Below are 57,671 nucleotides of genomic sequence, written 5' to 3'. Positions count from 1 at the left end.
CGGTGCCCCGGAATCGCTCGTCGGGGAGGTCTCCGCACTGTGGGCGGCGCACTTCGGCGACCGCGAAGTCGGCCCGCAGGACGACTTCTTCGTCCTGGGCGGCAATTCGCTCACCGGAATCAAAATCATCGAGCAGGTGGCGAAGGACTACGGCGTCCAGCTGTCCGTCCGCGACTTCTACCTGGCGCAGACCCCCACCCGGGTCGCCGAACTGATCGAGCGGGCGAGGACCAGGACGTGAGGCTGACGCCGGGTCCCGCGTACGACGTCGACCTCGACCGCGTCGACCTGTTCGACCTGGACCTGTACACCTCGGGCGATCCGCACCCGGTCTGGGACGTGATGCGGGACAAGGCGCCGCTGCACCACCAAGTGCTGCCCGACGGGCGGGAGTTCTGGTCGGTGACCCGGCACGAGGACGTCTGCCGCGTGCTCGGCGACCACCGCGAGTTCACCTCCGAACGCGGCACGACCCCCACCCACGTCGGCATCGACGACCCCGCCGCGGGCAGACTGCTCACCTCCACCGACCCGCCCCGGCACACCGAGGTCCGCCGCCCGCTCGGCGCCCCGCTCACCGCCCGCGCCGTGAAGTCCTGGGAGGACTCCATCCGCGGGACGATCCGGCGCTTCCTGGAGCCGGCCCTGGACGGCGAGACCTTCGACCTCGCCGAACGCGCCCTGCTCCTGCCGGCCATGGTCACCGGCCCGCTCCTGGGCATCCCGGCCAAGGACTGGGAGGAACTCGTCCAGCTCACCGCGATGGTGACCGCCCCCTCCGACCCGCACTTCATGGTCGGCCACGAGGCCGCCACCCTGGCCATCTCCCACCACGAACTGGTCAACTACGTCACCGAGTGGGTCAAACGGCGCCGCGCGGCGGGCGGCGAGGACGACACCCTGCTCGCCCACCTCATGGGCGTCAGCGCCGGCGGCGCCCCGCTCAGCGACGAGGAGATCGCCCTCGACGGCTACAGCATCCTGCTCGGCGCCAACGTCACCACACCGCACACCGTCTCCGGCACCGTGCAGGCCCTCGTCGAACGGCCCGAACAGTTCGACAAGGCACAGGCCGACCCCACCCTCATCCCGAACCTGGTCGAGGAAGGGCTGCGCTGGACCTCGGCCGCCTGCAACTTCATGCGCTACGCCGTGGACGACATCCCCATCGCCGGCGGCACCATCCCGGCCCGCGCCGCGGTCGTCGCCTGGATCGGCTCGGCCAACCGGGACGCCTCCCTGTTCCCCGACCCGCACACCTTCGACCTCACCCGCGCCAACGCCAAACGGCACGTCGCCTTCGGGTTCGGCCCGCACTTCTGCATCGGCGCCCCGCTGGCCCGGCTGACCCTGCGGATCTTCTTCGAGGAACTGCTCCAGCACTGCGGGCCGATCGAACTCGCCGGTGAACCACAGCACCTGCGGTCCTACTTCATCGCCGGGATGACCCACCTGCCCATCGTCACGCAGAAACGAAAGACACCATGACAACCGGCCCCGCACCCGCCCCGTCGCCGTGGTTCGTCCGGCCGCCCACCACCGACCACCCGGCCCGGCTCTTCTGCTTCCCCTTCTCCGGATCGGGCGCCTCCGCCTTCAGCGCCTGGCCGGCCGCACTGGAGGACATCGAGGTCTGCCCGGTGCAGTTCCCCGGCCGAGAGAACCGGCTCGGCCACCCCCACTACGGCACCTACGAGAACCTCGCCGCCGACCTGATCGAACCCCTCACCCCGCTGCTCGACCGGCCGTTCGCGTTCTTCGCGCACTGCGCGGGCGCCCTGCCCGCCTACGAGACCGTCCTCAGGCTCGCCGAGGCCGGGCTGCCCACACCGGACTGCCTGTTCGTCTCCGGCCAGCCCGCCCCGCACGACGCCGCACGCGACCGGATGCTCACCCTGACCGAGGACCAACTGCGCGACGAGGTCGAGGCGTTCGTCCGCGGCCGGGGCATCGAACCGCGCCCCGACATGATCGACCTGGGCCTCATGGTCCTGCTCCGCGACCACGCGGCCGCCAAGAAGTACCGGCGCGAGACACCGGTCCCGGTCGACTGCCCCGTCGTCGTCGTGCACTGGCAGGACGACCAGGACGTGACCCTGGCCGATCTGGACGGCTGGCGCCGGTACGCCGACTCCGTCGAGTTCCGGGTGGTCGGCGGCGGCCACTACGACTTCATGAACGCCCCCGACGAACTGTCGAAGCTGCTGACCCGCTGGCTCTGAGCCCGCGACACCGCCCGCGTGAACCCCGTAGCCCCGCCCGCGTGAACCCCGTAGCCCCGCGGCTGTGAACCCCGTAGCCCGGCGGCCCTGAGCCCCGTGACGCCGCTCGTGCCCGCCGTACACCGAAGGAACCGGAAGGAACACTCATGAGTGGCGCAGCCACCGATGTTGCCGTGATCGGGATGTCGTGCCGCTTCCCCGGGGTGCACGGCGTGGCCGAGTTCTGGGACCTGCTGCGCGAGGGCCGGTCGACCATCGGCACGTTCCCCGGGCAGCGGGCCGCCGACGCCCGGTCGGCGTACCCGTCCCACCCGGACGCCGCCACCCTGGGCTCCGGCTCCTTCCTGGAGACCGTCGACGGCTTCGACGCCGCCTTCTTCGACACCGCCCCCGGCGAGGCCGCGGCCATGGACCCCGTGCAGCGCCTGGGCCTGGAACTCGCCTGGGAGGCCGTCGAGGACGCCGGCCTGCCCGCGAGCGCCCTGGCCGGCCGCGAGGTCGACGTCGTCGTCGGCGCCGCACCCTCCGGCTACGACCTGCTGCGCAGGAGCACCGGCAGCGACCGCGACGACCACTGGGCGGCACTCGGCTCCAGCGGCGCGCTGATCGCGAACCGGATCTCGCACCTGTTCGACGTCCGCGGCCTGAGCCTGTGCGCCGACTCGGGCCAGTCCTCCTCCCTGGTGTCACTGGCCCTGACGTGCGACCGCATCCGCGCCGGCGCCGTGGACACGGCGATCGCCGGCGGCGTCCACCTGATCGTCGACCCCGAGGCCGGAGCGGGCCTGGCGAACCTGGGCGCGCTCTCGCCCGACGGCCGCTGCTACCCCTTCGACGCCCGGGCCAACGGCTTCATCCGCGGCGAGGGCGGCGCGTTCGTCGTCCTCAAGCGCCTCGACCTCGCCGTCGCCGACGGCGACCACGTCTACGCGGTGGTCCGCGGCTGGGGCGTCAACAGCGCCGGCGCCTCCTCCCGGATGCCCGACCCCAGCCCCGCCGGGCAGGCGACGGCCGTACGCTCCGCCCTGGACCGCGCGGGCATCGGCTTCGACGACATCGACTACGTCGAGGCCCACGGCACCGGCACCCGGCTCGGCGACCCCGCCGAACTGGCGGGCCTGCGGGAGGTGCTGCGCACCAGCGGCCGCGGCCGCCCGCTGACCGTCGGCTCGGTGAAGGCCAACGTCGGCCACCTGGAACCGGCCGCGGGCATCACCGGCTTCGTGAAGGCCGCGCTCTGCCTCGACCGCGCCCACCTGGTCCCCACCCCCGGCTTCACCACCCCCGCCGTCCCCGGCTTCCACGACGACTTCGACGTCCCGCGCGCCGCGCGGCCCTGGCCCGCCGTCCCCGGCCGGCCGCGCCGAGCGGGAGTCACCTCGATCGGCATGGGCGGCACCAACGCCCACGTCGTCCTCGAACAGGCCCCCGCCCCGCACGACGAACCCCCCACCACGCGCCAGGACACGACCCCGGCCACCGCCGCCGGGGCGACCGTGCCCTGGATCCTGTCCGCCCGCTCCGAACAGGCCCTGCGCGAGCAGGCCGAGCGCCTGCACGACCTCGTCACCGCCGACCCCTCCCTGCCGCTCCCCGGGATCGGCCACGCGCTCGCCACCACCCGCACGCCGTTCGAGCACCGCGCCGTCGTCCTGGCCGACGACCGCGACCAGGCACTGGCCGGCCTCAGCACGCTCGCGGCCGGCGGCTCCGCGGCCCGCGCCGTGCGCGGCACCGCCACCCGGCCCGCAGGACCCGTCGTCTTCGTCTTCCCCGGCCAGGGATCGCAGTGGCCGGGCATGGGCCGGCGCCTGTACGCCGAGTCCCCGGTCTTCGCCCGCTCCGTCGACGCCTGCGCGAAAGCCCTCGACCCCTGGCTCGACTGGTCCCTGCTGGACCTGGTGACCGGAGCGGACACGGCACCGTCGCTGGAGCGCGGCGACGCCGTCGTCCAGCCCGCGCTGTTCGCGATGATGGTCTCCCTCGCCGCACTGTGGCGCTCGCTCGGCGTGGTCCCCGACGTGGTGGTAGGACACTCCCAGGGAGAGATCGCCGCGGCCTGCGCGGCCGGCGCGCTCGGCCTGGACGACGCGGCCCGGATCGTCGCCCTGCGCAGCCGGGCACTGACCGAACTGGCCGGCCTCGGCGGACTGAACGCCGTCGCCGCCCCCCTGGCCCGGGTCGAGGAACGCCTCGCACACTGGCCGGGACGGCTGTCCGTGGCCGCCGTCAACGGACCGGCCTCCGTGGTGATCGCCGGAGACCTCCAGGCCCTGGAGGAGTTCGCCGCCCGGGCCGCCGAGGACGGCGTCCGGGTCCGCCGCGTCAGGATCGAGTACGCCTCCCACTCCCACCACGTCGAACGCATCCGCGAGCAGGTCCTCGCGGCCGCCGCCGGCATCACCCCCCGGGAGACGGCCGTGGAGTTCCACTCCACCGTCACCGCCGCCCCGCTGGACACCCGCACACTCGACGCCGACTACTGGTACGCCAACCTGCGCTCGACCGTCCGCTTCGGCGAGGTCATCGGGAACCTGATGCGCGAACGCGGCGGCGTGTACGTGGAGATCAGCCCGCACCCCGTGCTCCAGGTGGCGATGGAGGAGGCCGCCGAGGCGCTGGCCGCCCCACCCGCGGTGGTGGGCACCCTCAGCCGCCACGACGGCAGCGCCGGCAAGGTCCTGGCGTCACTGGCCGAACTCCACGTACGCGGTGTCCCGGTGGACTGGACGGCGGCCCTCACCCCCGCCCCCACCCGCCGGACCGGCCTGCCGACCTACCCCTTCCAGCGCCGGCGCCACTGGCTGACCGCCCCCGCCGGCCCGGACACACCCACCGCACCGGAAAACGGCACGGACACACGTACCGCCGGCCCCGACTCGCCGTCGGCCGCCCGCGCCCTGGTGTGCGCCGAGACCGCCGCCCTGCTGACCGCCAAGGGCCTGACACTGACACCCGCCGAGCTCCAGACCCGGGCGGGCGAGACCTTCAAGGCCCTGGGCTTCGACTCCTCGACGGCGGTGGAGCTGCGCAACCGGCTCAACACGGCGGCCGGAGTACGGCTCCCGGCCACCGTCGCCTTCAGCTACCCCACGCCGCAGGCCCTCGCCGACCGCCTCTTCGCCCTCCTGGAGCCACCCGCCCCCGCCCCCGCCCCCGCGGAGCCGGTGGAGCCGGTGGAGAAGCCGGTCCTGGACGAGAGCAGTGACGACGATCTCTACGCCCTGATCGACCGCGGATACCTGTAGCGGCCACGCCCAGCCGCACCCGTTCTTCCAATCAACCGTTGAGGGAGGCCCCTGGTGGAGGAAGTCGACAAGCTCCGCTCCTACTTGCGACGTGCCGTCGGCGACGCGCAGGAACTGCGCGAGCGGGTGCGCGAGCTGGAGGAGTCGGCGCGCGAGCCCATCGCCGTCGTCGGGGTGGGGTGTCGCTTCCCGGGCGGGGTGACCTCACCCGAAGACCTGTGGCACCTCGTGTCCGGCGAGGTGGACGCCATGGGCGACTTCCCCGCCGACCGCGGCTGGGACCTGGAGGCGCTCTACGACCCCGACCCCGCCGCACACGGCAGGACCTACACCCGCACCGGCGGCTTCCTGCCCGAACTCCCCGACTTCGACGCGGAGTTCTTCGGCATCAGCCCGCGCGAGGCACTGGCCACGGACCCGCAGCAGCGGCTGATGCTGGAGACGACGTGGGAGGCCCTGGAACGGGCGGGCATCGACCCGGCCGCTCTGCGGGGCTCGGCGACCGGCGTGTTCACCGGCCTGTACGGCGTCGACTACGGCCCCCGGGTCGGCGGCGCCGCGGCCGGCGAGGTGGAGGGCTTCCGGCTCACCGGCACCTACCTCAGCGTGGCCTCCGGCCGCGTCGCCTACGTCCTTGGCCTGGAGGGCCCGGCCGTCTCCACCGACACCGCCTGCTCCGCCTCCCTGGTCGCCGTCCACCAGGCCGTACGGTCCCTGCGGTCGGGGGAGTGCACGCTCGCGCTGGCCGGCGGCGTCTCGGCGCTGCCGTCCCCGGGGATGTTCGTGGAACTCGCCCGGCAGCGGGGCCTGTCGGAGGACGGCCGCTGCAAGGCCTTCGCGGACGCGGCGGACGGCACCGGCTTCTCCGAGGGCGCCGGCGTCCTGGTCCTGGAACGCCTCTCCGACGCCCGCCGCAACGGACGCCGGATCTGGGGCGTGATCCGCGGCTCGGCCATCAACCAGGACGGCGCCTCCAACGGCCTGACCGCGCCGAACACCCTGGCACAGCAGCGGGTCATCCGGGCCGCCCTGGCCGACGCCGGACTCTCGGCCGCCGACGTCGACGCGGTCGAGGCCCACGGCACCGGCACCCGGCTCGGCGACCCCATGGAGGCCGAGGCCCTGCTCGCCACCTACGGCCAGGACCACGACACCCAGGACCCCTTGTGGCTCGGCTCGCTGAAGTCGAACATCGGCCACACCCAGGCCGCAGCCGGCGTCGGCGGCGTCATCAAGATGCTCATGGCGATGCGCCACGGCGTGCTGCCCCGCACCCTGCACGTCGACCGCCCCTCCACCCACGTCGACTGGTCGGCCGGAGCCGTGGAACTGCTGACCGAGGCCCGCGACTGGACCACCGCCGACGGCCGGCCCCGCCGCGCGGGCGTCTCCTCCTTCGGCATCAGCGGCACCAACGCCCACCTGATCCTCGAACAGGCCCCCGCCGCCGCAGCCGCGGAGCCGGACCGCTCCTCGGCCCCGGACACCGCGCGGCCCGCCACCGGACCGGCCGTTCCCTGGGTGCTCTCGGCCCGCTCGGAACAGGCCCTGCGCGAGCAGGCGGCACGCCTGCGCGAGCACGTCGCCGCCGACGCCGGACTGACGGCCGCGGACGTGGGACACGCGCTGGCACGCACCCGGTCCCTGTTCGAACACCGCCAGGTCGTCATCGGCGCCGGCCGGGACGAACTCCTCACCCGCCTCGCCGACGTCGCCGCGGGACAGGAGACCGCCTCCGGCGCGGTCTCCGGCCTCGCCGCACCGGCCGGCAGGACCGTCTTCGTCTTCCCCGGCCAGGGCGCCCAGTGGATCGCGATGGGCCGCGAACTCATGGACACCTCGCCCGTCTTCGCCGCCGAACTGCACGCCTGCGCCAAGGCGCTCGAACCATGGGTGTCCTGGTCGCTGATCGACACCGTGTGCGGCGGACCCGCGTCGGCCGACCTGGAGGACATCGACGTCGTCCAGCCGGTGCTGTTCGCGGTGATGGTGGCGCTCGCACAGGTGTGGCGCTCGCTCGGGGTCACCCCCGACGTGGTCATCGGCCACTCCCAGGGCGAGATCGCCGCCGCCTACGTCGCCGGCGCCCTGACCCTCGAGGACGCCGCCAGGATCGTGGCCCTGCGCTCCCGCCTGCTGGCCACGGTCACCGGGCAGGGCAGCATGGCCGGCATCCTGCTGCCCGAGGACCGCGTACAGCGGCTGATCGCCGGCCAGGAGTCCCGCATCGCCATCGCCGCCGTGAACGGACCCAACTCCACCACCGTCTCCGGCGAGAGCGCCGCCGTCCGGGAACTGGTCACCGCCTGCCAGGCCGAAGGCGCCCGCGCCCGGCTCATCAAGTCCAGCGTCCCCGGCCACTCACCGCTGATGGACCGCTTCGACGGCCGCCTCCAGCAGGAACTCGGCCCCGTCACCCCCCGGCCCACCCCGGTGACGATCTACTCCACCGTCACCGGCCACCCGATCGACCCCCTCGACCTGGACACCGGCTACTGGTACCGCAACCTGCGCCGCCCGGTGCAGTTCGCCGCCGCCATGGGACGCCTGGTCGAGGCGGAGCCCGACAGCACCGTCGTCGAACTCAGCCCCCACCCGCTGCTCGTGATGACCGTCCAGGAGATGTTCGACGCCACCCCCGGCGCCACCGGACACGTCGTGGGTTCCCTGCGCCGCGACGAGGGCGGCCTCGACCGCCTCTACCGGTCCGCCGCCGAGGCCTTCGTCGCCGGCACCGCCGTCACCTGGGACGCGGCCTTCCCGGACACGGACGGACCGTACGCCGAACTGCCCACGTACGCCTTCCAGCGCCGGCGCTACTGGCTGGACACCCCCGCCGAGACCACCGCCGCGAGCACGTCGGACCACCCGCTGCTCGACACCGTGATCGACCTGCCCGGCGACGGCGACGGCGGCCGCGGGGGAGTGGTGGGCGGCGGACGCCTGTCACCCGAGCGCCACCCCTGGCTCGCCGACCACGTCGTCCACGGCACCGTCCTGGTGCCCTGGGCGGCCCTGGCCGACCTCGCGGCCTGGGCGGCCCACCGCACCGGCCACGACACCGTCGGCGAACTCACCCTGGAAACCCCGCTGGTCCTCTCCCGCACCACCGAACGCGAGATCCGCGTCCTGGCCGACGGCACGGGCGCGATCAGCATCCACTCCCGCGCCGACGGCGACGGCCCCTGGACCCGCAACGCCACCGGAACCGTCGCACCCGGCACCGCACCGGCCCCCGCCCCTGACGCCCTCACCGCATGGCCGCCCCCGGGCGCCACCCCGGTGCCCCTCGACGACCAGCACACCGCCCTCTCGGCCCTCGGCCTCACCCACGGCCCCCTGCTGCGCGGCACCCGGGCACTGTGGCGCAAGGGCGACACCCTGTTCGCCGAGGCCGAACTGCCCGCACCCGACGGCGGCGACCACAGCCGCTACGCCATCCACCCGGCCCTGCTGACCGCCGCACTCCTGCCGGCCGCCCTGACCGGACCCACCGGCACCCCCCGGACCCAGGGCCTGCTGCCCCACCACTGCACCGGACTGCGCCTGGGCTCCGCCCGCCCGGCCGCCCTGCGCGTACGCCTGGCCCCCGCCGGGGAGGACACCGTGTCCGTCACCCTCGCGGACGACAGCGGGACACCGCTCGGCGCCATCGCCTCGCTGAGCCTGCGCCCCGCGGACGCCGGCCAACTCGCCGCACTGGGCTTCGACCACCACGACGCCCTCTACCAGGTGCAATGGGCCCCCGTGCCCGTTCCCCCCGGACCGCCGGCCGGCCACTGCACCCAGCTGACAGCCGACGGACCGGCCCGCACCGGCCTCGCCGAACTCGCCGCGTCCGCCGCGCAGGCACCCCCCGTCGTCATCGCCCGCCTCGACGAGACCGGCACCCCTGGCACCGGCACACCCGCCACCGCCGAACACCACCTGCACCGGGTACTGCGCTGGACACAGGACTGGCTCGCCGACGAACGGTTCGCCGCCTCCCGCCTGGTCCTGGTGACCCGCGACGCCTTCCACGACGACCAGGTCGCCCACGCCGACCCCGCCGCCACCGCGGTCTGGGGCTTCGTACGCACCGCACAGTCCGAGAACCCGCAGCGCTTCACCCTGATCGACACCGACGGCCGCCCCGAGTCCCTGGCCCTCCTCCCGGCGGCCGCCGCGACCGGCGAAGCCCAGCTCAAGATCCGGGCCGGCCACGTCAGCACCCCCCGCCTGGCCCACGCGAACCCCGCACCGTCCCGCGACAGGACACCGCAGCCGGCCGGCCTCGGCTCCGGCACCGTCCTGATCACCGGCGGCACCAGCGGCCTCGGCGCGATCCTGGCCCGCCACCTCGCCGAACACCACGGAGTACGCCGCCTGCTGCTGACCAGCAGGCGCGGCCCCGACGCCCCCGCCGCCACCGCACTGCGCGCGGAGCTGGCCGCGGCCGGCGCCCACACCGACATCGTGGCCTGCGACGTCACCAGCCGCGACGCCGTCGCCGACCTGATCGCCGCCGTCCCCGCCGAGCACCCGCTGACCGCGGTCGTCCACTGCGCCGGCGTCCTGGACGACGGCATCGTCCAGGCCCTGACCGAGGACCGTCTCGACGCGGTCCTGGCACCCAAGGTCCGCGGCGCCTGGCACCTGCACGAACTGACCGAACACCTCCCGCTGTCCGCGTTCGTGCTGTTCTCCTCCGTCTCCAGCGTCCTGGGCACCCCCGGACAGGCCAACTACGCCGCCGCCAACGCCTTCCTCAACGGCCTCGCCGAGACCCGCCGCGGCCACGGCCTCGCCGCCTCCGCCCTGTGCTGGGGCTTCTGGGCCGAACGCAGCGACATGAGCGCCGGCCTCGGCGAGGCCGACGTCGACCGCATGCGCCGCCAGGGCGTCAGACCGCTCTCCTCGCACGAAGGGCTCGCCCTCTTCGACGCCGCCCTCGGGTCCGACGAACCGGTCCTCGTGCCCGCCCTGCTCAACCTGGCGGCCACCGGCACCGCCCAGGCCGGCCAGATGGCCTCCCCGCTGCTGCGCACCCTCGCCCGCACCGCCGGACCCGAGGGCCCCGACGCCCCCGGGACCGCGGACGTACCCCTGGAACAGCGGCTGAGGTCACTGCCGGCGGACGAGGCACAGTCACTGCTGCTGGACACCGTACGGGCCCAGACCGCACTGGTCCTCGCCCACGCCGACAGCGGACGGGTCGGCCCCACCGCGACGTTCAAGACCCTCGGGATCGACTCCCTCACCGCCCTGGAACTGCGCAACAAACTGGCGGCGGCCACCGGCCTGAAACTGCCCGCCACCCTCGTCTTCGACCACCCGACCCCCACCGCCGTCGCCCGCTTCCTGGGCACGCGCATCACCCCGGACCCCGCCGCCGCACCGCCGGCACCCGCCGATCACCTGGTCAAGGAGATCGAGGAACTCGGCGCCCGGATCGAGGACACGCTGCGCACGCTCGCGGAGCGGGACCGGACCACCATTTCCACGCTGCTCGGCACCTTGCAGGGCCGGGTCCGCCCGACGGCGGGCGACGACGGCCCGCCCGCCGCCATCGTCGGCCAGATCGGCGCGGCCTCGGCGGGAGAGCTTCTCGCGCTGCTCGACAAAGAGCTCGGCTAGGGGAAAGAAAGCGATGACAAACGACAACAACGCCGAGGTGCTCGACTACCTCAAGCGCACCTCGATCGAACTGATCGAGACCCGCAGACGCCTTCAGGAACTGACCGACACCGCCGCCGAACCCATCGCCGTCGTGGGCGCCGCCTGCCGCTACCCGGGCGGAGTCACCTCCCCCGAGGACCTGTGGGAACTCGTACGCCAGGGCGCGGACGTCGTCGGCGACTTCCCCGGCGACCGCAACTGGAACCTCGACACCTTCTACGACCCCGACCCCGACCACCCCGGCACCTGCTACACCCGCAAGGGCGGATTCCTCTACGACGCCGGTGACTTCGACGCCGAATTCTTCGGGATCAACCCGCGCGAGGCCCTGTCCGCCGACCCGCAGCAGCGTCTCCTGCTGGAAACCTCCTGGGAGTGCGTGGAACGGGCCGGCATCGACCCCGAGTCCCTGCACGGCAGCGACACCGGAGTGTTCGCCGGACTCGCCTACTTCGGCTACGGCAACCACTTCACCACCCCCGAGGCCATCGCGGGCTACGCCCAGACCGGCTCCCTGCTGAGCGTGGCCTCCGGGCGCATCGCGTACGCGCTGGGCCTCGAGGGACCGGCCCTGTCCACCGACACCGCCTGCTCCTCCTCCCTGGTCGCCGTCCACCAGGCGGTGCAGTCGCTGCGGCAGGGCGAATGCACGCTGGCCCTGGCCGGCGGCGTCACCGTCGTCGGGATGCCCCAGGTGTTCCGGGAGATGTCCAAGCAGCGCGGCCTGTCCGTCGACGGCCGGTGCAAGGCTTTCGCGGACGCCGCGGACGGCACCGGCTTCGCCGAGGGCGTCGGCATGCTCGTCCTGGAACGGCTCTCCGACGCCCGCCGCAACAACCGCCGGATCTGGGGCGTGATCCGCGGCTCGGCCATCAACCAGGACGGCGCCTCCAACGGCCTGACCGCCCCCAGCGGCCCCGCACAGCAGCGTGTGATCCGCGCCGCCCTGGCCAACGCCCGCCTGGGCACCGGCGACGTCGACGCGGTCGAGGCCCACGGCACCGGCACCACCCTCGGCGACCCCATCGAAGCCGGCGCCCTGCTCGCCACCTACGGCCAGGACCGCGACACCCAGGACCCGTTGTGGCTGGGCTCGCTGAAGTCGAACATCGGCCACACCCAGGCCGCAGCCGGCGTCGGCGGCGTCATCAAGATGCTCATGGCGATGCGCCACGGTGTGCTGCCCCGCACCCTGCACGTCGACCGCCCCTCCACCCACGTCGACTGGTCGGCCGGATCCGTGGAACTGCTGACCGAGGCCCGCGACTGGACCACCGCCGACGGCCGGCCCCGCCGCGCGGGCGTCTCCGCGTTCGGGGTCAGCGGCACCAACGCCCACGTGATCCTGGAACAGGCGCCCCCCGAGGACGACGAGGACGACGAGGACCACCCGCCCCACTGCCAGGGCACCCCGGTGCCCTGGGTGCTGTCGGCCCGCTCACGGCAGGCACTGCGCGCCCAGGCACGCAGCCTGCACGACGCCGTCGCCGCCCAGAGGGACCCCGACCTCCTGGCCACCGGCTGGTCACTGCTCTCCGGCCGCACCCGCTTCGAGCACCGCGCCGTCGTCCTCGGCCACGACCGCGACGAACTGCTCGACGCCCTCCAGGCACTGAGCCAGGACAAGGACAGCACCACCGTCGTACGCGGCACGGCCGGCGAAACCGGCGACCTCGTCTACCTGTTCCCCGGCCAGGGCTCACCCTGGGCGGGCGCCGCACGCCGGCTGTACGACACCTACCCCGTCTTCGCGCGGAGCCTCGACGAGATCTGCGCCCGCTTCGACACCCACCTGCCCCACCCCCTCAAGCCCCTCCTGCTCGCCGACGAACCCGCCGGCACCGACCGCACCGACATCGCCCAGCCCGCCCTGTTCACCCTCCAGGTCAGCCTCTACCGGCTCCTCACCCAGTACGCCCCGAGACCGGCCCGGCTCATCGGCCACTCCGTCGGCGAGATCGCCGCCGCCCACGTCTCCGGCGTCCTGGACCTGGACACCGCGACCCGCCTGGTCGCCGCCCGCGGACGCCTCATGCAGACGGTCACCGAACCCGGCGCCATGCTCGCCGTCCGCACCTCGCACCAGCACATCGCCCCCCTCCTCGACGGCTACGACCGGATCGCCGTCGCCGCCGTCAACGGCCCCGAGTCCGTGGTCGTCTCCGGCCTGCGCGACCAGATCCACGCCCTGCGCGAGAAGCTCACCGCCGACGGGATCTCGGCCAAGCTCCTCCCGGTCGGCCACGCCTTCCACTCCCCGCTGATGGACCCGATCCTCGACGCGTTCGCGGCCGAGCTCGGCGACCTGCCCGACGGCGAGATGACCATCCCCCTCGTCTCCACCCGCCTGGGCCGCCCGGCCACGCTCCAGGAGCTGACCTCCGCCCGCTACTGGGCCGACCACGTCCGCGACCCCGTGCGCTACTGGGACGCGGTGGACAGCGCCCGCGCCACCGGCGCGGGCGTCTTCGTGGAGGTGGGACCCGGCGCGACCCTCACCGGCATCACCAGGGAAGCCCTCGCCGGCGAGGGCGCGCACGACATCCTCGTCGTCCCGGCGTCACGGCGCGACCGACCCGCCCCGCAGGCTCTGCTCGGCGCACTGGCCCACCTGCACGTGCACGGCGTCCCGGTGGACCTCGCCGCCCTGACCGGCCCCCGCCGCACCGTCGACCTGCCCACCTACGCCTTCCAACGGCAGCGCTACTGGCTGGACTTCCTCGCCGGGACCGGCACCGCCGACCTCACCTCCGCGGGCCTCACCGCCCCCGCGCACCCGCTGCTCGGCGCCGTGGTCGACCACCCCGGCACCGGCGAGCTCGTCCTCACCGACCTGTGGTCCCTGCGCACCCACGGCTGGCTGGCCGACCACAGCGTGTTCGACACCGTCGTCGTCCCCGCGACCGCCTGCCTGGACCTGGCCCTGTCGGCCGGCGCCCACGCCGGCTGCGACACCGTCGAGGAACTCACCCTGGCCGTCCCCCTGATCCTGCCCGACACCGGCGACCTGCGGATACGCCTCGTCGTCGGCGCGGCCGACGACAGCGGACGCCGCTCGCTCGACCTGTACGCACAGCCGGGCGAGGACACCCCCGACCAGGGCGGCTGGATTCGCCACGCGAGCGGGACCCTGGCCCCCGCCACCCCACCGGCGGCCACCCCCGCCACCGGCCCGCTCGCCGTCTGGCCGCCCGCCGGAGCACAGCGGCTCGACATCAGCGGCCTCTACGACCGGTTCGCGGACGCCGGATTCGACTACGGCCCGCTCTTCCGCGGCCTGCGCGAGGTCTGGCGGCACGGCGAGGACCTCTTCGCCCTGGCCACCCTCCCCGACACCACCGACCCCACCGCCGGCGGCGCCTTCGCCCTCCACCCGGCCCTCCTCGACACCGTCCTGCACGCGTCCGTGGCCGGCGGCATCATCGAGGTCACCGGCGAACAGGGCCGCATGCCCTTCGCCTGGTCCGGCGTGCACCTGACCGGAACGTGCACCCCCACCGTCCGGGTCCGCCTCTCCCCGGCAGGCCAGGACGCCGTCTGTCTGGAGATCGCCGACGAACACGGCCGCCCGGTCGCCACCGCCGCCACACTCGCCTTCCGCCCCGCGAGCGCCGCACAGGTCCGCACCGCCCCCGGCCGGCAGCAGCCGCTGTACGAACTGCGCTGGCGCCCGGTCACCGACGCCGGGCACGAGACCCGCCCGGGGGAGTGGGCCGTCCTCGGCCGCCCCGACGGCCTGGCCGCCCGGATCACCGCCGCGAACGGCGGACAGGCGATCCGCCACGGCTCGCTGGACGAGGTCCTCGCGGGCCGGCCACCACGCCACCTCGTCCTGGCCCTGGACGACCTCCTGAACCCCGGCCCCGACCTCCTCACCACCGTCGCCGACGCCGGCAAACAGGTCCTGGAACAGGTCCAGCGCTTCCTCGCCGAGGACACCCTGGCCGCCACCACCCTGGTGGTCCTCACCCGCCAGGCCGTCGACACCGGAGGCGGCGAACACCTCGACAGCCTGCCCGGCGCCTCCGTCTGGGGCCTGATCCGCTCCGCCGCCACCGAACACCCCGGCCGATTCCGGCTGCTGGACCTCGACGACACCGACACCTCCCTCACCCGCCTGCCCGCCGCACTCGCCTGCGACGAGAACCAACTCGCCCTGCGCGACGACACATTGCTCATCCCGCGCCTGGCCGAGGCCCGCCCCGCCGAGCACCGCCTGCAACCGGCGCCCGCCGGCGCCCACCGCCTGGGCATCCAGGACAGGGGCACGCTGGAGAACCTCACCTGGATCCCCTGCCCCGAGGTCCAGGCACCCCTGACATCAGGTCAGGTCCGTATCGCCGTCCAGGCCGCCGGACTCAACTTCCGCGACGTCACCATCGCCCTGGGCCTGGTGGACCGCACCGCCATCGACGCCGGACTCGGCAGCGAAGGCTCCGGCACCGTCCTCGAAGTCGCCGACGACGTCACCGAGTTCACCCCCGGCGACCGCGTGACCGGCATCTTCAGCGGCGCCTTCGGACGCACCGCCGTGGCCGACCACCGCCTGCTCGTCCCCGTCCCCGACGGCTGGACCCACGCCGAGGCCGCGTCCGTGCCCTGCACCTTCCTCACCGCCTACCACGGCCTCGTCCGCGTGGCCGGCCTCACCAAGGGCCGAAGCGTCCTCATCCACGCCGCGGCCGGCGGCGTCGGCATGGCCGCCGTCCAGCTCGCCCGCCACCTCGGCGCCGAGGTCTACGCCACCGCGAGCCCCGCCAAATGGCCCGCCCTCAAGGCCCTCGGACTCGACGAGTCCCACCTGGCGTCCTCCCGCGACCTTCGGTTCGCCGAGAAGTTCCTGCACACCTCCGGCGGCCGCGGCGTCGACGTCGTCCTCAACTCCCTCGCCCACACCTTCGTCGACGCCTCCCTGACCCTGCTCCCCGGCGGCGGCCACTTCGTCGAGATGGGCAAGACCGACATCCGCGACCCCGAACAGATCGCGGCCGCCCACCCCGGAGTCCACTACCGGCCCTTCGACCTCTACGAGACCGGACCCGACGCGATCCAGGACATGTTCCGCACCGTCATGGACCTGTTCGCCGACGGCCGCATCGAACTCCCCCCGCTCCGCCTGCGCGACATCCACGACGCGCCCGCGGTCTTCCGCGAGATGAGCCAGGGCCGCCACACCGGCAAACTCGTCCTCGACATCGGCGACGGCCTCGGCGGCGGCACCGTCCTGATCACCGGCGGCACCGGGGGAGTGGGCTCCCTCGTCGCCCGCCACCTCGTCACCCGGCACGGCGTACGCAGCCTCCTCCTCGCCAGCCGCAGCGGCCCCGCCGCCGACGGCGTCGCCGACCTCGTCGCCGAACTCCAAGACGCCGGAGCGCACGTCCAGGTCGCCGCCGTCGACGTCGGGGACCGCGCCGCGGTGGCGGACCTGCTCACGACCCTGCCCGGCCGCCACCCGCTGACCGCCGTCGTGCACGCCGCCGGCGCCCTCGCCGACGGCACCGTCGAATCCCTGACCGCCCACAGCGTCGACCACGTCCTCGCCGCCAAGGCCGGCGGCGCGATCAACCTCCACGAACTGACCCAGGACCACCACCTGTCGGCGTTCCTCCAGTTCTCCGCCCTCGCCGGCACCCTCGGCACCGCGGGACAGGCCAACTACGCCGCCGCCAACGCCTTCCTGGACGGCCTCGCCGCCCACCGCAGGACCCGCGGCCTGCCCGGCACCTCCCTGGCCTGGGGCTGGTGGGAACAGAGCAGCGGCATGACCGGCGAACTCGACGCCGCCGACCTCTCCCGGCTGCGCCGCACCGGCATCGCCGCCATGCCGACCCCCGACGCCCTGGCCCTCCTCGACACGGCCCGCACCAACGGCGCGGCGGCCCTCGTCCCGGCCCACCTGGACCTCACCGCCCTGCGCGAGCAGGACACCGCCCAGGTGCCGCCCCTGCTGCGCGACCTCGCCGAAACCGGCCGCCCCCGCCGCACCAGGGCCGCCACCGCCCAGGACACCGGCCCGGCCGCACTGCCCGCCCGCCTGAGCGGCCTGCCCGCCGACCAGGCACGGACAGCCGTCCTGGAATGGGTCCGCGACCAGGTCGCCGTCGTCTTCGGCCACACCTCCGGCGCGAAGGTCGACCCCGACGAGGCGTTCACCCGGCTCGGATCCGACTCCCTGATCGCCGTCGAACTCTGCAACCGCCTGAACGCCTCCACCGGTCTTCGACTGCCGTCCACCATCGTGTTCAGTTACCCGACACCACGCGAACTGAGCGACCACATCAGCGACCTGCTGCGCCCCGAAGCCACCGGCGAACCGGACCGGGCGGACGAGGACGCGGCGATCCGCGAACTGCTGCGGACCGTCTCCATCGACAGCCTGCGCGACGCGGGCGTCCTCGACCAGGTCCTGGCCTGCGCCACCACCCCCGCGACCCACACCCCCGCCCCGGCGGCCGACGAGGCGGCCGGCGCGGAGGAACTGTCGGACCTGGATCTCGAAGCACTGGTCGACCTGGCCCTGGAAGAGAAGTAGTTGACCTTGTCCTCCACCTACGAGCGGGGGATTCCAGCGGTCGCCCGCTGGGTTTCCTGCTTCACCGACGACCGCCCCGTCCGGGAGGATTCCCGTTGAGGTCTTACACCGTCTCCACAGGCAGACGCCGCCAGCCCGGCGGCCAAGATGTTGCGTGCCGCGTTCACGTCGCGGTCGTGCACGGACCCACAGGTGGCGCATGTCCACGTGCGGACGTTCAGCGACAGCTTTCCGCGGACCGTGCCGCAGCCACCGCACAGCCTGCTCGACGGGAACCAGCGGTCGATCACCACGAGTTCGCGTCCGTACCAGGCGCACTTGTACTCCAGCATGGAGCGGAGTTCCGTCCACGAAGCATCCGCAATGGCGCGCGCGAGACGGCCGTTCTTCAGCAGGTTGCGGACGGCGAGGTCCTCGATCACGACCGTTTGGTTCTCACGGACGAGACGAGTCGACAGCTTGTGCAGGAAGTCCCGGCGTCGGTCGGCGATCCGGGCGTGGACGCGGGCGACTCCTGCCCGGGCCTTGGCCCGATTGTTCGAGTCCTTGGCCTTCCGCGACAGCTCCCGCTGCGCACGTGCCAGCCGGGCGCGGTCACGGCGCTCGTGCCTGGGGTTGGCGATTTTCTCCCCAGTGGACAGGGTCACCAGGTCGGAGATCCCTGCGTCGATGCCGACAGCCGTCGTCGTGGCGGGTGCCGGGGCGATGGCGTCCTGGCACAGCAGGGAGACGAACCAGCGGCCCGCGCTGTCACGGGACACGGTCACCGTCGTCGGCTCCGCTCCTGGAGGCAGGGGACGCGACCAGTGGATGTCCAGAGGTCCGGCCGTCTTGGCCAGCGTCAGTGTCCCCTCGCGCCATGTGAAAGCGCTGCGGGTGTACGAGGCCGAAACCCGGGACCTCTTCCGCGACTTGTAGCGCGGGTATCCCGTCCGCTTAGCAAAGAAATTGTTGAACGCCGTCTGCAGATGTCTCAGGGCCTGCTGCAGCGGGACAGAGGACACCTCGGCCAGGAAGGCCAGCTCCTCGGTCCGCTTCCACCGCGTCAGAGCAGCAGAGGACTGTGCGAAGGAGATCCGGCGCTGCTCGCTGTTCCAGGCTCGGGTGCGCTCCTCCAACGCCCGGTTGTACACCAGGCGGACGCAACCGAACGTCCGCGACAACTCAGCCGCCTGCTCGGCCGTGGGGTAGAAGCGGTATTTGAAAGCCCGCCTGACCTGCTGGGTCACCCCTCACACGCTATCAACTCTCCTGCCTGTGAGGGGTTTCAGTCGACGGCTGGCCGTCGAAACGCCCTGGCTCCGATGTGCGCTTCCCTGTCCTGCTCCGCTGGAGCTTTGTCTTCCCGGCCGAGAGGCCGGAGTATCCCCGAAGGGACGATCTGATGACCAATTCCGCGGAACGCACGGCGGACGGCGCGGACCGGGTCCAGCGGGCGCTGCGCACACTCCTGGAGGAACGCGACCGCCTCCGGCAGGAGAACGACGCCCTCAAGACCGGCCGCGGCGAGCCGATCGCCGTCGTGGCCATGGCCTGCCGCTACCCGGGAGGCGTGACGACCCCCGAGGAACTGTGGGACGTGGTCCGCGAGGGCCGCGACGTCATCGCCGACTTCCCCGACGACCGCGGCTGGCGCGACGTCTACGACCCCGACCCCGACGCCACCGGCCACGCCTACACCCGCCAGGGCGGCTTCCTGGCCGACGTCGCCGGCTGGGACGCCGACTTCTTCGGCACCAGCCCCCGCGAGGCCCTCGCCGTCGACCCGCACCACCGCCTGCTCCTGGAGACCTCCTGGGAGGCCTTCGAACGCGCCGGGATCGTCCCCGCAGAGGTCCGCGGCTCCGAGGTCGGCGTCTTCTCCGGGGTCAGCTCCTCCGAGTACGGCTGGCGCTTCCTGGAAGGCGGCCAGAAGGAGCTGGAGGGCTACCTGCTCTACGGCAGCGCCCTGAGCGTCGCCTCCGGCCGCGTCGCCTACGAACTGGGCCTGACCGGACCCGCCGTGTCGGTGGACACCGCCTGCTCCTCGTCCCTGGTCGCCCTCCACCTGGCGGTGCAGTCCCTGCGCTCGGGGGAGTGCTCCCTGGCCCTGGCCGGCGGGGCACTGGTGATGGCCACGCCCGCGATGTTCGTGGAGTTCTCCCGGCAGGCCGCCCTCTCGCCCGACGGCCGCTGCAAGGCCTTCGCCGACGGCGCCGACGGCACCGGCTGGGCCGAGGGCGTGGGCGTGCTCCTCCTGGAGCGCCTCTCCGACGCCCGGCGCAACAACCACCCGGTGCTCGCCGTCGTCCGCGGCACCGCGGTCAACCAGGACGGAGCCAGCAACGGGCTCACCGCCCCCAACGGCCGCGCCCAGGAGAAGGTGATCCGCAAGGCCCTGGCCGGCGCGGGCGTCACCCCCGCCGAGGTCGACCTGGTCGAGGCCCACGGCACCGGCACCGTCCTCGGCGATCCCATCGAGGCCGGCGCACTGCTGGCCACCTACGGCCAGGACCGCAACGCGGACCGGCCGCTGTGGCTGGGCTCCCTGAAGTCGAACCTCGGACACGCCCAGGCCGCCGCCGGCGTCGGCGGGGTCATCAAGACCGTGATGGCCATGCGCCACGGCCACCTGCCCAAGACCCTGCACGTGAAGGAGCCCTCGCACCACGTCGACTGGACCGCGGGCGCGGTCCGGGTCCTGGCCGAGGGCCGCCCCTGGCCCCGTACCGGCGGCCCCCGGCGGGCCGGGGTGTCCTCGTTCGGCGTCAGCGGCACCAACGCACACGTCGTCCTGGAAGAAGCCCCGCAGGACGGGACACAGGAACCGGCGGGCCGGCGGGCGGACGAGGACGCCCCGGACGCGGGTGTCGTCGGCGGCCTGGTGCCGTGGACGGTGTCGGGCAGGACCGCCAAGGCCCTGCGCCAACAGGCCGCCAAACTCCGCGACTTCGCCGCCGCCGACACCGGCCTCGACCTCGCCGCGACCGGCTGGTCACTGCTGGCGCACCGCTCCCGCTTCGAGCACCGCGCGGTGGTCCTCGGCCGCACCAAGGACGAACTCCTGGGCGCGCTCACGGCGTTGAGCGAGGGCATCGAGTCCTCCGCGGTGGTCGACGCCACCGCCGGTGAACTCGGCGGCGTCGCCCTCATGTTCCCCGGACAGGGCTCCCAGTGGGTCGGCATGGGCCGCGAACTCTATGCGGCCTTCCCCGCCTTCGCGCGGAGCATCGACGCGTGCGCGGACGCCCTGGCCGAATGGACCGACTGGTCCCTGCTCGACGTGATCCGCGGAGCCGACGGCGCACCGACCCTGGACCGGGTCGACGTGGTCCAGCCGGCCCTCTTCTCCGTGATGGTGTCCATGGCCGCCCTGTGGCGGTCCTGGGGCGTGAAACCGTCCGCGGTGATCGGCCACAGCCAGGGCGAGATCGCCGCCGCCCACGTGTGCGGCGCCCTGTCCCTGCGCGACGCCACCAAGATCGTGGCACTGCGCAGCAAGGCCCTGGTGGAGCTGATCGGACACGGCGGGATGGCGTTCGTCGCCGAGTCCGAAGCGGTGGTGCAGCGCCACCTGGAGCCGTGGAGCGAACGGATCAGCGTCGCCGTCGTCAACGGACCCCGCTCGGTGGTCGTGTCCGGGGAACCCGACGCGCTCGACGAATTCATCGAGAAGATGAAGGCCGACGGCGCCCAGGCCCAGCGCATCAAAGTCGACTACGCCTCGCATTCCCATCAAGTGACCCGCGTACGGGACACGGTGATCGACGCGCTGTCCGACGTGGAACCGAAATCCTCGGAACTTCCTTTCTATTCGACCCTGTACGGCGAAATCATCGACACCGCGCGGCTGGACGCCGACTATTGGTACGAGAACCTGCGCGAGAAGGTCCGCTTCGAATCCTCGGTGCGGCAGCTGGCCGCGGACGGGTTCCGGGTGTTCGTCGAGATGAGCCCGCACCCCGTGCTGACCGTCCCCGTGCAGGAGATGACCGAGGACCTGGACGACGCGCTGGTGCTGTCCTCGTCGCGGCGCGGCCGGGGCGAGGTCGAGGCCGTCCTCTCCTCGCTGGCCGCACTCCACGTCCGGGGCGGGAGCGTCGACTGGGACGCCCTGTTCACCACACGCCGGCGCGTCGACCTGCCGACCTACGCCTTCCAGCGGCAGCGGTACTGGCTCAGCTCGGCGCCCACCGCGGCCGTGGCGGCCGACACCTCCGTCCAGGAACCGCCGCCGCCGGCCGACGACCAGGCCGTTCCGCTGCCGCAGCGGATCGTGGCCCTGGTCCCCGACGACGCCCAGGCCCTCGTCCTGGACCACGTCCTGGAACGGGTCGCCGTCGTGCTGGGGCACCCCTCCGGCCAGTCCATCGACCCCGACGGCGAGTTCACGAAGATCGGCTTCGACTCGATGCTGTCGGCCGACCTCAGCAAACGCCTGACCGCCTCGACCGGCCTGAAGCTGCGCCCGAACGTGGTGCTGCGCCACCCCTCACCGCGGCTCATCGCCCGGCACATCGTGTCCTCCCTGGCCAAGCCCGCGACACGCTGAACCGCCGGGCGACCCGGCCGGCCGCTCCCTTTCCGAAAATGTCCCGCCGGCGGGACACCGCAAGCCGGAAAGCGGCTTGTCCCGCCCCCGTACCGACTTGTCTTGACCTGCCGATTCACCTTCCGTGAAGGTGAGGTGATCCGCCGATTCCTCCGATTCCCGGACCTGTTCCCGGACCTGTTCTCCAAGGGGTTGATCCGTGTGCGTGCATTCGCTGCTTCGTCCGCGCATAAAGGACTGTGGCTGGCGGAGGAAATGTCTGCCGACACGCTGAACCATGCACTGACCATGTGGGACGTGGACGGTGAACTCGACGCGGCCGTCATGGAATCCGCGTTCCTGCACGTGCTGGCCGAGGCCGAGGTCCTGCGCGTCACCTTCGCCGACACCGGCGACGGGCTGCGCCTGACCCCGCGCGAACTGGGGGACTGGCGGCCCTTCCACCTCGACCTGTCCGCCGCCGCCGACCCCGAGCAGGCGGCGCGCGAGGCGCTGGCCGACCTGATCCGCAAGCCCTTCGACCTCGGGGCCGACCTGCTGTTCCGGATGGGCGTGATCACCCTCGCACCGGACCGCTCCCTGGTGGTGATCGCCTACCACCACCTCGTCTCGGACGGCTTCGGCACCGGCGGCCTGCTCTCCCAGCGGCTCGCCGAGGTCTACACCGCGCTGGTACGGGGCCAGGAGGTCCCCGCGCCGCCGCACCCGTGGGACGCCGAGTCGTTCACCGCTGAGGCCGCCGACTACCTCGCCTCCCCGCGGTTCACCGAGGACACCGGCTTCTGGCGCGACTACCTCGCCGACGCCCCCGCCCCCGCCCGGATCCCGCGCGTCGCCCTCGGCGACACCGAGCGCGCCGCACTCGCCGCACCGCTGAGCAGCGCCGACCGCTGGGGCGAACTGACCGAACCCATCGGCATGGTCAGCCGCACCCTGACCGTCCCGCGCGCCGAGGCCGACACCTGGACCGAGGCGGCCAAGGCCATGGGCGTGTGGACGTCCACGATGCTGACCGCCGCCGCGGCCGTGTACGTCCGCCACCGCTGCGACCGCCCCGAGTTCCTGCTCTCCCTCGCCGTCGGCAACCGGTCCGGCGTCGCGAGCAGGACACCCGGCCTCGCGGTGAACGTCGTCCCCGTGCGGGTGAAGGTCCCGCTGGACGCCACCTTCACCGACCTGGCCGACGCGATCGTCGACGAGACGTACGAGATCTCCGGCCACACCGCCTGCCACTACTCCGACATCCAGCGCGCGAGCGGAGCCGCCCTGAGCGACCGCGGCAGCTTCGGCGCCGTGATGAACGTCGTCGAGTTCGTCGAGCAGCTCCGCTTCGGCGACCTGCCGGCGCGCTACCTCGGCGGCACCACCGGCTCCTTCGGCGAACTGTCGATCGGCGTCTACACCGACGGCAGCGCCGACAGCGACCTGTTCATCCGCCTCGACGCCCCCGCAAGCCTCTACGACCGTGCCGAACTCCGCTTCATCGGCGAGGAGTTGACCGCCCACATCCGGGCCGTGGTGGCCGACGGCGAACTGCCGGCCGGCGCCGCGGACACGCTCACCGGCGCCGGGCGGGAGCGGGTGCTGACGGCACCGAACGGCACCGACACCCCGCTCACCTCCCTGACGGTTCCTCAACTCTTCGCCCGGCAGGTGCAGTCGACGCCCGACGCCGTCGCGCTCCAGTCCGGCGGCCTCACCCTGACCTACCGGGACCTGGACGAGCGCTCCGGCCGCCTGGCCGAGGTCCTGCGCGGCCGGGGCGTCGGCCCCGACACGGTCGTGGCGGTGGCACTGGAGCGGTCACCGGACCTGGCCGTCGCCCTGCTGGCCACGGCGAAGGCGGGCGGGGCCCACCTGCCCCTCGACCCGGCGCTGCCCGCGGCACAGGTCGAACGCGCGGCCGGCGACGCCGCCGCGCACGTGCTGCTCACCGACGCGGCGACCGCCCGGACGCTCTCCACGGGCCTCCGCACCCCGGCCCTCGTCCTCACCGACCACACCGCGACCACCGGCGACGACACCACTGAAACGGCCCCGACAGGCGCCGACGGCACCGCGACCGGGGCCGTAACCGGTGCTGGCGCGACTGCCGCAGCCGGCACTGCGACCGGGGCCGTAACGGGGGCTGGCGCGACCGCCATAGACGGCACCGCGACCGCGGCCGTAACCGGTGCTGGCGCGACCGCCGCAGACGGCACCGCGACCGCGGCCGTAACCGGGGCTGGCGCGACCGCCGCCGACAGCACCGAGTCCGCCGCGAGCACCGACGGCACCGCCTCCGCTGAGGTCCCCGCGACCCGCGCCTCCGCCGAGGCCGCCGCGACCCCCGCCCCCGCGGCCCCCGGCGACCTCACCCCGGGCGCCCCGCACACGTATCCGCACCCGGACAACCTCCTGGCCCTGGCGCCCGCCTCACCGGCGGCCGGTGCCGTGGCCGCGGTCGGCGTCACGCACCGCGACCTGGCCCGGCTCGCCCTGGACCGCACCTGGCGCGACGCCGCCCGCGGCGCCGTGCTGTGGCACACCCCGGCCGCCTCCGACACACTCGCCCTCGAACTGTGGGCGCCCCTGCTCAACGGCGGCCGTGTGGTCGTCGCCCCGCCCGGCGAACTCGACGCCGACGCACTGACCCGGGCCCGTACCGCACACGACCTCACCGCCGTGTGGCTGCCCGCCGCCCTGTTCACCGCGATCGCCGCCCGGCGCCCCGCCGCCCTGGCCGGACTGCGCCAGGTCCTCACCGGCGGCGACCGCGTGCCCGCGGTCGCGCTGCGCCGCGTCCGCGAGGCCTGCCCCGAGCTGACGGTCGTGACCGGCCACGGACCCGCGGAGGCCGGCCTGTTCGCCGTGGCCGGCCACCTGGCCGCGCACGCGCCGCAGCACCGCGCGGGCACCCTCGGCCGCCCGGCGGACAACACCCGCCTCTACGTCCTGGGCCCGGGCCTGGCCCCCGTCCCCGCCAGCGTCACCGGCGAGCTGTACGTGGCCGGGCCCGGCCTGGCACGCGGATACCTGCGGCGGCCCGCACCGACGGCCGAACGCTTCGTGCCCTGTCCCTTCGGCCCGCCCGGCACCCGCATGTACCGCACCGGCGACCGGGTGCGCTGGGGCGCCGACGGGTGGATCGAGCACGTGGCCGACGCCGGCACCCAGGCCGACGTACGCGGTGCCGCCGTCGATCCGGCCGAGGTCGAGGAGGTGCTGTGCGAGCATCCCGCCCTCGCCGGCGCGGTCGTCGCCGTCAGGCCCGACGACACCGGGCAGCAGCGCCCGGTGGCCTACGTCGTCCCCGTGGAGGGCCGGGCGGTCCCGGTCGACGAACTGCGCCGGTTCGCCGCGGGACGGCTCCCGGAGTCCGTGGTCCCGGCCCTGTTCACGGTCCTGGAGCGGCTGCCGGTGACGGCGGCCGGCCGGGTCGACCGGGCGGCCCTGCCCGAGCCCGTCACCGAGCCGGACACCTACCGCGCCCCGCGCAACGACACCGAACGGATCCTCGCCCAGGCGTTCGCCGAGGTCCTCGAAGTGGACCGGGTCGGCATCGACGAGGACTTCTTCGACCTCGGCGGCAACTCGCTGCGCGCGATCCGCCTGGTCGGCCTGATCCGGGCGGAGCTGAAGCAGGAGGTGTCCATCCGCCGTCTGTTCGCCGCGCGGACCGTCATCGGCCTGTCGGACATGTGGAAGGACCTCGGCCGGTCCAGCAGGCCGAGCCTGCGCAGGCGCACGAAGGAGGGCGCGGTCCTCTGACGCCGGGGTTTCCGGTGCGGGGGTTTCCGGCGCCGGGCTCGGCCCGGCCCGCTCAGCACGGTTCGGCACGGCGGAAGGCGAAGGAAAAGAATCATGGACTCTCTGACACAGGCCCTGCTGGCCGGGGCCGGCCCGGAGGAACTCGGGCGGCACGAACTCCCCTCGACCTACGAGGCGGCGCACCTGCTCGCCGCGGACCTCGGCATGTTCGACGGCGTGGCGGACAAGGACGTCCGCAAGTCGCTGCACGTCGGCCAGGTCCCCATGCCGGATATCGCGCCGGACGAGGTGGTCGTCGCCGTCATGGCGAGCTCCATCAACTACAACACCGTCTGGTCGGCGACCTTCGAACCGGTCCCCACCTTCGAGTTCCTCAAGCGCGGTGCCCGCCAGGGCGGTTGGGCCGCCCGCCACGACCTGCCCCACCACCAGGTCGGCTCGGACGCCTCCGGTGTCGTCGTCCGCGCCGGCGCCGGCGTACGGCACTGGAAGCCGGGCGACCACGTCGTCGTCAGCTGCGTCCAGGTCGACGAACAGGAACCGGCGACCCACGCCGACGCCATGCTCGGCCAGGGGCAGAAGATCTGGGGCTACGAGACCAACTTCGGCTCCCTCGCCCACTACGCGGTGGTCCGCGCCAGCCAACTCCTGCCCAAACCCGCCCACTTGACCTGGGAGGAGTCGGCCGGGGTGCTGCTGACCGCGGCGACCTCCTACCGGATGCTCGTCGGCGACAACGGCGCACGGATCAAACAGGGCGACATCGTCCTGATCTGGGGAGCCACCGGCGGCCTCGGCGCGTTCGCGGTCCAGATGGTCAAGAACGCCGGCGGGATCCCCATCGGCGTCGTCGGCTCCGAGCGCAAGGCCGAGGCACTGCGCCGCCTGGGCTGCGACGTGATCATCAACCGCAACGACATCGGCATGGGCGGCGACGACGCGCCCACCTCCGAACGCACCATCGAACTCGGCAAACGCCTGGGACGGGAGATCCGCCGGCAGGTCGGCGAGGACCCCCACGTCGTCTTCGACTACGTCGGCCGGGCCACCTTCGGGATCTCGGTGTTCGTCGTCCGCAAGGGCGGCACCGTCGTCACCTGCGGCTCCAGCACCGGCTACGACCACCACTTCGACAACCGCTACCTGTGGATGAACCTCAAACGGGTCATCGGCAGCCACGCCGCCAACCTCCAGGAACAGGCCGAGTGCAACCGGCTGTTCCGGCTCGGCCACCTCTCGCCCGTCCTGTCCGAGGTCTTCCCCCTCGAGGACGTCGGCGAGGCCGCACGACGGGTCCAGAACAACCAGCACATCGGAAAGGTCGGCGTGCTCTGCCTCGCCCCCGAGGAAGGCCTCGGCGTCACCGACCCCGCCCTGCGCGAGAAGCTCGGCGCCGCCCGCCTCAACCCACTGCGCCACCACGGCGCACCCGCCCCGGCGAAGGTGTCCTGACATGGGGATCGGCATACTCTCCACCGGCTCCTACCTGCCCAAGCACGAGGTCGGCAACGAGGAGATCGCCGAACGCGTCGGCGTCAGCGCGGAATGGATCGAACGCAAGACGCAGATCAGGTCCCGGCGCTACGCCGCCGACCACGAGGCCACCTCCGACCTCGCCGTCAAGGCCGCCGAACGCGCCCTGGAACAGGCCGGACTGACAGCCGATCAGATCGACCACATCATCGTCTCGACGTCCACCGGCGACTTCCCGCAGCCCCCCACCTCCTACCTCGTCCAGCACGGCCTCGGCGCCTACAAGGCGGCCTGCCTCGACATCAACGTCGTCTGCAGCGGCTTCGTCTACGCCCTGGCGCTGGCCCACAGCCTGGTGACCGTGAACCCCGCCGCCCGCGTCCTGGTGATCGGCGCGGACGTCTACTCGCGGATCCTGGACTTCACCGACCACAGGACCGCGATCCTGTTCGCCGACGGCGCCGGCGCCGCAGTCGTCGGCGCGGTCCCCGAACCGTACGGGATCATCGCCACCGACCTGTCCAGCCGCGGCGACGCCCACCACCTGATCCGCGTCGAGGCCGGCGGCAGCCGCAGGCCCGCCTCCGCGGCCACCGTCGCCGAGGGCGGCCACTACTTCAAGATGGACGGCCGCGGCGTACGGGACTTCGTCGCCGAGCACGTCCCGCCCGCACTCCTGGCCCTCACCCGCAGGGCCGGCGTCGACATCGGCGCGGTCGACCACTTCGTACCGCACCAGGCCAACGGCGTGATGCTCGGCGAGGTCGTCGAGCGCACCGGCCTGGGCGCCGCCCACACCCACCGCACGCTCATCAGATACGGCAACGTCGGCAGCGCCTCCGTACCGGTCGCCCTCGACGAGGCCAACCGCACCGGCGCGCTCCGGCAGGGCGACCTGGTCCTGCTCGCCGGATTCGGCGGCGGCATGTCGATCGGAGCGACACTTCTGAACTGGGGGACCCCCGCATGACCACGTCCGCACACAACGCCACGACCGGCATCGAACGGGTCGGCGTCGCCGGCAGCGGCATCATGGGCACCGGCATCGCCGAACTGTGCGCCAAGCGCGGTCTCGACGTGAAGGTCGCGGTGTTCTCCGAGGCCTCCCTGACCACCGCGCCGCGGCGGCTCGCCGCCTCCCTGGAGCGGGGCGTGGCCAAGGGCCGGCTGACCGAGCGGGAACGCGACGCGGCCCTGGACCGGGTGTCCTTCACCCGCGACCTCGCCGACCTCGCGGACCGCCAGCTGGTCGTCGAGGCCGTCAAGGAGGACGAGCAGCTCAAACGGGACCTGTTCGCCACCCTCGACAAGACCGTCGAGGACCCGGACGCGATCCTGGCCACCAACACCTCCTCCCTGCCCGTCGCACGCCTCGCCTCCGCCACCCGGCGCCCCGGCCAGGTCCTCGGCATCCACTTCTTCAACCCCGTGCCCGCCCTGCCCCTCGTCGAGCTCGTCCCCTCCGTCCTGACGGACGCCGCGGTCACCGAACGGGCCCTGCTCTTCGTCCGCGACACCCTGGGCAAGCAGCCGATCACCTCCCCCGACCGGGCCGGCTTCCTCGTCAACGCCCTGCTCTTCCCCTACCTGCTGTCCGCGATCCGCATGGTCGAGTCGGGCCTCGCGACGGCCGAGACCGTCGACCAGGGCATGGAACAGGGCTGCGCCCACCCGATGGGCCCCCTGCGCCTGGCCGACCTCATCGGCCTGGACACCACCGTCTCCATCGCCCAGGCCATGTACGAGGAGTACAAGGAGCCCCTGTACGCACCCCCGTCCCTCCTGCTCCGCATGGTCGAGTCCGGCCTCCTGGGCAAGAAGACCGGCCGGGGCTTCCACACGTACGCCTGAACCCGTTCTCCAGCCTTCCGGGCGCTGCCGGACGCTAGGCTGCGCGGGGAGTTCTTCAGGGGGCGGGGGTGCCATGGCGAAGGTGACGATCAGCCTGGACAGCGATCTGGCGATCGAGGTCATGCTGCTGGCCGGTACCAGAAGTCCGCAGGACGCCGTCGAGCTGATCGTCCGGGACTATCTGGCACGCGGCCACCGCACCGAGGCCCGCACCGGCGAGACCACCGACCAGGACCGCCTCTCCGACCGCAGGTCGGCACCGGAAGAGGGCCGCTGAGCCCCCCGAAACGATTTCAGGCGGCCCGCTCACCCTCACGATCCTGGTCTCGACCGGTGCACCCGGCGGAGCGGCGAGGCCGGTAGGGTGTCGCTCTTCGGGCGGCTCGGCTCCCGGAGTCCCAGAAGCGACCACCCATGAACCTCCGCCCCATGACCGCACGTTCCGACACCTCGATCCACCAGATGTGGCGGCTTCCCCCTGCCGATGCCGTACGAGGACACCGAGCCCTGTGGTGGAGCGCCGGACCCGCCGGGGAGCTCGCGGTCCTGCTCGTCCACCGGCGACACCTCCAACACACCCGCCACGCCAAGGGGTGGATCGGATGGAGGCTCCAAGTCCCTTTCACCGGTGAGCTGGTCACCGTCAGGGGCCACGATGAGCAGCGCATCGTGGTGAAGGACATCCGGATGCAGCCGAGTCACCTGGCCCTGCTTCCGGACGCCCGGTTCCTGCTGGCGAGCGGTCGAACCTCCCCCAACGGGCCCGAAGGGCTCTGGGAACCCAACACCGTCCTGTTCTCCCCGTCCGGAGCACCCGAAGCCGAGTTCTGCATCGGTGACGACATCGCCGCCCTGGTCACCGACGCCCACGGAGGCATCTGGACCGCCTACGGCGACGAAGGCATCTACGGCAGCCATCCCGAGTCGGCGGCAGGCCTCGCCGGCTGGAGCAGCCAGGGCCAAGCGACCTGGGCGCCCGGCGGACGGCTGCCCGACCACCCCCTGCAAGGCTGCACCGCCGCGACCGGCAACGGCGAGGTCTGGCTGGTCTGGTACCCCGCCGGCCGCACCTACCTGACCCGGATCGACCCCTCCACCGGCGACGTCGTCAGTTACCCCAGCCCCGTCCCCAGACCGGACGGATTCGCGGTCCGCGGCAACCGGGCGGTACTGACCCGCCGAAACCACAACAAGCGCTCCGTCGAGCTCGTACGTGCCGAACTCGACGGCACTATCTGGGCTGTGACCAGCCGCCGCCGGCTCCGCGTGCCCGGCCGCGTCGTCATGCACTGCGGCCAAGGCCGCGACGGGTCCCTCTGGCTCCGCACGGGCAACACCTGGCTGCGCATCGAAGCATGAACACCCCCACCGAAAGCACACGGTCGCGTCGCTCAGTCCATAGGTGGCCGCGGTGACTGTCGCCGCGGAGGTGACGGAGACCGAGGATGTTCGTGCATATCCGGCGCGAGAGCCGGTCCGCGGGCCGGCGAAATACGACTGAAGTTGCTTCAGCGGCCAATCCCCATGTCGCATCAGGATAATCAAGGCCACCGTGACAGCGTTTTTGCCGTGCGGGTGACTCCTGAGAGCGCCCGGTCAGACGGAGAACAGGTCGTCGAAACTGGCGATGTCGGTGTCCAGATCGGTCTGCGCAGGTCGACCTGACGCGGCCTCCTGGAGGGCCATGAGCTGATCGAGGGAGTAGGTGACGCTGCCGACGACCTGGAGCTGCCGTACCTGCGGCTCGTCCTCGGCAGGCAACTTGTCCAGCCGCGGTGCCGGGACGGTGAGCGGCTCGTCGTCCAGCGGGGCCGGCAGTCCGAGGAGCTTCTCCACCCAATCGGCATCGCCGACCGCCCCGGGATCCAGGTCCCAGGCGTAGGCCCACAGCGACTGGGCCAGCTCCTCCAGATCGTGCATGTTGAGGCCGTGCAGTGCTTCGCCGATGACGCGGGTCGCATCGTCGAGGATGGCCAGGACGGTGGGGTGCAGGACGTACTTCCCCAGCTTGACCGCGGCCTCCAGCGTTTCGTCGCCGCGTGCCAGGTCGGTGACGAGGGTGGCGGTCCAGCCCTCGGGAGAGGCGTGCGGGAGCATCAACCGTCCCAGGACGTCGAAGGCGTCGGCCGCCCGCCGCTCCCCGGGATGCGGTACATCGGCCCGGCCCGGCACGCCGAACGCGCCGAGGTCGGCTTCTGCCCAGCTGTGCGCTCGTACGTGCAGGGCGAGAGCGAGAGAGGTACAGACGAATCCCTCCTGCGCCGCCGCTCCCAGCGGTGGGCGGTCCGGCATATCGGGCAGCATCGCCTTCGTTCGCTCGGCCAGGGTGTTGAGGGCCTGCGTCCGCCGCATCGGGTCCGCAGGCTCCCGCCGCAGCTCCCGGGCCGCGTAACGAGCGGCCCTCAGCACCCCACGTGCCAGCCGGTCGAACTCCGCGGGCGATGAGGTGGACCATCGGCGCGGTCCCGGACGGTCGTCGGCGTTCACGCTGTTCCCCCTTCCCGGCCGGTCCGACGGTATGGGCGAGAAGGGCCGGTACGCCCAGGATGCACTGTCAGGGGCTGCGGTTCCAGACCCTCCTGATGAACGCGTCAGTGCCTGGGCCGCCGCCCCGGTCACCCGCGCGGACACCGCGAGGGGCCCGGGCCGGCCCCGGGCCCCTCCTCCTTCGTGCGCCGGCGTCCGCCGGGCGCCGGTCAGGACACGGTGGTGCTGGTGAGCAGGTCCTCGGTGACGGCGGCGGCGACCCGGTCGAGCTGGTCGAAGAGGTAGAAGTGGCCGCCGGGGAACACCTTCACCGTGAAGTCGCCGGTGGTGTGCTCCCGCCAGGTGTGGGCGTCCTCGACCGTCGCGATCGGGTCGCTGTCCCCGATCAGGGCGGTCACCGGGACCGTCAGCGGCACGCCCGCCACGGCGCGGTAGGTGCCCAGGATGCGGTAGTCGGCCCGCAGCGCCGGCAGCACCAGCTCCAGGATGTCGGGGTCGTCGAGCATCGACTGGTCGGTGCCGCCCAGGCGCCGCACCTCGGCCAGCATGTCGGCGTCGTCGTACAGGTCGTAGGCGCTGTCGCGCAGGTCCGGGCCGCCCCGGCCGGAGAAGAACACCCGCTGCGGGGCGGGCAGTTGACGCCGGGCGAGCAGCCGGGCCGTCTCGAACGCCACCAGCGAGCCCATGCTGTGCCCGAACAGGGCGTACGGCCGCCCGTCCGCGGCCAGTTCACCGGCCAGCTCCTCGGTCACCGCCTCCGCGAGCGGGGCCAGATCGGTGAACGGCTCCTCGCGGTAACGGTCCTGGCGCCCCGGGTACTGCACGCACAGCACGTCGATGTCCGGGTGCAGCGCGCGCGCCAGGTCCTTGAACGCCGTCGCGGAGCCACCCGCGTGCGGGAAGCACACGAGCCGCGGCCCGTTTGCCGCGGTCGTGGTGAAGCGTCGCAACCACGTGCTGTTCACGGTGAGTCGTCCCTTCGTCGGGGTGGTCACGGCCGGTCCCGCCCGCTGACGGGGTCCGGCCGGTGGTCGTTTCGGGCAGGGGGCCGCTCAGCCCGCGAGGGCCGGGCCGAACCAGGTCTCCAGGGCGGCCTGAAGGCCGCCGGTGTCGGGCGCGGCGCCGTCCTCGGCCGCCCAGGCGACATGGCCGTCGGGGCGGATCAGCAGCGCGGCGGGCGCGGGGATCTCGCCGAGGGCCGGGACGATCCAGGTGTCGTCCTCGCTGCGCGCCTCGACGACGTCGACGCGGCCGGCCCAGCCCGCGGCGGCCGCCGCCGTCTGCGCGCCGCCGGTCAGGTCGAGCAGCACCGGCCGGGCGGAGTGCAGCAGTTCGTGGACCCGGGTGACGCCGTCGGGGCCCTTGAGGTCGGCGTCCGGGACCCGGCGCCCGGTCAGCGGGTGGTCGCCGTCCACGGGGTAGCGGATGTCCAGCGCCGTCAGCAGGTGCCGCAGGTACTGGTTGACCTCGTCGAACACCATCAGGGAGCCGAACACCTCGCGCAGCGCGTCCGTCTGCGGTCCCGGACGCACCAGGGCCGACTGCGCGCGGGTGTTGTGCAGCACCCGCTCCCCGACCGGGTGCCGCTCGGCGTGGTAGGTGTCCAGCAGGCTCTCCGGCGCCCGGCCGCCCACCACCGAGCCGAGTTTCCAGCCGAGGTTGACCGCGTCCTGCACGCCCATGTTCAGGCCCTGCCCGCCGGCCGGGAAGTGGATGTGCGCCGCGTCCCCGGCGAGCAGCACCCGCCCCTTGCGGTACCGGTCGGCCTGTCGTGCCGCGTCGTTGAACCGGGAGACCCACCGCGGGTTGCGCATGCCGAAGTCGGTGCCCGCGACCCGTACCAGGGACTCCTGCAGCCGCTCGAACGTCACGCTCTCCTCGCGGTCCGCGACCCGGTCGAACTCCGAGGTGATCACCCGGTGCCAGCCCGGCTCGAACGCGATCGCCGAGTAGTCGCCGGCGGGCGTGCGCCGCACCCAGACGTAGTCCTCGGGCAGGTCGGGGAGCTCGACGTCACCGATCAGCGCCGTCATCGTCGCCTCGGTGCCGGGGAAGCCGATGCCCGCCAGCCGGCGCACCGTGCTGCGTCCGCCGTCGCAGCCCACCAGATAGCGGGCGCGCAGCGTCGCGGACGCCTCCCGCGCCCCGGTGACCTCGACGCTCACCCCGGTCTCGTCCTGGTCGATCCCGTTCACCTCGCAGCCGCGGCGCACCCGCACGCCGAGTTCGGCGGCCCATTCCTCCAGGAGCCGCTCGATGGCGGACTGGAGGATCATCAGCGGGTAGGGGTGGCGTGACTCCGACTCGTCGAAGTCGAGGTAGAGGCCGGAGAAGTGGCCCACCGGCTGGAGCTGTCCCTCGTCCAGGAAGCGCTCCAGGACGCCGCGCTGGTCCAGCACCTCCAGGGTGCGCGAGTGGATCCCGCCGGCCCGTGACTCGCCCGAGCGCTCGGCGAGCCGCTCGACCACGATCACGTCGGCGCCCGCCAGCCGCAGTTCGCAGGCGAGCATCAGGCCCGTGGGCCCGGCGCCCGCGATCACCACATCCGTGTCCGTGCCGGTGTGTCCCACGTGTGCCCCCTCGTTTCCGCTGCGCCTGTCACGGCATTGGCCGCTCTCCACGCTCACGCACGCGGGGGAGCGGTTCAAGACAACTGGGCACCGGTGGGCGTCCGTTGGCGGTCGGGCTTGCCGTCGTCCCGCCGGCCGTCCACGTGGGGTGTCCCGCCGGCGGGACACCAGGTGGCGGGACCGGCCCGGGACGCGAGGACGCCCTGGCTCCGCCGAAGAGGTCTTCGGCGGAGCCAGGGCGTGAAGCGGGAGGAGCGGTGCCGGGCGTACCGGCGCCTGGCCGGACCGGGCCGGCGCCGGGCTGGACCGGTGTTTGGTCGGACCGGGCCGGTACCTGGCCGGATCGGCCGGTGCGGGTCTGGACCGGCCCGGTGCTGGGTGGGTGTCAGGCGGCGTCGAGGGCGGCGGTGATCTTGCCGGCGGTCGCGGTGAGGGTGGGGCCGGGGCCGCCCTTGGAGCTGCGCGCGGACGCCTCGACGGCGACCAGGACGGTGCTGCGGAAGTTGTCGGCCTCCTCGGGGGCCTGCTTCTTCAGCAGCTGCACGGCGGCGGTCAGGGCGGGCAGGACGCGGTCGGCGATCTCGGCCGCGGACTTGCCGCTCAGGTCACCGACCGGGGAGGACTTCTCCGCCAGCACATGGCCGACCAGGCCGGTGCCGGTGGTCAGCGCGATGCTGCCCTGGGTGGCCACCTTGTGCGGGGAGTCGGCGCCGGCGGCCGCGGCCATCAGCGTCACGGCGCCGTAGGCGGCGGTCCGCAGGGTGAGCTTGTCCTGGTCGCTGAGGGTGACAGACATGGTGGGGGGCTCCTTCGTGTCGTACGCCGTGCCCGGCGTCGCTCCGTGTACGTGGCTCCACTATGGCATGTACATGGCGCCATTGTGGGCCATTGATGGCGCCATGACGCGCCATGCTGCGGCCCCCTCCGGCAGCGCACGGACCGCCGACCCGCCGGCGCCCTCGGGGGATGAGTGGGGGCACCGGCAGGCCCTTCGGCGCTCCCAGAAGGCTCATGACCGTCCGCATCGGAGCTCACGGGCCCGAGCCTCGCACCCCGCACTCGACGCGTCCTCGAGCGCCGCTGGAGCGCCCGGCGCGTCTGTGGCGGCCGTCGTCCGGCGCTCCAACCGGCTTCAAGTCGCCTGCCGGAAGCTGGCGTCCGGCTCATCGGACGGATGGCTGATCACGACGGCCGGAAGGGACCCCCATGACCGCCCTGGACGACACACCGGTCGGGCAGCGACGCGGCACGGTCGCCGAACTCGAGGCCGTACGCGCACAGATGCGCCGAGGCCCCAGCGACAAGGCCACCGAGGCGCAGCACGCCAAGGGCAAGCTCACCGCCCGCGAACGCCTCCAACTCCTCTTCGACGACGGCCGGTTCACCGAGGTCGAAGGACTGCGCAGACACCGGGCCAGCGGCTTCGGCCTGGAGGGCAGGCGCCCCTGGACCGACGGTGTCGTCACCGCCTGGGGCCGCGTCTTCGGCCGCACCGTCTTCGCCTACGCCCACGACTTCCGTATCTTCGGCGGCTCCCTCGGCGAGGCGCACGCCGAGAAGATCCACAAGATCATGGACATGGCCGCCACCGCGGGCGCCCCGATCGTGGGCCTGTGCGACGGCGCCGGAGCCCGCATACAGGAAGGCGTCACCGCGCTCGCCGGCTACGGCGGCATCTTCCAGCGCAACGTCCGCAACTCCGGCGTCATCCCGCAGATCAGCGTGATGATGGGCCCCTGCGCCGGCGGCGCGGCCTACTCCCCGGCCCTGACCGACTTCGTGTTCATGGTGCGCGGCACCTCGCAGATGTTCATCACCGGCCCCGACGTCGTCCAGGCCGTCACCGGCGAGGAGATCAGCCACGACGAACTCGGCGGCGCCGACGCCCACACCACCGTGTCCGGGGTCGCCCACTTCGCCTACGACGACGAGGAGAGCTGCCTCGCCGACGTCCGCTACCTGCTGTCCTTCCTGCCCGCCAACAACCGCGAACAGCCACCCTCCGAGCCCGCCGCCGACCGGCCCGACCGGCTCACCCCGGCCCTGCTCGACCTGGTGCCCGCCGACGAGAAACGCGCCTACGACATGCGCGCGGTCATCGAGGAGTTCGTCGACACCGGCGACTTCTTCGAGGTGCACGAGGCCTGGGCGCCCAACGTCGTGTGCGCGCTGGCGAGGCTGGACGGCCACGCGGTCGGCATCGTCGCCAACCAGCCCGCCGCCCTCGCCGGGGTCCTCGACATCAAGGGCAGCGAGAAGGCGGCCCGCTTCGTGCAGCTGTGCGACGCCTTCAACATCCCGCTCGTCACCCTCGTCGACGTGCCCGGCTTCCTGCCCGGCGTCGGCCAGGAACACGGCGGCATCATCCGACACGGCGCGAAACTCCTCTACGCCTACTGCAACGCCACCGTCCCCCGCATCCAGCTGATCCTGCGCAAGGCCTACGGCGGCGCCTACATCGTCATGGACTCCCGCTCCATCGGCTCGGACGTGTCCCTGGCCTGGCCCGGCAACGAGATCGCGGTCATGGGCGCCGAGGGCGCGGCGGGCGTCGTCTTCCGGCGCGAGATCGCCGCCGCGGACGACCCCGCGGCCGCCCGCGCCCAGCACATCAAGGAGTACCGGGAACAGCTCATGCACCCCTACTACGCCGCCGAACGCGGCCTGGTCGACGACGTCATCGACCCCGCCGAGACCCGGACCCGACTCATCGACGCCCTCGACGTGCTGCGCACCAAGTACGTGGCCCAGCCCTCCCGCAAACACGGCAACCAGCCGCAGTGACCCCTTCCCCCCGGCTTCCCCTCAGCGGGCGAACTTCTCGACGGCCGCCGGGGTGACGGGGGTGAAAAAGTTGACGAGGTTGCCGTCGGGGTCGCGGAACAGCAGCGACCGGTTGCCCCAGGGCATCGTCGTGGGCCCGGCGACGAAGTCGGTGACGAAACCGGACAGGTCCCGGTGGACGCGGTCCACGTCGTCGACGAGGAACTCGGTGATCACGCTGCGGTTGTCCGCCGGGCGGGCGGAGCCCGGGGCGAACAGCGGGACGGTGCGGGTGCCGGCGATCGCCAGGGTGGCGCCCGCGGTCCTGAGTTCGGCGAAGTCCTCGGTCGCCCACGTCGCCCGGGCCCCCGTGGCCCGCTCGTAGAACGCGACGAGGCGTGCCACGTCGCCGGTGATGATGCGGATCGAGACGAAGTCCATGGGGATCACTCCTTGGCCGTTCTGGAAGCGTGCACTGCGCAGGCTAGGACGAATAGGGGACAGAACCGGTCCGGTATTCGCGTTAGGTTGGTGCCCATGCCCCGACCCGCCGCCCGCGTGCTGACACTCCTGGAGCTGTTGCAGTCGGGCGGCACCCGGACGGTGGCCGAACTGGCCGACCGGCTCGGCGTCCAGGGACGCACCGTGCGGCGGTACGTGGAGCAGCTGGCCGACCTGGACGTGCCGGTGGAGTCGGTGCGCGGCCGCTACGGCGGCTACCGCCTCGCCCCCGGGTACCGCCTGCCGCCGCTCATGCTCGGCGACGACGAGGCACTGGCCGTCCTCCTCGGTCTGGTCGCCGGCCGCCGGACGGGGCTGACGACGGCGCAGCTCACGGCGAGCGAGACGGCGTCGGCGAAGATCCGGCGGGTGCTGCCCCGGCACCTCGCCCGCCGGCTCGACACCCTCATGGAGGCGCTCGCCTTCACGGACCGGCCCGCCGCGTCCGCCACCCCGGACGCAGGCGTCCTGCTCACCCTGGCCGACGCGGTGCGCCACCGCCGGCCGGTCTCGGTCCGCTACACCGACCGCGAGGGGCGGCGCAGCGAACGCACCCTGCACGCGTACGGGATCGTCGCTCACGCGGGCCGGTGGTACGTCACGGGCCAGGACGCCGGCATCGGCGAGGACCGGACCCTGCGCCTCGACCGCATCACGGACGCGCGGACCCTGCCCGGCACCTTCGAAGCACCCGAGGGCCCCGGCCCGGCCCAGCGTCTCCTGTCGGGATTCGCCACGGCCGAGTACCGCCACGAGGTGACCCTGCGAATCCAGGGGACGACCGAGCAGATCCGCGCCCACTTTCCCGCCAGCGTGGCGAACTTGGAAGAGATCGAGCCTGCGGAGACCGGGCCCGTGTCGGCCGAAGGCGGAGTGGCCGAGCCCACGGCGACCGGTGACCGGGCGGGCGAGGACGGAGTGGCCGATCCCGTGGCGGGGGCGGGTGAGCGCTGGATGCGTGTCGAGCTGCGGGCGGAGCGGCTCGACTGGCTGCCCGCGGTACTGGCCGCACTCGACCGGCCGTTCGTCATCGAGCGCCCCGACGAACTGCGCGACCTCGTCGTCGCGTTCGCCGACCGCCTCGCCTCCCACGCCCGCCGCGCCTGACCGGAGGGACCCGGCTCCCACGCCTGACCGGAGGAACCTCGTCTCCCGCGGTCCTCCCACCGGCCCTTGTGCCCATCCTCGACCGGGAACCGAGCGTGAGGGGTCATAGATGGACGGTGCAGCCGGTCGTCCCGGTGGACCGAGATCCCGAACAGGAGATGGTCGGCATGAGCATCAGCGCGAGCGAACACCCCGGGAACGGCACCGGCGAACTCGACGATCTCTTCCACGTCTTCGACACGACGCTGCGCGACGGCGCGCAGCGCGAGGGCATCAACCTCACCGTGGCGGACAAGCTCGCCATCGCCCGGCACCTGGACGACTTCGGGGTGGGCTTCATCGAGGGCGGCTGGCCCGGCGCCAACCCCCGCGACACCGAGTTCTTCGCCCGCGCCCGAGACGAACTCGACCTGCGGCACGCCCGGCTCGTCGCCTTCGGCGCCACCCGCAGGCCCGGCGCCCGGGCGAGCGAGGACCTCCAGGTCAAGGCACTCCTGGACTCGGGTGCCCCGGTGATCACGCTGGTCGCCAAGGCACACGACCGGCATGTCGAACTGGCGCTGCGCACCACGCTGGAGGAGAACCTGGAGATGGTCCGCGACACCGTCTCGCACCTGGTCGCCCAGGGCCGGCGGGTGTTCGTGGACTGCGAGCACTTCTTCGACGGCTACCGCGCCAACCCGGAGTACGCGAAGTCCGTGGTGCGGGCCGCGCACGAGGCCGGCGCCGACGTGGTCGTGCTGTGCGACACCAACGGGGGCATGCTCCCCGCGCAGGTCCAGGCCGTGGTCGCCACCGTCCTCGCGGACACCGGCGCCCGGCTCGGCATCCACGCCCAGGACGACACCGGCTGCGCGGTCGCCAACACCCTCGCCGCCGTCGACGCCGGCGCCACGCACGTGCAGTGCACCGCCAACGGCTACGGCGAACGCGTCGGCAACGCCGACCTGTTCCCCGTCGTCGCCGCGCTGGAGCTGAAGTACGCGAGGAAGGTCCTGCCTCCGGGAAGACTCCGCGAGACCACCCGCATCTCCCACGCCATCGCCGAGGTCGTCAACCTCACCCCCTCCACCCACCAGCCCTACGTCGGTGTCTCCGCCTTCGCCCACAAGGCCGGCCTGCACGCCTCCGCCATCAAGGTCGACCCCGACCTCTACCAGCACATCGACCCCGAACTCGTCGGCAACCGGCTGCGGATGCTCGTCTCCGACATGGCGGGCCGCGCCTCCATCGAGCTCAAGGGCAAGGAGCTCGGCATCGACCTGGGCGGCGACCGCGAGCTCGTCGGCCGGGTCGTGGAGCGCGTCAAGGAACGCGAACTCAAGGGCTACACCTACGAGGCCGCCGACGCCTCCTTCGAACTCCTGCTGCGCGCCGAGGTCGAGGGCAGGCCGCTGCGCTACTTCCGGGTCGAGTCCTGGCGGGCCATCCTGGAGGAACGCCCCGACGGCAGCCACGCCAACGAGGTCACGGTGAAACTGTGGGCCAAGGGCGAGCGCATCGTCGCCGCCGCCGAGGGCAACGGCCCCGTCAACGCCCTGGACCGCGCCCTGCGCGTCGGCCTGGAACAGATCTACCCCCAGCTCGCCCGCCTCGGAGTGGTCGACTACAAGGGCCGCATCCTGGAGGCCCGGCACGGCACCCAGTCCACGACCCGCGTCCTGATCTCCACGACGGACGGCACGGGGGAGTGGTCCACGGTCGGCGTCGCCGACAACGTCATCGCCGCCTCCTGGCAGGCCCTGGAGGACGCCTACACCTACGGCCTGCTGCGCGCCGGCGTCGAACCCATCGACTGACCCGCCCGCCCTCCCGGACGCCCCGCTTCAGTCCGAGTCCGGGTCCGAGTCGGAGTCCGAGTCGGGATCGGGGTCCTGGTCCGAGTCCGGGTCGGGTCGGGGGGTGTCGTTCGATGTCGAGGTGGTGTGCAGGACCGCGCGGGCCTGTTCGGCGGCTCGGGTGATGCTCTCGCTGATGAAGTCCAGGAAGCGGGCGACGTTCTCCAGGCGGACGGCGGCGGGGGTGTCACGGCCGAGGACGGCGACGCCCTGGCGGGCGGTCTTGACGAGTTCGTCGTTGGCCCGGGCGCTGGCGATCGTGGCCTGGTAGAAGAGCTCGCCGTCGACGACGTAGCGGTCGCGGCGGCCCTCGTCGCGTTCCCGGCGCACCAGGCTCTGGCTCTCCAGGAACGTGATGGCCTTGGAGATGGACGCCGGGCTGACCTGGAGGCGCTGGGCGAGCTCGGACGCGGTGAGGCTGCCCGTGTCGGAGGTGAACAGACAGGTCAGCACCCGCGCCGGGATCTTGGGCAGGCCCGAGCCCATGAGGACGGTGGTGAACGTCTCCTCGTACTCCGTCACGGCCTCGGCGTCACGGCCGTGCGGCTGGGGAGCGGCGGCCGGCCCCCGGGAGGGCGCGGTCCTGCGCCGGTGGGCGCGGCGTTCGGTCGCGCGGTGGGCCAGGTTGGCGCGGTAGGCGGTCGGGCCGCCGTTGCGCATCACCTCACGCGTGATCGTCGAGGTCGGACGGCCCAGGCCGCGGGCGATCTCGGCGTAGGGGAGGCTGTCGGCCAGCCCCAGCGCGATCTGCTGGCGTTCCTGCTGGGTGAGTCTGCCTCCCGGCATCGCGTCTCCTCGGTGATCCTCGCAGCGGTCCCTGACCGTCCCACTATAGCGTTCACTCCACCCCCATTGCAATGATCGAATCCGGGAACGTTGCGTTCCCGTCCGGCCTGTTGCAACACTTTCAACGCTCCTACCTGGGTAAATGCTCATCCGTCGCAACGACTATGTTGCCCAACATTGGAAAGCAACGTAGCGTTTCCAATGTCAGAAACGACGGACAGCAGGTGGCGACAGGGCCACGGCGCAGACGTCCGGCCCCCCCCGCCCCGACCAGGAGGACCCCATGAAGAAGAACAACGCCTTCCCGACCGGCACGACCTGGACCGGCACGGTCTCCGTGGACGACACGGCCCTGGCCGTCACCGACACCGGAGGCCCCGGCATCCCCGTCCTCTACCTCAACGGCCAGTTCGCCACCCAGGGATACTGGCGGCGCGTCATCTCCGAACTCGGCCCGCAGTGGCGCCACATCACCTACGACGAGCGGGCCCGCGGCAAATCGAAGCGCTCGGCGGACTACTCCTTCGAGGCGGCCGTCCGGGACGTCGACGCCGTCCTCGCCGCCCGCGGAGTGGACCGGGCGCTCCTGGTGGGCTGGTCCTACGGGGCGTTCGTCGGAGCCCACTGGAGCGCCCGCAACCCCGGACGCGCCCTGGGCGCCGTCCTGGTCGAAGGCGCCCAGCCCTACGACTGGCTGGACGAGGCCATGGAACAGCGCATCCGCAAGCTGTTCCGGCGCATGGGCTGGTTCCTGCCGCTGCTGCGCCCCACGGGCCTGACCCCCCGCATGAACGCCCGGCAGATGGCCGACACCAACATCGAACTCGGCAAGCTCGCCCGCGAACGCGAACTGGGCCCCGTACTGGACAGCATCACCGTCCCGGTGCGCTACGTGGTCGCCTCCGGCGCCTCCCTGGGAAGCAAGGGCGACGAACAGGAACTGATCCGCGCCGCCCTCGACGCGGTGGCCGCCCGCAACCCGAACATCGAGGTCTCCGCGAAGGTCGCCAGCAACCACGACGCGATCCTCAAGAAGGACTACGCGGCCGTCGCCGAGGCCGTACGCGAGGTCGCCGCCCTCGACGGCGGCGCGCACTGACAGCCCCCGTCCCCGGGGCGCGTTCCGCGAACCGAGCGGCACAGCCCGACAAGCAGTCCCGAGCCGGCAGTCCACAGCGAACAGTCCGAAGCGAACAGTCCGAAGCGAACAGTCCGAAGCGAACAGTCAAAGGGGTGGGGTCATGGAAACAGCACAGAGCGGGCGGCGGACGGCCGCCCCCGGCACCTGCACCGCCTTCGCCCGCTTCGTCCTGTGCGGCGGGGGAGTGGGGGTCGCCTCCAGCCTCGCCGTGGCGGCCCTCGCCGTCCTGATCCCCTGGGGCCTGGCCAACGCCCTGATCACCGCCGCCTCCACTCTCCTGGCCACCGAACTGCACGCCCGCTTCACCTTCGGCGCCGGCCGGCACGCGACCTGGCGCCAGCACACCCAGTCGGCCGGGTCCGCCGCGGCCACCTACGCGGTGACCTGCGCGGCGATGCTCGTCCTGCACCAACTCGCGGCGGCACCCGGCGCGATGCTCGAACAGGGCGTCTACCTGTCCGCCTCCGCCCTCGCCGGCGTCGCCCGGTTCGCGGCGCTGCGCCTGGTCGTCTTCGCCCGCACCACCACCCGCCCCGCACAGACAGCCACGCCCACGACCACGGCTACGGCCACGACCACAGCCGTGCCTACGGCCCGCGCCGCCGCACCGGCCTCGGCGGCGGAGCTCTGCCGGGCGGCCTGACCCTGACACGGCCGCAGATTTCGTACGATTGCGGGTGTTTCCGCAGGTCCGGAGGCTGCGGCGGCACACCTGCTATGATTGATCTTGAGCTGAACGGCAGAAGTCGGGCCGATGAGCGATGCGTTGGTGGTCCAAGGAAAGACGCCCCGCTTCCTGCGGGGAAATGCAGGTGCAAGGCCTGCCCGGCGCTCTTGTGAAGGCCCCGTCCCGAGTCACTCGGGACGGGGCCTTTTTCGATCCCCGCAACGACCGCAACCGGAACCGGACCGGCCGCCGGCAGGCGCCCGCGGCCGCAGCCGGCGAAAGCGGATCCCCCGGTGTGGAACCAACAAGGGCACAGGCACACTCTGCGTGTTGTAGTACAGACCGGAAGGATGCCTCGGACATGATCACGCTCACCAAGGAAGACGGCCCCGCGGACCTGGATGGAGTGACCCATCTGTCCATCGGCGTGTCCTGGGACCCCACGGCCGGCAGCAGCGGCGGGATGCTGGGCAAACTGCGCCGCAAGTCGGGCACCGACCTCGACCTGATCGCCATCGCCATGCAGGGCCGCGACCCGGTGCGTCTCGCCGGTCTCGACTCCCTCGACCCCATGGGCAACGGCTCGTTGGTCCACAGCGGTGACAACCAGACCGGGCACGGCAGCGGCGACGACGAGACGGTCACCGTCGAGTTCGGCGGGATCCCGCCCCACATCACCTCGATCGTGTTCGTCGCCGCCGCGTACAAGAAGGGCAGCGCCTTCGAGAAGGCGCGCAACATCAGCTTCAAGGTGTACGACGCGACCGGCGGGGACTCGCAGCAGGTCGCCGACATCTGGCCCAGCCTGCTCACCCAGGACAACGGCTGCGCGGTGGCCAAGGCGATCCGTACCGGCACCGGCTGGAAGCTCGAAGTGATCAACACGACCGGGAAGATCAAGCAGGGCGACGAGCACGCCCTGATGCGCTTCGCGGTCAGCAAGTAACCCCACGGGCAAGGCGACGCCCGCCCGCCCGGCATCCCCGAACACCCCGCCGTCCCCGCCCCCTGCCGTCCCACCAGGCCACGGCAGGGAACGGGCGTCCGGCCCCATCGCCCGCGTTAAGCAAGCCACTCGTGACATGCAGGGCCTCGTCAGAGCAGGCATCCACGTTCGCCCTGTCTCCATCTGCGCTGCCTCGAAGGCGTCGCCGAGGGCTAGGCTCACCTTCCGTGGCCATTGATGACGTGCTCAGCCGGGCCGTGGGCGTGTTCCTCACGCGCGAGCCTCATGGCTTTCCGCATGAGGATCCGGACGGCCTCGAAAGGGAATTCGGGGCTGCCGCTGCGGAGCTTCGGCCGCGCCTGGACGCCCTGGTCGCGGAGATGATGGCGCTGCCGTTCCAGGGCGACGACCTGGCGACGGGCACGCGGGCAGCCGAGGCAATCATGAACGAGCGGCATCCGGAGCTGGATCCGGATGCCGTAACCGCGCTCGGCCGCTACTACGGCTACTGCTGGTTCTGACGCCATCAGGCAGGGCGGGGAACCAACGAGGCCCCAGTGCCGACGGGTTGGGACGCCGAACACCTCCCCCAACGGCACAGCTGCGGGAGGGTGCGCGACAGTCCCGGCAGTTCACTGGATCAGGTCGGTGTGCGGATGCCCGGGGGAGGCCGGGCAGACGTAGATCTGCATGTTGTCGGTGCTGCCGACCTCGACCTTGGTCGGCTGCGAGGGTCTCTGACCACAGCAATGCCCGCCGGCCTTGGCGGCGGCCTGGTCCTCGTGAGGCGCCCAGCTGTGTCCCTCGCCGCCGTCCCATTCGTAGGAGGCGATCGTCAGCAGCGGGACCATCCGGGCGTCGCACACAGCGCAGTACCGGGGGTAGGGGTCGGTGCGGCCCCACGGAGGCCAGCCGCCGACCTTCCAGCCGGGCGCGTCAGCCAGATGCACGTCGTAGAAGTCCCGCGGATACTCCGCGTAGGAGCTGTCCACGCCGGTGCCCTGCCATCTGCTCCAGTCCTCCACCAGCAGCCGCGTCTGCGGGCTCAGATCGAGGCTGTCGGGGTACTCGGTGATCGCTTCCGGTGCCAGCACGCACGGTTGCGGCAGATAGCCCCAGTGGTTCACCTCGTACGGTTCGGGCGGTGCGGCGAGGATGTCGACGACCGCGGCGGCGGACCGCCAGAACAGTGCGGTCGACGGCTTGTGATGCGGTTCGTGGTCGTAGGGGCACCACAGAACCTGGAGCAGATCGGCCCCTTCGGGCGGCCGCAGCAGGGGTATGTCGCGCAGATACAGCTGGGCCACGGGCAGCATGGGGACCGGGCAGTCCGCGGGCGGCGGACCGGCGGCGAATCGCTCCGCGAGCCTCGCGGCGTTCCGTTCCTTGACCGCCGCCTCCTCGGGCGTTGTCCCGGGACCATCGTGATCGCCGTGCCACCGGACCCGCATGCGCCTCAAGAGCCGTACGTCGTCCGGTGACTCACGGAACCCGCTGTCCACGTGCAGGTGCGAGGCTTCGCAGTGCGGCCACGGCTCCTCGGCCGGCCACAGCAACGGCCCCCCGACCGAGCTCTCCCCGGCCGAAGGCGACCCGGGACGAGGATGCAGCCGTATCGCGGGACGCGCCAACGGCGCCAGCTCGGGAAAGACCGCGCTCACGTCCACGGGCCGCGGCAAAGTGGTACGTACGAAAACCATGCCGGTGATCCTGTCACCAGCCACTGACAACCCCTGGCCCCCTCAACCGGCCTCGGTGGCAACGCTGTTCAGCTGGTCACGTCCGCCGCGCGCAGCCCCGGCCGCAGCGACAGCGAGCCCGGCCATGGGGCAACCGGCGTCGTGGACGGCCGAAGAGGGCGTCAGTCCGCGCGAAGGCCGACCGCCAGCGTCAGTTCGAGGACCCGGTGGGGCGACGCGAGGTCCGGGAACAGCTCCCGCAACTGCGACATCCGGTACCGGACCGTCTGGGGATGGACGAACAGCTCCGCCGCCACCTCGTCCCGTCTGCCCTGGTGCAGCAGCCACGCCCGCAGCGTCTCCTCCAGTCGCCGGGAGGTCGCGGCGGGCAGGGCCCGCAACGGCGCGAGGGCCCGGGCCCGCAGGTCCGCGAACGCGTCCGCGTCGGCGCTCAGCACCAGCTCGGGCAGGTGGTCCTCGGTGTCGCGGATGTCGGGGGAGAGGGAGCGCGCGCGTACGGCCCGCGCGTACGAGGCGGACGCGCGCGTCCACGGCCGGGCCGGGCCGACCACGGCGGCGCGGCCGGTCAGCTGCCGCAGCAGATGGGAGCGGTCGGCGTCGGGGACGAGCAGCACACCGGTGGCGTCCGGCAGATCGTCCAGGACGAGGGTGCCCGGGTCGAGCGCGCGGTAGGCGGGCCGCGCCTGGGCGGCGGGCAGCAGGACCGCGGTCAGCGAGCCAGGAGGCTGCCACCCGGCCCGCTGGACGGAGGCCAGCAGCACGTCCGGGCTCGCGCCGGCGAGGAGGTCGCGGGCCAGGTGTTCCAGGTGCCGCTCGTGATCCCTGCCCCGGGCGGCCAGTTCGTCGGCGTGGCCCGCGGCGCTCGCGGCGGAGAGCTCGTCGATGTAGGCGAAGGTCAGCTCGGCGAACTTGGCGACCTCGGCGGCGGGCAGACCCGCGGGCACGGCACCCGCCGCCAGACAGCGCCAGGCCACGCGGGCACCGACACGGTAGGCGCTGAGCAGGGCGTCCATCGAACGGCCGTCGCGCACCTCGCCGCGGCCCAGCTCGTAGGCCGCGTCACCGCCGTCACCGCCCGCGGCGTTTCCGCTCGCGAGGTCCAGATAGTGCCCCAGGGCGGTGCGGACGGCCCGGCGGATGGTGCCGCCCATGCTGCCCGAAAGGGCGTTGGCGTAGGAAGGGACCTCGTCGATGATCGCCTGGACGACCTCGTCGGCGGTGGTCTTCAGTGCGGCCCGCAGCACGGCGACCGTCGTCTCGTCCAGGGCCAGCTCGCTGGCCCTCCGCGTCACATGGCTCACGTTCTATTCCCTGCGAACAATTCCGTCGATCAGATTCACGTCCTGCGGTCAGGACTTTACGCCCTGGGACACAGCAAGCTGGGACCATGACGAGTACAGCCCTCCGCAGCAGGGCGTGGAAGATGCTCGAGATGGTCACGACGCCGCTGCTGCCGTCGGACTACCTCGACCTGGTCAGCCCGCTGCGCGCGGGCGCCGACCTGCGGGGGCGCATCGAGGCCGTGCACCCCGAGACGGCCGACGCCGCGACCATCGTGATCAGACCGGGCCGGGGCTGGCGCGGCCACACGGCCGGTCAGTACGTACGGATCGGGGTCGACGTCGACGGGGTGCGCCTGTGGCGCGCCTACTCCATCACCTCGCCGACGGACCGCCGGGACGGCCGCGTCACGATCACCGTGAAGGCGATCCCGGACGGCAAGGTCAGCAACCACCTGGTCCGCAGCGCGCGACCGGGCACACTGATCCAGCTCGACCAGCCGACCGGCGACTTCGTGCTGCCGCGGGCCAGGCCCGCCAAGGTGCTCTACCTGACGGCCGGCAGCGGCATCACGCCCGTGATGGGCATGCTGCGCGACACCGAGTTCGACGACGTCGTCATGGTCCACTGCGCGCCGCGGCCGCAGGACGTGATCTTCCGCGGCGAACTGCACGACCTGGTCGCGGACAAGAAGCTGCGGCTCACCGAGGTGCACACCGACACGGACGGCATGCTCGACATCGCCCGTCTCGGCGAACTCGTGCCCGACTGGGCCGAGCGCGAGACCTGGGCCTGCGGGCCCGCGGGCCTGCTCGACGCCGCCGAGGAGCACTGGACCGCCCACGGCGCGCAGGAGCGCCTGCACACCGAACGCTTCCGCCCCGGCATCGTCGTCGCGGGCGACGGCGGCCAGGTCACGTTCAGCGCGACCGGCAGGACCGTCGACGCGGACGGCGCCACGCCGCTGCTGGACGTCGGCGAGGAGGCCGGCGTGCTCATGCCCTCCGGGTGCCGCATGGGCATCTGCTTCGGCTGCGTCTCCCCGCTCAAGGCGGGCGCCGTCCGCGACCTGCGCACGGGCGAGATCACCGAGGCCGAGCCGGGCGTCCTCATCCAGACCTGCGTGTCCGCCGCCGCGGGCCCCTGCGACATCGAACGGTAGGAGCACCTTGACCGCCATCGACCCCACCGCCCACCTGACCGCGGAGCAGATCGAGGAACTCGGCCGCGAGTTGGACGCGATCCGCGACGAGGTGATCGCCGGCCGCGGCGAGAAGGACGCCGCCTACATCCGCAAGGTCATCTCGGCGCAGCGCAGGCTCGAACTGGTCAGCAGGGGCGTGCTGCTGTTCTCGTTCTTCCCGCCCGCGTGGCTGCTCGGCACCGCCGGCCTGTCCGTGGCGAAGATCATGGACAACATGGAGATCGGCCACAACATCCTGCACGGCCAGTGGGACTGGATGCGGGACCCGAAGATCCACTCCACCACCTGGGAGTGGGACCACGTCTCGCCGTCCGACCAGTGGAAGCACTCGCACAACGAGCTGCACCACACGTACACCAACGTGATCGGCAAGGACAACGACCTCGGCTACGGCATCATGCGCGTCGACGAGGACCAGAAGTGGCACCCGTTCCACCTCGGCCAGCCGCTGTGGAACTTCCTCAACGCCTGCTTCTTCGAGTACGGCATCGCGGCGTACGACCTGGAGCTCGGCAGGAACCTGAGCAAGCGCCGCCGCAAGAACCCCGAGTTCCGCGAGCGGGCCAGGGCCGTGGGCCGCAAGATCCGCAAGCAGGTGCTCAAGGACTACGTGATCCACCCGCTGCTGTCGGGCCCGTCGTTCCTCACCACCCTCGCCGCCACGTTCACCGCGAACCTGGTCCGCAACATCTGGTCCCACTCGGTGATCATGTGCGGGCACTTCCCCGAGGGCGTGCAGGTCTTCGAGCGCCGGTCGATCAGGGGCGAGACGCGCGGCCAGTGGTACCTGCGTCAGATGATGGGCTCGGCGAACATCAGCGGCAGCAAGGCCATGCACTTCATGACCGGCAACCTGTCGCACCAGATCGAGCACCACCTGTTCCCGGACCTGCCGAGCAACCGGTACGCCGAGGTCGCGGTGAAGGTGCGCGCGCTGTTCGAGAAGTACGAGCTGGAGTACGTCACCGGGCCGCTGCCCAAGCAGGTGTTCTCCGCGTGGCACAAGGTCTTCCGCCTCTCGCTGCCGAACAGGAAGCCCAAGGTCAAGACGCCGGACCGGGACCGGGAGCGGGAACTCGTCGCGGCCTGATCCCCGGCCGCCCCTCAGGGCGGCAACCCGCGGTCCGTGGAACCGGCCCCTTCGTCGTCCGACGAAGGGGCCGGGCCTCGTTCCACGGTGAACCCGGCCCCATGGTCCGGCATCGTAGGGAGGAGCCGGCATCCAGCGGCCCATCCCTACGGAGATGACCCATGATCGGGACCTTGATCCACACTCATGACGTGCCCATGGCGGACCGCTTCGCATACTGGTGTGAACTGGTCGGCCGTACACGTTCCCCTCACGACGTCAGCAGCGTTCACGCCACCGACTTCCAGGCCGAGTTACGGCAGATGGACATGGGGCCCCTGAACGTGTGGCCGACATCGTTCCGGCCCTCGCGCTTCCGGCGCAGCTCCCGGCACGTCAGGCGCTCCGATCCCGAGACCTACCACCTCACGCTCCTCCTCGAAGGCGGACTGGGCCTTGACCACGCCGACCGGAACACCGTCCACGGGCCGGGCGATCTGCACGTGGTCGACAGTTCACGTCCCTACGACCTGAGATCGGCGGACGACGGACGGAGCCAGGCCGTCAGCGGAGTGGGGGCCGACTTCCCCAAGGCGCTTCTGCCCGTGCCACCGCACCGGATGCGCGCGTTGCTGGGCCGGCCGCTGTCCTGCCGGGAAGGCACGGGTGCGCTCCTCTCGGACTTCCTCGTCGGCCTGGGGCGGCGGGCCGAGACCCTGCGGCCGTCCGACGCGTCCCGCCTGGGCGCGGTGGTCCTCGATCTGGTGTCGGCCCTGTTCGCCCAGGAACTCGAGACCGAGGACGCCCTGTCGCCGGAGACCCGGCAGCACGCCCTGGTGGAAGGCATCAGGGCGTTCATCCGCCAGAACCTCCACGACCCGGAACTGGCTCCCCCCATGATCGCGGCCGCGCACCACATCTCGCTCAGCTACCTCCACCGGATCTTCCAGCAGCACCGCCATAGCGAAACGGTCGCGGCCTGTATCCGCCGCCAACGACTGGAGGGCGCCCGCCGGGACCTGGCACGGCCCGCGCTGCACGGCACGCCGATCCACGCCGTCGCGGTCCGCTGGGGTCTGCCCCGCGCCTCCGACTTCACCCGCGCGTTCCGGGCCGCCTACGGCCTCTCGCCCAGGGAGTACCGGCTCCAGGCGTTGTCCGCGCCCGCCGAGAAGCCGGAGCCCGCCCCCGCCCGCTGAGGACGTCGGGGGAGCACTCTCGCGTCGACGCAGTGCCAACTGGGTGTGCACGCATTGCCAACGACTTCGAAGCACTCTTCGAGCATTCTCGATCAGGTCACCTCACGAAGAGAATCTTGATCGGAAGGACCGCACGTGGACATGAAGCGCAAGCTCGCATCGGTCGCACTGGTCGGCGGACTGGCTTTCGCCGGGATGGCCGCGACGGCTCCCACCGCGTCAGCGGTCGGAGGCTGCCCGTCCGGCAAACTGTGCCTGTACGAGCCTGTCAACTACGCGCGCCTCGATGTCACGAGTACCAGCACGAAGGCGTGCATCAACCTGGCCGGCTTCGGGCCCACGGGCTTCGCGTACGGCATCGGCTCGTACGTGAACAACCTGTCGGTGAAGGCCGCTGTCTATCACGCGGCCGGCACCGGCTATGTGTACGACGGAACGATCTCGCCCGGCGGATTCAGCTCCAACAGTTCGAGCACCAGCCCCTACTTCGGCAACTACGGCCTGGTGTGCACGGGCGGCGCCACCCCGTAAGGCCACGGGAGGCACCTCTCGCCCCGGACCGGGTTGGCCGGCGTCGTCGTGCCACACGGTCCGCGCCCGCCCTGCGACACCCGGCAGCCCCGAGCCGAAGCAACGGCCGGCTCGGGGCGGTCGGGCCTTGCGGTGACATCTGTCATGCCCAAGGGCGGACACCGGGCACTGGGGGAGCGGGCCGCGGCGCGCCTACCTTCTTGTCATGACGAAGACAGGCGGGACCGAACAGCGGAAGACCGACGTCAAGGTGAGCCTGATCGGCGGTCACCGGCTCCGGGGCGAGACCCTGCACGAGCGCACGCTGACCGTGTCGCTCGTCGGCGGCGCCGCCGTCGATCTCACCGGCATCGAGATCCCCGACGGCGCCGAACTGCGCATCACCAAGCTGAGCCTGATCGGCGGCGTCAGCCTCACGGTCCGCCCCGACGTCGTCGTGGAGGTGCACGGCATCCGCCTCGGCGGCGTCAACGACCCCGGCCCCACCGAGCCCGGCGGCCCGACGGTCCGCATCGACGCCTGGGGCCTGCTCGGCGGAGTAACCGTCACCCGCCGCTAGCCCCACCGCCCGAAGCCCGGACACCGAAGCCCCGCCGCCGGCGCGGGTGGCGCACGACGGGCGCATCCGCGCAACGGTCAGCGGACGGGGGCGTTCGATTCCTCGGCCCCGAGCAGGGGCCCCGTCGTCGCCGGACGCGCGGCGCTTCCGCGTGCCGGGCACGCGCCCTTCGCCGAGGCCCGGGCCGGAGGGACGATGGCGTGGCGGCCGGGCAGGCGTCGAAGGGGGGCGAGCGCCCGCGGGGGCAGGCGCTCGATGCCGTGAGGTGAGCCGAGTTTGGGCTAGCTGCGCTGGGCCCACCAGACTATGAAGGACACAAGGGCGGCGCCGGCGGCGGTGCCCGCGCCCTGGAGGACGTGGCCCGCGATGGTGCGGCCCCAGGCCTGCCAGTGTTTTCGTGCGGTGGCACGGATGACGTGAGTGGAGGAATCGCTAGACTTCATGCGTGAGGTGTCCTTATCGATCCGAACGGGACGCTTCGCCTGGGGAGCCCACGGCCGGATGCTTGCCGGCTAGGCCATGGGCTCCCTTTTTGGTGCACGCATTCACGAAATAAATTACCGAATGCGTATATGGCTCTTTTTGTCGTGCTATTTAAACTTTCCGCTGTTTTCTTGTGCGGCGGACAACTTGCCTGGATTTCCGCCTTGTCGTGCATGGGGTGATCACTCATACTTCCCTGTGCCGTTGACGGGGAACCGGGAGGTTCAGTGATTCGCCCTTCAGGACACTGGAAGAAAAGCTCCTACAGTGAAAGCGGTGCCTGCGTCGAAGTGGTGTGGCGTGGCGCGGTGCGGGTGCGTGACTCGAAGGGGTCTTCGCCGGCCGCTGTGGAATTCTCGGCTCCGGTATGGAGACGATTCATTGTCGCGCTGCAGGCGGGTTCCTCCCTTCCCTGACGGGGCTTCAGTCTTCCGGGCCGAACAGGACTTCGCGGGTGATCGGCTTGGCCAGCCTCTTCTCCACGGACCAGAAGGCGTCCAGGTAGTCGGCCGGTTCCTTGCGGTCTCCCAGTGACGCCCGCTCGTTGAGCAGGGCCTCGCCGTTGGGGCTCTCCAGGTAGGCGACGAGGTCGTCGTTGCTGCTTTCGAACTCGAAAATCTGGTAGGGGCTGCGGAAGAGCGGATAGGGTCCCGCCGTGAACGGCACGTACCAGATGGTGACGTTGGGCAGGGCGTTCAGCCTCAGCAGGGTCTCGTACTGCTGACGCATGACCGCTTCTCCGCCCACTTCGCGGCGAAGCACCGACTCGTCGAGGATGAAGAAGAACTGCGACTCCTCCGACTCCAGGGCCTTTTGGCGTTTCATGCGCAGGTCGACCCGCAGTTCCAGATGCCGTTGTCCCGTACTCGTGCCCGTCGCGGAATCGTCGCTCTCCTCCTGCAGGGATTGCAGAAGGGCACGGGCGTATTCCTCGGTCTGCAGCAGGCCGGGGACCACATTGCGCTCGTAGTTGCGTACGATCGTGGCCGACTCCTCGTAGGCGATGTACGCCTCGAGGGCCGGCGTCATGACCTCTTTGTAGGGCGCGTACCACGAGGGCTGACGGGCCGCCCGGGCGAGCTCGACGAGTTCCTGCTGCTCGTCGGCGTCGATGCCGTAACGGGATGCCAGGGCCATGGTGTCGGTGACGCTGACCCCGATTTTCCCGTTCTCGATCCGGATGACCTTCGACGGGGACCAGCCGAAGGTGTCGGCCACCTGCTGCTGCGTCAGTCCCTTGGCCTCCCGGGCCTTCTTCAACCGGTCCCGCAATCGCTGCCGCAGGAACATCGGGTTTTCAGACAAGATCACGGCATCCCTTTCAGGTCCACGCAACGGCATGGCCGCGCCGCAGTCTGTCACTGCGCCCACGGCCGCGCGTCAGGCTACCGGCCCCTGAGGCATCCTGCCTTCTGGCTGAACCGCTTGTGCCACTACGCGCCCCGACAGAATGGTGCCGGGCAGCACATGGCGTGGCACCCATCCAGGTGACGGCCGGGTAGGGCACTGAATGCGTGCTAGCCGGAGGCATGGTTACCTTCAATCACATGATGAGATGCCATATAGCAAAATTCTCCATGCCAGTACGTCTCCAAGCAAGAGCGGATCCTGCGGTGACGCCGACGCGCGAGGCGCCGGACGACCCTCGATGCTTGTGATGCAAATGAGTTCACCCGCCCGGCCACTCACCTGTGGCCGGATACTCCCAATCGAGCCTCTTCTCACCCCATTTCACCCGGCCCGACCGGCGCGTGATCGTCGACGGCCCCCCGGAGCGCGAGGCGACCGGAGCCGGGACGGATGCGAGACGGATGCGAGCAGGAGGAGCCGGCGCTCACGGACGCACGCAAGCCCCCCTCTCCGCCGCGCGCTCTACGGCGATCCCTCGACGGACACGTGAACTCCAGGCACATTCCAGGACGTCTCGCGCCATTCTCATGACTCCTCCTAAACTCACCGTCACGCGACCTGCCGACGCGCCGATGTGACGGGGGGCCAGATGGTGCTGAACGGAATCGTCGAGCGGGGGAACGCCGCCGTGCCGGGGCCCACGCTGGAAAGACTGCTGTCGGTCATGGGGGCCGGCGCACTCGAACCCTGCACGACACAGCGCGGCCTGGAAGCTGTGGTCGAAGGGGTCATGATGCTGGACCCGCTGGAACCGGGGCTGTTACGGGGCCAGTTGCTGCTGGCGGTGGGCGTCGATCCGGGGTCGGCCGCCGCCATCGACGTCGTGCTCGACGCCGCCGGCTCCGCGGCGGCCGCGGTGGTCTTCGGACAGGGAAGGTCGGGCCGGCCCACGGACACGCTGCGGACGGCGGCCGACGACGCCGGTGTCGCCCTGCTCTTCCGCACCGCGTGGTGCGGCTGGACCGAACTGGTCGGAGCACTGCGGGCCGGTCTGGCCCTGTCCGGAGTCCCCGCCGATCCGGCCGTGACCCCGGGCGACCTGAACGGACTGGCCGACGCGGTGGCACTCCTGGTCGGCGGCGCCGTGACGATCGAGGACGTGGAGTCCCGGGTCCTGGCCTACTCCTCAACCAAGGAGGACGTGGACGAACTGCGCCGGCTGACGATCCTCGGCCGCCGGGTGCCGGAATGGCGCGTCGCCGCCATGCAGGAAGCCGGGTTCTTCCGGGCACTGTGGGGATCGGGCGACGTCATCCACCGGCCGGCGCACGGAGAGAATCCCGAACGCCTGGTGATGGCGGTCCGGGCGGGCGGAGAGATCCTCGGATCGATCTGGGTGGCGGCCGCGGGCGACGACCTCCCCTCGCACGCCTGCGACACCCTGCGGTCGGCGGCACGGGTGGCCGCCGCCCATCTGCTCCACCACCGCTCGCACCGCACGCACGCCCGACTGGTCGAGGACGCCGCCCGCGCACTGCTCGACGGACGAGGACCGGCCGGCGTACTGACCGAACTCACCGGGATCCCGGCACACGGCGACTGCGCCGCCCTCGCGGTGCGCTTCGGAGCCTCCCGCGAAGGAGAGAAGACCGGAAGGCTGTACGCCCTGCTGGCGGTGTGCTGCGGTGCCGACGGCCTCACCCCGGTGGTGGTACCGGTCGACCAGGGCGCCCTGGTCCTGGTGGGCGCACTGCACCGGGACGAACGGCGGGCCGCCGGACAACTCGCGCGTCTGGGCAGGTCACTGGTGGCGCAAGTGGCTGACGCGTCCGGGCCGGAAGCGAGAATAGGCCTGGGCACAGTCGTCGAAACCCTGGAGGACCTGCCCGCGTCCCGCCGGTCGGCGGACCTGGCCCTGCGCGCCCTGCTCACGCCTGGAGAACACCGCACCGTCGCCTGCGCCGGCGAGGTGGCCGAGACCATCGCCCTGAACCAGATGCTCGAGGCGCTGCCGGGGCCGATCCCCGCAGCGGAGACACCGGTGGCACGCCTGATGGCCCTCGACGCCGGACAAGGCGGAGGCACCATGGTGCAGACCCTGCGGGCCTACCTCGACCACTTCGGTCATGTGCCGGACGCCGCACGCGAGTTGGGCGTCCACGCGAACAGCCTGCGCCACCGGATCAGCAGGCTCACCGAGCTCTCCGGCCTCGACCTCCGCAACCCCGAAGCCCGGCTCCTCGCCCAACTGCAACTGCGCCTCCTCCAACGCGGCGGCGGCCGGGAGACATGAGCACACGAGCGTCCGCCACCAAGAGAGGGCGCCCACTTCGTGCCCGAATCCAAAGGAGACCCCACCGGGCCCGCGGCTTCGCTCCACGGTGAGAACCGCACGGCCGAACACCGGGATACGCGACGAAGACACGGTCGCCCCTGCGACGACAGGCTGAGGACCCGCCCCACGGCAACCGCCCGGCGGCGAGACCCCGGCTCAGGGAGGCGCAGCATGAACGGTTCCGACAAGGCCGACCGGCGCGAGCGGATTCTGCGGGCAGCGGTACAGGAAAAACTCCTCGACCCCGAGACGGCCGTACTGGCCGGGTTCGTCGACCTCGACGGCGTCGGCGGAACCGTCATGTCCCTGCACCGGGCCTTCCCCGACTCCCTCCGCGTCCTGCACGCGTTCGCGGCCAAGGCGAACTGCCTGGTTCCCGTACTCGAGGAACTGCGCCGCAACGGCATGGGCTGCGAAGTCGCCAGCGCCGGCGAACTCGCCCAGGCCCTGGAGGCCGGCTTCGAACCCGGACACATCGTGTTCGACTCCCCGGCCAAGACCCGGGCCGAACTGGACCGGGCCCTGAGCCTGGGGGTCGCCGTGAACGCGGACAGCTTCCAGGAGATCTCACGGCTCGACGAGATCCTTTCGACCCGCCGCACCCGCTCGCGGATCGGCGTGCGCATCAACCCCCAGATCGGCGCCGGCTCGATCACCGCCATGAGCACGGCCACCACGACCTCGAAGTTCGGCATCCCCCTGGAGGACGAGGGCAACCGGCAACGACTGCTGCGGACCTACCGGGACCGCCCCTGGCTCACCTGGGTGCACGCACACATCGGCTCACAGGGCTGCCCCCTTGACCTGATCGCCCAGGGCATCGCGAAGGCCGTGGAATTCGCCGAGGAGATCAACACCCGCCTCGGCCGCCGACAGGTCACCGGCATCGACATCGGAGGAGGACTGCCGGTCAATTTCGACACCGACGAGACCACACCCGGCTTCGACACCTACGTCGACCACCTGCGCGAACACGCACCGGCCCTGTTCTCGGGCGCGTACGAGATCGTCACCGAGTTCGGCCGCTCCGTACTGGCCAAGAACGGGTTCACCGCCGCGTACGTCGAGTACACCAAGACCGCCGGCGGCCGCCCCGTCGCCATCACCCACGCGGGCGCCCAGGTCGCCACGCGGACGGTGTTCGCCCCCGACGCATGGCCCCTGCGGATCGAGGCCCACGACCCCCGAGGCCGGGCCAAGCACGGCCGGCCGGTGCCGCAGGACATCGCCGGCCCGTGCTGCTTCGCCGGCGACCTGCTGGCACGCGACCGCGCGCTGCCCCTCCTCGACGCCGGCGACCTCGTCGTCGTCCCGGACACCGGCGCCTACTACTTCTCCACGCCCTTCCACTACAACAGCCTGCCCGAGCCCGCCGTGCACGGCGCCCGCGTCGACGCCGACGGACAGGTCACCTTCCAACTGCTCCGCCCCGCACAGGCCGGCCACCTGATGCCGGCCCTCGCCGGCCGGTGACACCTCCCGCCCACGCATCCACGGGACCGGTGCCTCACGGAGCCACCGGTCCGGGACGACTAGCACGACACCCCGCCACCACGGATCCTGAGGGCAGGGGAAACGCGTGCGACAGCTGTCGATGGGGTCCTCATCAGGTTTCCTTCGTGGATACCCCGGCCTTCAGGTTGGGGAGGAAACGAAGCTCCTGCGGAGCAGGGCAGGGAAAGCAGGTTCGCCCCTTGGGTGGACCGGCGATGTCGGTGGTGGCCGTTAGGTTGGTCGCGTGTATCTGCGGTACTCCTTCCGGCTCGAGCCGACGCCGGGTCAGCGCATCGCGCTGGCCCGTACGTTCGGTTGTGCCCGGGTGGTCTACAACGATGCGTTGGCCGCGAGGAAGGCCGCCTACCGGGCGGACGGGTCGCGGATCGCGA

39 protein-coding genes and 1 pseudogene (1 of these 40 running past the window's edge) are annotated in these 57,671 nt (G+C 72.1%); 29 read left to right on the top strand and 11 right to left on the bottom strand.

Going from position 1 to position 57,671, the window contains the following annotated elements; translation table 11 throughout:
• From ACFWI4_RS31860 to ACFWI4_RS31835, 6 genes and pseudogenes are all read left to right on the top strand, one after another.
• Positions 1 to 241: the 3' portion of a phosphopantetheine-binding protein gene (locus ACFWI4_RS31860; protein WP_385392286.1), read on the top strand. It extends 74 nt beyond the left edge of the window; the window shows 241 of its 315 coding nt (coding positions 75-315); its start codon lies off the left edge, out of view; its stop codon occupies positions 239 to 241.
• Positions 238 to 1,488 carry a cytochrome P450 gene (locus ACFWI4_RS31855; protein WP_387203334.1) on the top strand — a complete coding sequence of 417 codons (1,251 nt, stop codon included), beginning with the start codon at positions 238 to 240 and terminating at the stop codon, positions 1,486 to 1,488. The genes ACFWI4_RS31860 and ACFWI4_RS31855 overlap by 4 nt, the downstream gene beginning before the upstream one ends.
• A complete protein-coding gene (locus ACFWI4_RS31850) occupies positions 1,485 to 2,222 on the top strand; it encodes a thioesterase II family protein (RefSeq protein ID WP_385392292.1) in 738 nt (245 codons plus the stop codon). Before ACFWI4_RS31855 ends, ACFWI4_RS31850 begins: the two co-directional genes overlap by 4 nt.
• A gap of 146 nt (positions 2,223 to 2,368) precedes the next feature.
• Positions 2,369 to 5,470, top strand: a complete 3,102-nt coding sequence (locus ACFWI4_RS31845; RefSeq protein WP_387203331.1) for a type I polyketide synthase — start codon at positions 2,369 to 2,371, stop codon at positions 5,468 to 5,470.
• A 78-nt stretch (positions 5,471 to 5,548) separates the two neighbouring features.
• Positions 5,549 to 11,086, top strand: a pseudogene (locus ACFWI4_RS31840) (type I polyketide synthase); the annotation flags it as partial.
• 13 nt (positions 11,087 to 11,099) lie between these two features.
• Complete coding sequence (locus tag ACFWI4_RS31835) at positions 11,100 to 17,663, top strand: type I polyketide synthase (protein WP_387203328.1); 6,564 nt, start codon at positions 11,100 to 11,102, stop codon at positions 17,661 to 17,663.
• A gap of 17 nt (positions 17,664 to 17,680) precedes the next feature.
• On the opposite strand, the gene ACFWI4_RS31830 is transcribed toward ACFWI4_RS31835, so the two are convergent.
• Entirely contained in the window at positions 17,681 to 18,892 is a 1,212-nt protein-coding gene (locus ACFWI4_RS31830; RefSeq protein ID WP_387203326.1) for an RNA-guided endonuclease InsQ/TnpB family protein, read from the bottom strand.
• A gap of 155 nt (positions 18,893 to 19,047) precedes the next feature.
• Between ACFWI4_RS31830 and ACFWI4_RS31825 the strand changes: the two genes are divergently transcribed.
• The 7 genes from ACFWI4_RS31825 to ACFWI4_RS31795 all read left to right on the top strand — a co-directional run bounded on the left by ACFWI4_RS31825 (position 19,048) and on the right by ACFWI4_RS31795 (position 30,627).
• Positions 19,048 to 22,194 carry a type I polyketide synthase gene (locus ACFWI4_RS31825; RefSeq protein WP_387203323.1) on the top strand — a complete coding sequence of 1,049 codons (3,147 nt, stop codon included), beginning with the start codon at positions 19,048 to 19,050 and terminating at the stop codon, positions 22,192 to 22,194.
• A 135-nt stretch (positions 22,195 to 22,329) separates the two neighbouring features.
• Positions 22,330 to 25,944 (top strand): AMP-binding protein, encoded by a 3,615-nt coding sequence (locus ACFWI4_RS31820; RefSeq protein ID WP_387203342.1) that lies wholly within the window; start codon positions 22,330 to 22,332, stop codon positions 25,942 to 25,944.
• A gap of 93 nt (positions 25,945 to 26,037) precedes the next feature.
• Positions 26,038 to 27,396: a crotonyl-CoA carboxylase/reductase gene (ccrA, locus tag ACFWI4_RS31815; protein WP_387203320.1), complete on the top strand. Its 1,359-nt coding sequence runs from the start codon at positions 26,038 to 26,040 to the stop codon at positions 27,394 to 27,396.
• 1 nt (position 27,397) lies between these two features.
• Positions 27,398 to 28,387, top strand: coding sequence for a 3-oxoacyl-ACP synthase III family protein (locus ACFWI4_RS31810; protein ID WP_387203317.1), 990 nt, complete (start codon positions 27,398 to 27,400; stop codon positions 28,385 to 28,387).
• Positions 28,384 to 29,268: a 3-hydroxybutyryl-CoA dehydrogenase gene (locus tag ACFWI4_RS31805; protein WP_387203314.1), complete on the top strand. Its 885-nt coding sequence runs from the start codon at positions 28,384 to 28,386 to the stop codon at positions 29,266 to 29,268. The genes ACFWI4_RS31810 and ACFWI4_RS31805 overlap by 4 nt, the downstream gene beginning before the upstream one ends.
• A 73-nt stretch (positions 29,269 to 29,341) precedes the next feature.
• Positions 29,342 to 29,545: a hypothetical protein gene (locus ACFWI4_RS31800; protein ID WP_339134638.1), complete on the top strand. Its 204-nt coding sequence runs from the start codon at positions 29,342 to 29,344 to the stop codon at positions 29,543 to 29,545.
• A gap of 152 nt (positions 29,546 to 29,697) precedes the next feature.
• Positions 29,698 to 30,627 (top strand): hypothetical protein, encoded by a 930-nt coding sequence (locus tag ACFWI4_RS31795; RefSeq protein WP_387203311.1) that lies wholly within the window; start codon positions 29,698 to 29,700, stop codon positions 30,625 to 30,627.
• A gap of 237 nt (positions 30,628 to 30,864) precedes the next feature.
• On the opposite strand, the gene ACFWI4_RS31790 is transcribed toward ACFWI4_RS31795, so the two are convergent.
• From ACFWI4_RS31790 to ACFWI4_RS31775, 4 genes are all read right to left on the bottom strand, one after another.
• Positions 30,865 to 31,755 carry a hypothetical protein gene (locus ACFWI4_RS31790; protein ID WP_387203308.1) on the bottom strand — a complete coding sequence of 297 codons (891 nt, stop codon included), beginning with the start codon at positions 31,753 to 31,755 and terminating at the stop codon, positions 30,865 to 30,867.
• Between the two features lie 209 nt (positions 31,756 to 31,964).
• Positions 31,965 to 32,720: a thioesterase II family protein gene (locus tag ACFWI4_RS31785; protein WP_387203305.1), complete on the bottom strand. Its 756-nt coding sequence runs from the start codon at positions 32,718 to 32,720 to the stop codon at positions 31,965 to 31,967.
• Positions 32,721 to 32,807: 87 nt separating this feature from the next.
• Complete coding sequence (locus ACFWI4_RS31780) at positions 32,808 to 34,325, bottom strand: FAD-dependent monooxygenase (protein ID WP_387203302.1); 1,518 nt, start codon at positions 34,323 to 34,325, stop codon at positions 32,808 to 32,810.
• A 385-nt stretch (positions 34,326 to 34,710) separates the two neighbouring features.
• Positions 34,711 to 35,121, bottom strand: coding sequence for a hypothetical protein (locus ACFWI4_RS31775; RefSeq protein ID WP_385392321.1), 411 nt, complete (start codon positions 35,119 to 35,121; stop codon positions 34,711 to 34,713).
• Between the two features lie 410 nt (positions 35,122 to 35,531).
• Here ACFWI4_RS31775 and ACFWI4_RS31770 point away from each other — a divergent pair, with 410 nt between their 5' ends.
• Entirely contained in the window at positions 35,532 to 37,109 is a 1,578-nt protein-coding gene (locus ACFWI4_RS31770; protein WP_387203299.1) for an acyl-CoA carboxylase subunit beta, read from the top strand.
• 21 nt (positions 37,110 to 37,130) lie between these two features.
• Here ACFWI4_RS31770 and ACFWI4_RS31765 read toward each other — a convergent pair whose 3' ends face one another.
• Positions 37,131 to 37,529 (bottom strand): VOC family protein, encoded by a 399-nt coding sequence (locus ACFWI4_RS31765; protein WP_387203296.1) that lies wholly within the window; start codon positions 37,527 to 37,529, stop codon positions 37,131 to 37,133.
• Positions 37,530 to 37,625: 96 nt separating this feature from the next.
• Between ACFWI4_RS31765 and ACFWI4_RS31760 the strand changes: the two genes are divergently transcribed.
• Together ACFWI4_RS31760 and cimA are read left to right on the top strand one after the other, a co-directional pair.
• Complete coding sequence (locus ACFWI4_RS31760) at positions 37,626 to 38,696, top strand: helix-turn-helix transcriptional regulator (RefSeq protein WP_387203293.1); 1,071 nt, start codon at positions 37,626 to 37,628, stop codon at positions 38,694 to 38,696.
• A gap of 167 nt (positions 38,697 to 38,863) precedes the next feature.
• Positions 38,864 to 40,495: a citramalate synthase gene (cimA, locus tag ACFWI4_RS31755; protein WP_387203290.1), complete on the top strand. Its 1,632-nt coding sequence runs from the start codon at positions 38,864 to 38,866 to the stop codon at positions 40,493 to 40,495.
• A 27-nt stretch (positions 40,496 to 40,522) separates the two neighbouring features.
• Here the strand turns inward: cimA and ACFWI4_RS31750 are convergent, their stop codons facing one another.
• Positions 40,523 to 41,320: a helix-turn-helix domain-containing protein gene (locus ACFWI4_RS31750; RefSeq protein ID WP_387203287.1), complete on the bottom strand. Its 798-nt coding sequence runs from the start codon at positions 41,318 to 41,320 to the stop codon at positions 40,523 to 40,525.
• Between the two features lie 283 nt (positions 41,321 to 41,603).
• Between ACFWI4_RS31750 and ACFWI4_RS31745 the strand changes: the two genes are divergently transcribed.
• From ACFWI4_RS31745 to ACFWI4_RS31730, 4 genes are all read left to right on the top strand, one after another.
• Positions 41,604 to 42,419, top strand: coding sequence for an alpha/beta fold hydrolase (locus ACFWI4_RS31745; protein WP_385392351.1), 816 nt, complete (start codon positions 41,604 to 41,606; stop codon positions 42,417 to 42,419).
• A 142-nt stretch (positions 42,420 to 42,561) separates the two neighbouring features.
• On the top strand, positions 42,562 to 43,104 hold the full coding sequence (locus ACFWI4_RS31740; protein ID WP_387203283.1) for a hypothetical protein: 543 nt from the start codon (positions 42,562 to 42,564) through the stop codon (positions 43,102 to 43,104).
• Positions 43,105 to 43,489: 385 nt separating this feature from the next.
• Positions 43,490 to 44,074: a TerD family protein gene (locus tag ACFWI4_RS31735; protein ID WP_387203279.1), complete on the top strand. Its 585-nt coding sequence runs from the start codon at positions 43,490 to 43,492 to the stop codon at positions 44,072 to 44,074.
• 227 nt (positions 44,075 to 44,301) lie between these two features.
• On the top strand, positions 44,302 to 44,595 hold the full coding sequence (locus ACFWI4_RS31730) for a hypothetical protein (protein ID WP_385392363.1): 294 nt from the start codon (positions 44,302 to 44,304) through the stop codon (positions 44,593 to 44,595).
• A gap of 111 nt (positions 44,596 to 44,706) precedes the next feature.
• Here ACFWI4_RS31730 and ACFWI4_RS31725 read toward each other — a convergent pair whose 3' ends face one another.
• Together ACFWI4_RS31725 and ACFWI4_RS31720 are read right to left on the bottom strand one after the other, a co-directional pair.
• A complete protein-coding gene (locus tag ACFWI4_RS31725; protein ID WP_387203276.1) occupies positions 44,707 to 45,774 on the bottom strand; it encodes a hypothetical protein in 1,068 nt (355 codons plus the stop codon).
• Positions 45,775 to 45,935: 161 nt separating this feature from the next.
• Positions 45,936 to 47,075 (bottom strand): PucR family transcriptional regulator, encoded by a 1,140-nt coding sequence (locus ACFWI4_RS31720; protein ID WP_387203273.1) that lies wholly within the window; start codon positions 47,073 to 47,075, stop codon positions 45,936 to 45,938.
• A gap of 86 nt (positions 47,076 to 47,161) precedes the next feature.
• Here ACFWI4_RS31720 and ACFWI4_RS31715 point away from each other — a divergent pair, with 86 nt between their 5' ends.
• The 5 genes from ACFWI4_RS31715 (at position 47,162) to ACFWI4_RS31695 (ending at position 51,617) form a co-directional block, all read left to right on the top strand.
• Positions 47,162 to 48,217, top strand: a complete 1,056-nt coding sequence (locus ACFWI4_RS31715) for a ferredoxin reductase (protein ID WP_387203270.1) — start codon at positions 47,162 to 47,164, stop codon at positions 48,215 to 48,217.
• A 7-nt stretch (positions 48,218 to 48,224) separates the two neighbouring features.
• A complete protein-coding gene (locus ACFWI4_RS31710; RefSeq protein WP_387203267.1) occupies positions 48,225 to 49,349 on the top strand; it encodes a fatty acid desaturase family protein in 1,125 nt (374 codons plus the stop codon).
• Between the two features lie 161 nt (positions 49,350 to 49,510).
• Positions 49,511 to 50,527, top strand: coding sequence for a helix-turn-helix domain-containing protein (locus tag ACFWI4_RS31705; protein WP_387203264.1), 1,017 nt, complete (start codon positions 49,511 to 49,513; stop codon positions 50,525 to 50,527).
• 141 nt (positions 50,528 to 50,668) lie between these two features.
• A complete protein-coding gene (locus tag ACFWI4_RS31700; protein ID WP_387203261.1) occupies positions 50,669 to 51,058 on the top strand; it encodes a peptidase inhibitor family I36 protein in 390 nt (129 codons plus the stop codon).
• Between the two features lie 205 nt (positions 51,059 to 51,263).
• Entirely contained in the window at positions 51,264 to 51,617 is a 354-nt protein-coding gene (locus tag ACFWI4_RS31695) for a hypothetical protein (protein ID WP_385392384.1), read from the top strand.
• A 281-nt stretch (positions 51,618 to 51,898) separates the two neighbouring features.
• Here ACFWI4_RS31695 and ACFWI4_RS31690 read toward each other — a convergent pair whose 3' ends face one another.
• On the bottom strand, positions 51,899 to 52,060 hold the full coding sequence (locus ACFWI4_RS31690; RefSeq protein WP_387203258.1) for a hypothetical protein: 162 nt from the start codon (positions 52,058 to 52,060) through the stop codon (positions 51,899 to 51,901).
• A gap of 267 nt (positions 52,061 to 52,327) precedes the next feature.
• Between ACFWI4_RS31690 and ACFWI4_RS31685 the strand changes: the two genes are divergently transcribed.
• On the top strand, positions 52,328 to 52,516 hold the full coding sequence (locus ACFWI4_RS31685) for a DUF397 domain-containing protein (protein WP_387203255.1): 189 nt from the start codon (positions 52,328 to 52,330) through the stop codon (positions 52,514 to 52,516).
• A gap of 7 nt (positions 52,517 to 52,523) precedes the next feature.
• Here the strand turns inward: ACFWI4_RS31685 and ACFWI4_RS31680 are convergent, their stop codons facing one another.
• Positions 52,524 to 53,405: a helix-turn-helix domain-containing protein gene (locus ACFWI4_RS31680; protein WP_387203252.1), complete on the bottom strand. Its 882-nt coding sequence runs from the start codon at positions 53,403 to 53,405 to the stop codon at positions 52,524 to 52,526.
• Positions 53,406 to 54,099: 694 nt separating this feature from the next.
• On the opposite strand from ACFWI4_RS31680, the gene ACFWI4_RS31675 reads away from it, so the two are divergent.
• From ACFWI4_RS31675 to ACFWI4_RS31665, 3 genes are all read left to right on the top strand, one after another.
• Positions 54,100 to 55,743 carry a PucR family transcriptional regulator gene (locus tag ACFWI4_RS31675; protein ID WP_387203249.1) on the top strand — a complete coding sequence of 548 codons (1,644 nt, stop codon included), beginning with the start codon at positions 54,100 to 54,102 and terminating at the stop codon, positions 55,741 to 55,743.
• Positions 55,744 to 55,956: 213 nt separating this feature from the next.
• Entirely contained in the window at positions 55,957 to 57,258 is a 1,302-nt protein-coding gene (locus ACFWI4_RS31670) for a diaminopimelate decarboxylase (protein ID WP_387203246.1), read from the top strand.
• A 265-nt stretch (positions 57,259 to 57,523) separates the two neighbouring features.
• Positions 57,524 to 57,671: helix-turn-helix domain-containing protein (locus tag ACFWI4_RS31665; RefSeq protein WP_387203339.1), on the top strand; the 148-nt coding region annotated here is incomplete at its 3' end.

This window comes from Streptomyces sp. NPDC127038 (assembly GCF_042725875.1).
GTDB lineage: Bacteria > Actinomycetota > Actinomycetes > Streptomycetales > Streptomycetaceae > Streptomyces.
The sequence above is the reverse complement of the archived record's forward strand: the minus strand, read 5'-3'. Positions and strand labels throughout refer to the sequence as shown.

Bases quoted from the DNA above. Each gene is read 5' to 3' on its own strand.
- ACFWI4_RS31770 (WP_387203299.1), top strand. From the start codon at position 35,532: ATGACCGCCCTGGACGACACACCGGTCGGGCAGCGACGCGGCACGGTC.
- cimA (WP_387203290.1), top strand. From the start codon at position 38,864: ATGAGCATCAGCGCGAGCGAACACCCCGGGAACGGCACCGGCGAACTC.
- ACFWI4_RS31800 (WP_339134638.1), top strand. From the start codon at position 29,342: ATGGCGAAGGTGACGATCAGCCTGGACAGCGATCTGGCGATCGAGGTC.
- ACFWI4_RS31825 (WP_387203323.1), top strand. From the start codon at position 19,048: ATGACCAATTCCGCGGAACGCACGGCGGACGGCGCGGACCGGGTCCAG.
- ACFWI4_RS31675 (WP_387203249.1), top strand. From the start codon at position 54,100: ATGGTGCTGAACGGAATCGTCGAGCGGGGGAACGCCGCCGTGCCGGGG.
- ACFWI4_RS31765 (WP_387203296.1), bottom strand. From the start codon at position 37,529: ATGGACTTCGTCTCGATCCGCATCATCACCGGCGACGTGGCACGCCTC.
- ACFWI4_RS31740 (WP_387203283.1), top strand. From the start codon at position 42,562: ATGGAAACAGCACAGAGCGGGCGGCGGACGGCCGCCCCCGGCACCTGC.
- ACFWI4_RS31775 (WP_385392321.1), bottom strand. From the start codon at position 35,121: ATGTCTGTCACCCTCAGCGACCAGGACAAGCTCACCCTGCGGACCGCC.
- ACFWI4_RS31845 (WP_387203331.1), top strand. From the start codon at position 2,369: ATGAGTGGCGCAGCCACCGATGTTGCCGTGATCGGGATGTCGTGCCGC.
- ACFWI4_RS31705 (WP_387203264.1), top strand. From the start codon at position 49,511: ATGATCGGGACCTTGATCCACACTCATGACGTGCCCATGGCGGACCGC.
- ACFWI4_RS31850 (WP_385392292.1), top strand. From the start codon at position 1,485: ATGACAACCGGCCCCGCACCCGCCCCGTCGCCGTGGTTCGTCCGGCCG.
- ACFWI4_RS31735 (WP_387203279.1), top strand. From the start codon at position 43,490: ATGATCACGCTCACCAAGGAAGACGGCCCCGCGGACCTGGATGGAGTG.
- ACFWI4_RS31760 (WP_387203293.1), top strand. From the start codon at position 37,626: ATGCCCCGACCCGCCGCCCGCGTGCTGACACTCCTGGAGCTGTTGCAG.
- ccrA (WP_387203320.1), top strand. From the start codon at position 26,038: ATGGACTCTCTGACACAGGCCCTGCTGGCCGGGGCCGGCCCGGAGGAA.
- ACFWI4_RS31670 (WP_387203246.1), top strand. From the start codon at position 55,957: ATGAACGGTTCCGACAAGGCCGACCGGCGCGAGCGGATTCTGCGGGCA.
- ACFWI4_RS31745 (WP_385392351.1), top strand. From the start codon at position 41,604: ATGAAGAAGAACAACGCCTTCCCGACCGGCACGACCTGGACCGGCACG.
- ACFWI4_RS31835 (WP_387203328.1), top strand. From the start codon at position 11,100: ATGACAAACGACAACAACGCCGAGGTGCTCGACTACCTCAAGCGCACC.
- ACFWI4_RS31715 (WP_387203270.1), top strand. From the start codon at position 47,162: ATGACGAGTACAGCCCTCCGCAGCAGGGCGTGGAAGATGCTCGAGATG.
- ACFWI4_RS31810 (WP_387203317.1), top strand. From the start codon at position 27,398: ATGGGGATCGGCATACTCTCCACCGGCTCCTACCTGCCCAAGCACGAG.
- ACFWI4_RS31795 (WP_387203311.1), top strand. From the start codon at position 29,698: ATGACCGCACGTTCCGACACCTCGATCCACCAGATGTGGCGGCTTCCC.
- ACFWI4_RS31725 (WP_387203276.1), bottom strand. From the start codon at position 45,774: ATGGTTTTCGTACGTACCACTTTGCCGCGGCCCGTGGACGTGAGCGCG.
- ACFWI4_RS31695 (WP_385392384.1), top strand. From the start codon at position 51,264: ATGACGAAGACAGGCGGGACCGAACAGCGGAAGACCGACGTCAAGGTG.
- ACFWI4_RS31805 (WP_387203314.1), top strand. From the start codon at position 28,384: ATGACCACGTCCGCACACAACGCCACGACCGGCATCGAACGGGTCGGC.
- ACFWI4_RS31750 (WP_387203287.1), bottom strand. From the start codon at position 41,320: ATGCCGGGAGGCAGACTCACCCAGCAGGAACGCCAGCAGATCGCGCTG.
- ACFWI4_RS31700 (WP_387203261.1), top strand. From the start codon at position 50,669: ATGAAGCGCAAGCTCGCATCGGTCGCACTGGTCGGCGGACTGGCTTTC.
- ACFWI4_RS31690 (WP_387203258.1), bottom strand. From the start codon at position 52,060: ATGAAGTCTAGCGATTCCTCCACTCACGTCATCCGTGCCACCGCACGA.